This is a genomic window from Cedecea neteri NBRC 105707 = ATCC 33855, assembly GCF_001571265.1.
Lineage (GTDB): Bacteria > Pseudomonadota > Gammaproteobacteria > Enterobacterales > Enterobacteriaceae > Cedecea > Cedecea neteri.
This window is the reverse complement of record NZ_BCTL01000011.1, coordinates 1-56,938: the sequence shown is the minus strand read 5'-3', so window position 1 is coordinate 56,938 and position 56,938 is coordinate 1. Positions and strand designations below refer to the sequence as shown.

Here is a 56,938-nt window from a genome sequence, read left to right as displayed (position 1 = left end):
CTTAACATCTTCATATCCTGCAACAACACAATTTAGCCGCAGTGTAGGGGCGCAGTACGACAGAGTATTGTACGAGGTTGCTGTCTTGTTAGCGGGTAACCTGTTTTTGGTAACGCACGGGAGTAATGCCGTAGCGCTGGGCAAACGCCCGGGTCAGGTGCGCCTGATCCGTCAGGCCGCTGGCGGCAGCAACCTGAGCGGCAGGCATGCCGCGGGTGAGGAACTGTTTGGCGTGCCACAGGCGAATCGCCATCAGCATTTGATGCGGAGTAACGTGGTAGCAGGCTTTGAACTGCCGCTGGAAATGGTAAGGGCTAAGGGAAACCAGCGCCGCTAAATCTTCAAGGGTGATGGTGTGCATATAGTTATCGTAGAGATACTCGCGCACCAGGGCGAAGCGGTTGGCCGCCTCATGGAGTCCGGGCAGATGACGCGCGTAGGGGCGAAAAGCCTCGACGAGGTTCAGCAGCAGCCCCTGCTGGGTCAGCGTGTCTTCGGCCTGCCACAGGCCAGCAATAAACTGTGAAATCTGGCGGGCGCGGGCGGGATCGTGATTCACGGCGGCGTTAAACCACCAGCTTCTCTCCCCGGTCAGCGATTCCAGCAGATTAGGATCCAGGTAAATCATGCGGTACTGCCAGCCGTCTTCACTGGCGGCTTCGCCGGTATGCAGCTCGTCCGGGTTCATCAGCACCAGTGAGTCCGTAGGGGCAACCAACTGTTCGCCCCGGTAACGAAAGCGCTCTGCACCCCAGGTTATGGCGCCGATGCCGAAGGCTTCGTGGGTGTGTGGCTCAAAGGCGTACTTCGCAATATGGGCGTGATAAAGCTCAACGCCAGGCAGCTGCGGCAAATGCCGGAACTGGGCGCTGTCTCTCTCATCGCTAAACTGCTCGGGAACTCCCTGCACGCTTTCTCTCCACGCGGACTCTCCCGTTATTATAGAGATGTCCGCGTGCAGGGCTAGTTATTAACCAGTTTTTAACAACCAGTTTTTAACAACCAGTTTTTAACAACTACAGGGCGCTTTTCACGCTGTCGCGAAGCGGCGTGGTTGGGCGACCAATCAGCTTGCTAAGCTGGTGGCTGTCGTCAAAAAGACCGCCCTTTTCCGCACCTGCATCGGAGTTTGCCAGCAGCGCGGCAAAGCCTTCTGGTAAGCCTGCGCCCTGAAGTGCGGCTTTGAAATCCGCTTCGTCCAGGTTCTGATAAACCACAGGTTTGCCGCTTTGCAGGCTTACTTCCGCCGCCAGTTCCGTGAGCGTCCAGCCGTGGTCTCCCGCCAGTTCATAAATTTTGCCCGCCTGATTATCCAGCGTCAGCACTTTAGCCGCCGCCGCCGCGTAATCAGCACGTGTTGCAGAGGCAATTTTGCCTTCTCCGGCGCTGCCGATAAACACGCCATGCTGAATCGCAGGCGGCACGCTGGCCAGATAGTTTTCGGTATACCAGCCGTTACGCAGCAGCACGAACGGAACACCGGAGGTTTTGAGCTGTTGCTCGGTGACGATGTGTTCTTCGGCAAGGGCGAGCGGCGATTTGTCGGCATGCAGCAGGCTGGTATAGGCGATGAGTTTCACGCCTGCTTGTTTTGCTGCGGCAATAATATTGCTGTGCTGGGTGGCACGCTGGCCAACCTCGCTGGAGGAGATCAGCAGCACTTTTTCCACGCCGGAGAAAGCTTTCGCCAGGGCTGACACGTCGCCGTAATCCGCCGCACGAACCTGCACGCCACGGCTGGCAAAATCTTCTACTTTGGCCGGATTACGCACCACGGCCACGATCTCTTCGGCTTTCACCGTTTTCAATAAATCTTCAATGACAAGGCGGCCCAACTGGCCGGATGCGCCGGTAATCGCAATCATGATCAATCTCCTGAGTGATGTTTCGAACAAGTTGTGCCACACTAACACCCTAGCTAACTTTTAGTAAGTACGCACAAAAAGGTAAGTGTTAAATGAGTGAAATCAGCGAAGCGCCCATGACGCTGGGCGAGCAAATGCGCAACGGCAACCTGTTTAGCGATAAATGCCCGTCGCGGGACGTGTTGAAGCACGTGACCAGCCGCTGGGGTGTTTTAATTCTAGTGGCATTACAGGACGGCACTCATCGGTTTAGCGATTTAAGGCGCAAGATGGGCGGCGTGAGCGAGAAAATGCTGGCGCAGACGCTGCAATGGTTGGAGGCAGACGGCTTTGTGGATCGTAAATCTTACCCGGTTGTGCCGCCGCACGTGGAGTACACGCTGACGCCGATGGGGCATGAAATTGCCGATAAAGTGGCCGCGCTGGCCGACTGGATAGAAGAGAATTTGCCACAGGTGATGGCGTCCCGCGACAAACGGGACGCCTGAGAGAATTACTTGCTTAAATCAAGCTGATAGATGGCAAAGCCAATGTCGTCGTTAGCGACTTTTTTCATTGGGTATTGGCCTTTTTCTTTGATAAACGCGGCTGCCTTGTCGGTTGGCGAGGTTTCAAAGCGGATATCCAGCGGCTGCTTGCTCGCTATTGGTGCCAGACGCCAGTTGTTATCTGCGGCAGGGTGAATTTCGCCCTGAGCGCCGATCCAGTTAGCCAGCACCGAGCGGTTCTCATCCGGCGAAGCAAACGCGATGTGGCTGTCGCCAGTCCCGGCAAACTTGCCGCCGTAGGCGCGGTAGTTATTGGTCGCGACCAGGAAGACGGCATTCGGGTCGATAGGTTTACCCTTGAAGGTCAGGTCTTTAATACGCTCTGCCTTCGGGTTCACCATTTGGCATTCGCCGTCGTAGCGAGCCGGCTGGCTGACGTCAATCTGGTAGTTCACGCCGTCGATCACGTCGAAGTTGTAGGTACGGAAGCCGTCCCAGTTGATCAATTCCTGAGGTTTAGTGCTGTTCACGTCGATCTGGTTGAACTGACCGGCGGAACATTCCAGCCACTCTTTAACCTCTTTGCCGGTCGCTTTCACCACTACCAACGTGTTCGGATAAAGGTAGAGATCGGCGGCATTGCGGAAGGTCAGCTGGCCTTTTTCGACTTCAACGAAGCTGGCAGGATCGTTTTTACGTCCGCCCACTTTGAACGGGGCTGCGGCGGAGAGCACAGGCAGGTTTGCAAGATCCGGGTCGCCCTGAATGTATTTCTCGACGTAAGCCTTCTGCGCGTTATTCACCACCTGAACGGTTGGATCGTCCTGCACCAGCGCCAGGTAGCTATACATGTTGTCCGCCGATTTACCGACCGGCTTGCTGACAAACTCGCGGGTTGCGCTGTGATCGTGCTCCAGTACTTTCTTCAGGTTCTGGTCTTCTGCCGCCAGCGATTTTTTGGCTACGTTGTCATAAATCGGCCGCGCTTCTGCCTTGCTGCTGGCGATCTTCCAGCTGCCGGAGTCGTTGTTCAGCACCAGATCCACCACGCCGAGGTGGTCGCCCCACATGCCCGGCATCACGGCCGGTACGCCGTTCAGGGTGCCTTTTTCGATATCGGCCCCTTTAATATTGGCAAAGTCTTTCCCCGGGAACACGGCATGAGCATGGCCGAACATAATGGCGTCCACGCCCGGCACCTGGCTGAGGTAATAGACTGAGTTTTCCGCCATCGCCTGATAAGGCTCGCTGGAAAGCCCGGAGTGGGCAATGACCACCACCACATCCGCGCCCTGTTTACGCATTTCCGGCACGTATTTCCGTGCGGTTTCTGTGATGTCGTTCACCGTCACTTTGCCGGTCAGGTTCGCTTTATCCCAGGTCATGATTTGCGGCGGCACGAAGCCGATGTAGCCGATGCGCAGCGTCTGGCTTTTACCGTCTTTATCTTTGACTTCGGTTTCTTTGATCAGGTACGGCGTGAACATGGGTTTCTGGGTTTTCACGTCGATGATATTGGCGTTCACGTACGGGAATTTCGCGCCTGCGAGGGCTTTGTGCAGGAAGTCGAGACCGTAGTTAAATTCGTGATTGCCCAGGTTGCCGACCGTATAGTCGAGCGTATTCAGTGCTTTATAGACCGGATGGATTTCCCCGGCTTTTAGCCCTTTTGCCGCCGCGTAATCGCCCAGCGGGCTACCCTGAATAATATCGCCGTTATCTACCAGCACGCTGTTGGTGACTTCACCGCGTGCCGCATTGATCAAACTTGCGGTGCGTACCAGACCGAACTTCTCTGTAGGCGTATCTTTGTAGTAATCGAAGTCCATCATGTTGCTGTGCAGATCGGTCGTTTCCATGATCCGCAGGTCAACGGTGGCCGCATTGACGCTGGCGGCTATCAGCGTCGCAAGAAGCGTTGCGCTAAACTTAATCATGTTTAAATGTCCTTTTTAGAGGTACGCCACAAAGGGCAATGTATATACAGACTGTTGCTTACAATTTTGTGAAGTCTGCCAGAAAATTCGCCCGTTAAACCGGAAATGCTTCACAGATAGCGCATCACGGTGCAATGAGATATAAGTAAAACAATAAGTTATTCGCTCGGTGTAGCGCAGAGACACAACACGAGGTGGAGAATGTTAGAACAAATTTGCCAGCTGGCCCGCGAGGCCGGGGCCGCGATCATGCAGGTCTATGAGGGAGAGAAGCCGCTCGAAGCGACGCATAAGATTGATGACTCTCCGGTGACGGCGGCGGATCTTGCCGCCCACGACATTATTTTGAAGGGGCTGAAGGCGTTGACGCCGGACATCCCCGTGCTGTCAGAAGAAGATCCCCAGTCGTGGGATTCCCGCCAAAGCTGGCAGCGCTACTGGCTGGTGGATCCGTTAGACGGCACCAAAGAGTTTCTTAAACGTAACGGCGAATTCACGGTGAATATCGCGCTTATCGACGGCGGGAAAGCGGTGATGGGCGTTGTCTATGCCCCGGTGCTGAAGATCATGTACAGCGCGGCAGAAGGGAAGGCCTGGAAGGAAGAGTGCGGCGTTCGCAACCAAATTCATGTGCGGGATGCCCGTCCACCACGCGTGGTGGTCAGCCGGTCTCATGCCGCCAACGATAGCGAGCTGAAAGAATATCTCCAGCAGATGGGCGAGCACCAGACCACGGCCATCGGCTCATCGCTGAAGTTCTGCCTGGTGGCGGACGGCCAGGCGCAGCTCTATCCTCGCTTTGGGCCAACCAATATCTGGGATACCGCGGCGGGGCACGCCGTGGCGGTCGCTGCCGGGGCGCACGTTCATGACTGGCAGGGTAAGCCGCTGGACTATACCCCGCGCGAGTCGTTCCTGAACCCCGGATTCCGCGTTTCTATTTACTGAGTAACCCCTGCAGCAGGCTAATCACCTGCTGCACTTCCTGTTGAGTTAACGGGCCATCTTTGGCGAACTGAATCCTGCCTTCTTTATCCAGTACCACGATAGCCGAGCCGCCCTGCTGCAGCTGCCACGCTTTCGCCGCTACGCCGTTGCTGTCGACGATAAACTGCGACCACGGAAACTCTTTCTTATTACTTTCAATGCTGCTGCGCACAAACATGCTGGTGCCAACAATCGCGTCGTCGGTGTTCACAATGGTGGTGGTTTGGTACTTATCGTGCGGGAATTTTGCCGCCTTGATGGCTTCCACCATTGCCGCATTTTCTTCTTTGGCACTCGAACGGCCGGCAATATGCTGCAGGACTCTCACTTTCCCTGGCAGCTGCGCGCTATTCCAGTTTTTATAACTAAACTTATTGTTATCCAGCACCAGCTCGCCCTTATCGGTAATGCCTATAGGGGAAACTCGCTGATTATTTTCAAAGTTATGGGCTGAGGCCATCAGCGGCAGCAGCAGAAGAGACAGCGCCAGCGTTCCGCGCAAAGTCATAGGTGACTCCTTATTGTTGTTAGCAGGTGATCCGACCACTTGAGTCGATGATTTAAGCATATGTGCTGAATAAGCATCTGTCCCGCAAGCAAAGTGCCAGTTTGCGGGCTGACGCACATAACCCTGAAATTTGAAGGCTTACGCTGCCGTTTTTTACATTTAAAAATATTGTTCTGCAACTTTGTAATCTTTTAGTAAAAAAACTTCTACACACTAGGTGGCCTTCGATATCTGGACTATAGTTTTCGAGCACCAAACTTTTTCGCCTCATTTTGTCGGGCCAAATGTAGCTCGCAGAGGCGTTAACATGCAGGAGTAAAGAACAATGAAAATTTTCCAACGTTACAACCCCCTTCAGGTGGCGAAGTACGTGAAGATCCTGTTCCGTGGACGGTTGTATATCAAGGACGTTGGCGCTTTCGAATTTGATAAGGGCAAAATCCTTGTCCCGAAAGTTAAGGATAAGCAGCACTACTCGGTCATGTCCGAGGTCAACCGCCAGGTGATGCGCTTACAGGCGGACATGGGCTAGGCCCTAAAGTTGTAAAAAAAAAACGGCCCCGAAGGGGCCGTTAGTGTTTGTAGAGCTTGCTTACTGCTCCTGAGGCTCTTCACCATCAGGCAGCTTTGGCGTCAGCGCGACAGGCTTATTGTCGATTCGCGTCACCAGCAGCTGGTCGATGCGGTAGTTATCAATATCCACCACCTCGAACTTGTATCCGGAGAACTTCACCGAGTCGGTGCGTTTCGGGATCTTACGCAGCATAAACATCATGAACCCGCCGATGGTTTCGTAGTTGCCGGACTGCGGGAACTCGTCGATATCCAGCACGCGCATCACGTCGTCAATCGGCGTGCCGCCTTCCACCAGCCATGAGTTTTCATCACGGGCAACGATTTGCTCTTCCATTCCCTGGCCGACCAGGTCGCCCATCAGCGTGGTCATCACGTCGTTCAGGGTAATGATGCCCACCACCAGCGCGTATTCGTTCATGATAACCGCGAAGTCTTCGCCGGCGGTTTTGAAGCTTTCCAGCGCTTCGGAGAGGGTCAGGGTGTCCGGCACAATCAGGGCGTTACGCAAATGCACACCGCTGTTCAGCGCCATGCTTTGGTTACCCAGCACACGGTTCAGCAGCTCTTTGGAATCAACATAGCCAACGACGTGGTCGATATCGCCGTTACACACCAGGAACTTGGAGTGCGGATGTTCGGCGATGGTGGACTTCAGGCTTTGCTCGTCGGCGTGTAGGTCGAACCAAATCACGTTTTCGCGCGAGGTCATGGAAGACGGCACGGTACGGGATTCCAGCTCAAAAACGTTTTCAATCAGTTCGTGTTCTTGCTTACGCAGCACGCCCGCCAGCGCACCGGCTTCAAATACTGCGTAAACGTCGTCAGAAGTAATGTCGTCTTTACGCACCATCGGCAGCTTGAAGATGCGGAAAATAACGTTAGCCAGGCCATTGAAGAACCACACCAAAGGTCTGAAAACAAACAGACAGAAGCGCATCGGGTTGATAATACGTAAAGCAACCGTTTCGGGAGAAATCATACCGATGCGTTTCGGGGTGAGGTCTGCGAACAGAATGAACAGGCTGGTGACGAGGGTGAATGAGATAATAAAGCTGAGCTGGTCGGCGAGTTCCGGAGCCAGAAAACGCTCCAACAGAATTTTAAACGCCGGTGAGAAAGCCGCATCGCCGACGATACCGCCGAGAATGGCCACGGCGTTAAGGCCAATTTGTACGACGGTAAAGAACATGCCCGGCGTTTCTTGCATCTTTAGCACGCGCTGGGCATTGACGTTGCCTTCATCGGCCAGCAGCTTAAGTTTGATTTTACGAGAGGCGGCAAGCGAGATCTCAGAGATTGAGAAAAAGGCACTAATAGCAATAAGGATAAGTATTATCAAAATACTGTTTAACATAATTTATCTGGCTGTTGTGGCCAGGTCCTCGGAAGGGAAAAGTGGATAAATCTTAGGGGTCAAACACAAGAAATGCTGGCCGCTTTTGTGAACGAGCCAGCAAATTCAAGGAGTAGTATAGCGTAAGGATGGGATGTGCTACCAGAGGCTGTAATTTAACCGGCGGTAAGCCGGGTTTTTATTGCTATGTTTTTTGATTAATGGGCTTAACGTTTGGCGCATTGTATAAGCTGCTTTTCTTCTTTTTATCCCCGGAACTTTTCGTCTCTTTTTGCCACTCACCTGACCGGTTAGCCCACTATCAGGAGAGCGTTCACATGGTCAATTCCGTTACTTCCGCCCACAGACATGCGGCAGAACTTCCTCCGTTACCGGAACACAGCGGCCAGCGGCCTGCGTCGATCGCTTCGAGTTCATCTGTGGCTACTTCTGCTGCCGTAAGTGCGCATGAAAGCCTGCACTTTGTGGGTGACAGCGTTTATGGTTCGGCCAATGAAGCCGCTATCCATCACCAGCTTGGCGCGCTGTTTGGCAAGCATATCAACGGCGATAACCATGCTGAAATGCATGCCTTGATTGAGTCGAGAACCCGGGAATTACACAAAATGGGGGAAACGCCGGCCTCCGTTGAGGCGGTGCTGACTAAAGGGCATCAACTGGACAGACTGGGACAAATCGCACGAGGGGCGGTACGCGCTATTCCCTTTGCTGCGGCGTCTGTTGCCTACGATAAAGTCCCGCTGCTGAGTACTTTTGCCCATACCGCGGCGGAAATTGGCCTCCATGCCGGCCTGCAGTCCAGCATTGCCGACACAATAGGCACCACGCTGCTTAATCGCGCCACGGCAGCGAATCCCTGGCTGTCCGCCAAAGAGAGCGACCTGCATCCGGTTATGCGCGAAGCGGTAAAAGAGGCAAAAGCGAGCTTGTTGACGACGGTGGCAGAAACCGGCGCCGCCATTCAGACCTACTCGGCTCGCAACCTTGCGCGTCTGGCGTCGGCGGCAACGCTGACGCATTTTGCCGGGGCGAAAGTCGCCGGTGAAGCCGATACGTGGCTGTCCGCTGCGGGCGGCCTGGTGGCGGGTGGCGCAATGAGCGCCATTCTCCATGCGGTGGATGAAAGCAAAGGCCGAACCGGGCCAGAGTATTTGCTGGGGCGCAACGACTGGCAGCAGAAATTCACTGAATTAAAAAATACGCACGTGGTGGGCGACACGTTAAAAAACGCCGCTCAGCGTATGGCAAAGCTGCCTTTGGATATTGCAACGGACAGCCTGAAAGCGACGGCAAGCGTTCTTTCGGCGCCGAGTCTGGGGAAAACGGCGATGCTGGCCGGTGGTTTTGCCGGTGTGATAAGCCTGCGCAGCGCCATTAGCGGCGCTATTGCTAGCGCCTTTCCAAGAGTGAATGCCGCTTCGCTAAGCGCCATCAGCCATGCGACCAACGTTGTGGCTTCTGCCCCGGTGTTTTTCGCCGTGCCTGCGGCAGAGATCCTGGCTGACCCGGTGGCGAACAAAATGACGCAAATGCTACAGGAAAGCGTTCCGGCGGCCGTGAACTCGGCGGCAGGCTGGATCGGGCATCAGCTACAGGCGGCCTTAAATCGTCAGCCGGCAACCACCCTTAATGCCGCTGAGCAGCAGGTCTAAAGGAACCGATGGGGGAGTTCCCTCCACATACAGGCAGTCTATTTCGGAGCCTGATTATGCATATTAATTCTGCGGCGGTGCGACCTTCGGGTATGTCATCACTTACCAGTTTACCTTCAACGGCAGCCGTGAAAGCTGCTTCGCCGGGCCTGCACGCAAGCGACTTACACGGCGATCTCAACAATTGGGCCGCCTGTGCCCCAACGGCGGAAGAAGGCACTGCCCGGACGGCAGCGAGCAGTGAAATAATGAATAACTTTCAGTGCCGTGGGGAAACATTAGATCTGAGCGAGCGAGGCCTGACGGCACTGCCGGAATCGCTGGGAGCGTTGACACACCTCAAACATTTGAATGTGTCCGGCAACCCGCTGCAAACCTTTCCGGCTAAAGCACTTTTACAGCTGGGTTCCCTGCAAACGCTGCAGCTGGCGATGAATCAGCAAAACCAGGGCGTGCCGTTTCGTCGTTCACACGAACGTTTTGCGGATGAGGGATACAAACTGCAGTTTTTTGCCCAGGGTAATAACCGTGCGCAGGTGATTCATCAGCCGCCCCGGCAGAAAACCGCGCTGTTCACAACCGACCTGGCACCTTGCCTGGCGGCGATGATTGTCCAGGATGGGAAAAGCCTGGCGCTGCATATGGATAACCCGCAGCGCAGCGGCTCTGGCGGGATCCCACTGGAGGATATGCTCTCCCGGCATTTACAGCCGTCAGCGCGTAAAACTGAGGTGTTCCTGGTCGGGGCTAACGATCAGGGGTCGGCGGGTAACGTGCGGGCGATGCTGGCGGCGCTGAACAAGCACGGCGTGGCAAATAACATCAGCATGGCTAGTCTCGGAAATGGACATACTTCCGCGACGCTGGATGTGAATAATCAGAAAGCGTGGGTTGGCTTTGGTTAGCAACGTTAAAGAAAAAGCCAGTCGATTGACTGGCTTTGTCGCGAAGCTTACTGAGGCGGCAGGCAAACCCCGATGCCGCCAATGCCGCAGTAGCCGTGCGGATTCTTGTACAGATATTGCTGATGGTCGTCTTCCGCGTAGTAGAACGGACCTGCATTGGCGATTTCAGTGGTGACCTGGCGTTTATCACCGGCGGCATTCATTGCGGCCTGGAAACGCTCAAGGCTGGCGCGGGCGGCTTTGTCCTGTTCCGGCGTTAACGGATAAATTGCCGAGCGGTACTGGGTGCCGACGTCACCGCCCTGGCGCATCCCTTGAGCCGGGTCGTGATTTTCCCAAAACACCTGTAAAAGCTGTTCATAGCTAACGACTTTCGGATCATAAACGATGCGCACGGCTTCAGCATGACCTGTCTGGCCGCTGCAAACTTCGCGATAGGTAGGGTTTGGCGTGTAGCCGCCGCTGTAACCAGCCGCCGTGCTGTAAACGCCCGGAATTTCCCAATACAGGCGTTCTACGCCCCAAAAACATCCCATCGCAAACAGCGCGATTTCCATCCCATCTGGAACATTTGTCATTGAGTGTTCGTTAACCGCGTGAAGCGTGGCGACCGGCATCGGTGTGTTGCGGCCCGGCAGAGCATCGGCCTGCGTCACAGTGTGAGTTTTGTCGAAGAATGACATGGTGTTGGATCTCCCGAAAATCGGCAAAAAAGCGAGCGGTTGTCATCAGACCTGCAATTGCAGACAATACATCCGAGTTACAGACTACATTACATATAAGAAAGATTTAGGCTAGTGAGTTATTTTCAACCCTCGATGTTAGGGTTTTGTTAATCCGCGGAGCGGGAATGACGTTTCCTTCCAGGGGTGGGAACAAGGATATTCAGGAGAAAACGTGCCAGTAATCCGTACTTTATGTATTACAGGCCTGTGTGTGGCGAGCACATGGGCAAACGCCGCGAGCGTGCGCTTGCAGGTTGAAGGTCTCAGCGGCGAATTGCAAAAAAACGTCCGTGCTCAACTTTCAACCATCGAAAGCGATGAAGTGACGCCGGATCGTCGCTTCCAGGCGCGCGTCGATGACGCCATTCGCGCAGGGTTGAAAGCGCTGGGTTACTACGAACCGACCATCAATTTCACGCTTAAACCGCCGCCGCAGAACGGTGGGCGCCAGGTTCTGCTGGCGCAAGTTGACGCCGGGCAGCCCGTGTTAATTGGCGGCACCGACGTCATTTTGCGTGGTGGCGCGAGGACCGATAAAGACTATCTCGCGCTGCTGCCTAAACGACCCAAAATCGGCACCGTCCTTGACCATGCGGATTACGATAACTTCAAGAAAAGCCTCTCCAGTATTGCGCTGCGTAAGGGCTACTTCGACAGCGATTTCCGCAAAAGCCAGCTGGGCGTTTCTCTCGACAGGCATCAGGCCTTCTGGGATATCGACTACGACAGCGGCGAGCGCTACCGTTTTGGCGCAGTGACCTTTCAGGGCTCCCAAATTCGCGAAGAGTACCTGCAAAACCTGGTGCCCTTTAAGCAGGGCGATTATTACCAGTCAAGCGATCTGGCCGAGCTGAACCGCCGCCTGTCGGCTACGGGCTGGTTTAACTCCGTGGTAGTGGCGCCTGAGTTTGAAAAATCTCGCCAGACCAAAGTACTGCCGCTGCAGGGCGTGGTGACGCCGCGCACTGAAAACACCATTGAAACCGGTGTGGGCTACTCCACTGACGTTGGCCCGCGCGTAAAGGCGAGCTGGAAAAAGCCGTGGATGAACTCCTATGGTCACAGCCTGACGACCAGCACCAGCCTTTCCGGGCCTGAGCAAACGCTCGACTTCAGCTACAAAGTACCGCTGTTAAAAAGCCCGCTGGAGCAGTATTACCTGGTGCAGGGCGGTTTTAAGCGAACCGATCTCAACGACACCAAATCGGACTCCACCACCGTGGCGCTGTCCCGCTATTGGGATATGTCGAGCGGCTGGCAGCGCGCGGTTAACCTGCGCTGGAGCCTCGACCACTTTACTCAGGCAGACGTCACGAACACGACCATGCTGCTTTACCCTGGCGTCAGCCTGAACCGCACTCGCTCACGCGGTGGCCTGATGCCCACCTGGGGCGACTCCCAGCGCTACTCGATTGATGTTTCCAATACGACATGGGGTTCAGACGTTGATTTCGGCGTATTCCAGGCTCAAAACGTCTGGATCCGCTCGCTGTACGAAAAGCATCGTTTTGTGGTGCGCGGCAATCTCGGTTGGATAGAAACCAACAACTTTAAAAAAGTGCCGCCTGACCTGCGTTTCTTCGCCGGGGGCGACCGCAGCATTCGCGGCTATAAATACAAATCTATTTCGCCAGAAGACAGCAACGGCAAGTTAACGGGTGCCTCCAAACTGGCGACCGGCTCGCTGGAATATCAGTACAACGTGACCGGCAAATGGTGGGGCGCCGCGTTCGTTGACTCAGGTGAGGCGGTGAACGACATCAAACGCAGCAACTTCAAAACCGGCGCAGGCGTTGGCGTGCGCTGGCAGTCCCCGGTTGGGCCTATCAAGCTCGACTTTGCGGTACCGGTGGGTGACAAGGAAGAGCACGGTTTACAGTTTTACATCGGTTTGGGGCCTGAACTATGAGTCGTTGGAAGAAAATCAGCCTCGCGGTGCTGGCTGTGGTTGTGCTGCTGATTGCGGCAGTCGGTTTCCTGGTGGGGACTACGCCCGGCCTGCATTTGCTGTTTAAAGGCGCTAATCGCTGGGTGCCAGGGCTGAATATCGCTCAGGTCGACGGTGGCTGGCGTAATCTGACGTTAAAGAACCTGCGCTACGAGCAGCCTGGCGTCGCCGTGCGTGCGGGTGAGGTTCATCTCGCCATTGAGCTTAAGTGCCTGTGGCACAGTAGCCTGTGCGTGAATGATTTCTCGCTGAAAGATGTGGATGTCGCGGTCGACACGAAAAAAATGCCGCCGTCTGCGCCTGTCCAGGAAGAAGACAGCGGCCCGCTGAATCTCTCCACGCCGTATCCGATTACTCTCAGCCGCGTGGCGCTGAATAACGTCAACGTAAAAATCGACGACACCACCGTTTCGGTGATGGATTTCACCAGTGGCCTGAACTGGGAGCAGCGGAACCTGACGCTGACGCCAACCAGCCTGGAAGGCTTACTGATTGCGTTGCCAAAAGCCGCAGAAGTAGCCAAAGAAGAAATTGTTGAGCCGAAGATCCAGAACCCTCAGCCGGAAGAAGCGCCGCTGGGTGAAACGCTCAAAAAGTTGTTTGAGAAGCCGCTGCTGCCGGAAATGACCGACGTTAATTTGCCGGTGAACCTGAATATTCAGGAATTCCGCGGAGCGCGCCTGCGCCTGACCGGCGATACGGATTTGATGGTCAACTCGCTGCTGCTGAAAGTGAGCAGCATCGACGGCAACCTGAAGCTGGATGCGCTGGATGTGGACTCCTCTCAGGGGTTGGTGAACGCCGCCGGCAGCGCGCAGCTGCGCGACAACTGGCCGGTTGATTTAACGCTCAACAGTACGCTGAACATCGACCCGCTGAAAGGCGAAAAGGTGAAGATGACCGTGGGCGGCGCGCTGCGCGACGAGCTGAAAGTTGGCGTCAACCTTTCCGGCCCGGTGGGGATGCAGCTGAATGCCAAAACCCGTCTTGCCGAAGCCGGATTGCCGCTGAATATCGAGCTGGACAGCAAGCAACTTTACTGGCCGCTGACCGGCGCGAAGCAATATCAGGCCGACGACCTTAAGCTTCGCCTGACAGGCAAAATGACCGACTACAAGCTCGCCTTTAGCACCGCCGTGAAGGGTGACCAGGTGCCGCCTGCTACCATCACGCTGGACGGCAAAGGTAACGAACAGCAGTTTAGCCTCGATAAGCTGCGCGTGGCCGCGCTGCAGGGTAACACTGACCTGAAAGCGCTGGTGGACTGGAGCAAAGCTATCAGCTGGCGCGGGGAATTAACGTTGGCCGGGATCAACACCGCGAAGCAGTTCCCTGACTGGCCTGCAAAGCTTGACGGCAATATCAAAACGCGCGGCAGCCTGTATGGCGGCAGCTGGCAGCTGGATATTCCTGAGCTGAAGCTTGCCGGTAACGTGAAGCAGAATAAAGTCAACGTTCAGGGCACGCTGCAGGGCAACAACTACATGCAGTGGAAGGTGCCGGGTCTGCATTTGGAGCTGGGCCGCAATACCGTGGACGTCAAAGGGGAGCTGGGTGAGAAAGAGCTGAACCTGGACGCCAACATTAATGCCCCGAACCTGGACAACGCCCTGCCGGGTCTGGGCGGTACGGCGAAAGGTATCGTTAAGGTTCGCGGTGACGTGAAAGCCCCGCAGCTGCTGGCTGACTTGACCGCAAACGGCCTGCGCTGGCAGGAGCTGACGATTGCCCGGGTTCTGCTTAAAGGCGATGTGAAATCGAGCGACCAAATCGCCGGTAACCTCAACCTGCGCGTAGAACGAGTGGCTCAGCCGGGCGTGAAGGTTGACCTGGTCACCCTGGACGCAAAAGGCGATGAGAAACAGCATCAGCTTCAGCTGCGCGTTCAGGGAGAGCCAGTTTCCGGACGTCTTAACCTGAGCGGTAGCTTCGATCGCAACGAAGAGCGCTGGCGCGGCAAGCTAAGCGATACCCGCTTTGAGACGCCGGTGGGGCCGTGGGCGCTAAACCGCGAGCTGACGCTGGACTTCCGCAACAAAGAACAGAAAATCGCCATTGGCCCGCACTGCTGGGTAAACCCGAACGCCGAGCTTTGCGTGCCGCAAACTATCGACGCCGGAGCGAAAGGCCGGGCGCTGGTTAACCTCAACCGTTTCGATCTTGCCATGCTCAAACCGGTGATGCCGGCGGATACTCAGGCCAGCGGCGTATTTACCGGTAAGGCAGACGTGAGCTGGGACAGCGAAGCCGGTGGCCTGCCGCAGGGCCAGGTGACGCTCAGCGGGCGTGGCGTGAAGGTGGCGCAGGTGGTGAACGGCAATACGTTGCCGGTTGCCTTCGACACGCTGAACCTCAACGCCGAACTGAAAAATAACCGCGCCCAGCTTGGCTGGCTGGTGAAGGTGGCGAATAACGGGCAGTTTGACGGCCAGGTTCAAATCACCGATCCCCAGGGGCGGCGTAATCTGGGCGGCAACGTCAATATCCGCAACTTCTCCCTGGCTATTGCCAACGCTATCTTCTCGAAGGGTGAAAAAGCTGACGGTACGCTGAACGCGAACTTACGCCTCGGCGGCAACCTGGAACGGCCGCAGATGTTCGGGCAAATGCAGATTAATGGCGTCGATGTTGAAGGTAACTTCATGCCGTTCGACATGCAGCCGAGCCAGATTGCCATGAACTTCAACGGGATGAATTCCACGCTGCAGGGCGTGGTACGCACCAAGCAAGGGCAGATTGTGTTAAGCGGTGACGCCGACTGGACGCAAATTGATAACTGGCGGGCGCGCATAGCCGCGAAGGGCAGCAAAGTGCGCATTACCGTGCCGCCGATGGTGCGTCTGGACGTTTCCCCGGATATTGAATTTGTGGCAACGCCAAGCCTGTTTACCCTCAACGGTAACGTCGATGTGCCGTGGGCGCGTATCGTAGTGCATGATGTGCCGGAAAGCGCCGTGGGCGTATCCAGTGATGAAGTGATGCTGGATAAAGATCTGAAACCGGTTAATCCACAGTCCGCCGGGATCCCTATCAACAGCAACCTGACGATTCACGTTGGCAACAACGTGCGGCTTGATGCCTTTGGCCTGAAAGCTCGCCTGACCGGTGACCTGAAAATGGTACAGGACAAGCAGGGACTCGGCCTCAACGGCCAGATAAACATTCCTCAGGGCCGCTTCCATGCTTATGGTCAGGATCTTATCGTCCGCAAAGGCGAACTGCTGTTCTCCGGCCCACCGGATAACCCATACCTGAATATTGAAGCCATCCGTAACCCGGAGTCGACCGAAAACAACGTAACGGCCGGTGTGCGTGTGACGGGCCCGGCAGATGAACCAAAAGCTGAAATATTCTCCGACCCGGCGATGTCCCAGCAAGATGCCTTGTCCTACCTGCTTCGCGGCCAGGGTTTAGACACTTCTGGCAACGATGGCGACGCGATGACGTCGATGCTTGTGGGCTTGGGGGTTGCACAAAGTGGTCAGGTTGTGGGTAAAATCGGCGAGACGTTTGGCGTAAGCAATCTGGCGCTTGACACCGCGGGGGTGGGTGATTCCTCTCAAGTGGTGGTTAGCGGCTATGTACTGCCGGGTCTACAGGTTAAATATGGCGTAGGTATTTTTGACTCTCTGGCGACGTTAACGCTACGTTATCGTCTGATGCCTAAGCTATATCTGGAAGCGGTGTCTGGCGTAGATCAGGCACTAGATCTGCTCTATCAGTTTGAGTTTTAGCAATGCGAATATTTGTTTACGGCAGTTTACGACGCAAACAAGGCAACAGCCACTGGATGACCAACGCTCAGTGGCTGGGCGACCACACGCAGGAAAACTACGTGTTGTATAGCCTTGGGCATTATCCAGGCGCCGTGCCGGGAGATGGCGTGGTTTCCGGCGAAGTTTACCGGATAGACGCCTCTACGCTTTCTGAGCTGGACGCGCTGCGTACCAAAGGGGGAGAGTACAGCCGTCAGCTGATTCAGACCCCTTACGGCGGCGCGTGGATGTATGTGTATCAGCGTCCTGTCGAGGGGTTAACCCGTATCGACAGCGGGAACTGGCTGGATCGAGAAAAGAACTAAGCACGCCCAAGCGGCCACGCCAACACGTGGCCGTTTTTTTTGCCCACCAGCTAGCTGGTGGGCGAGAAGCCGAAACAAAAACACCGCCCTCAGGCGGTGTTTTTGCTTTCGGGCTGGCTACTTACTTCTTAGCAGCGCGTTCGAAAGAGGCGATGATTTCAGCTTTAGCAGCTTCGGCGTTATCCCAACCGTCAACTTTCACCCATTTGCCTTTCTCGAGATCTTTGTAGTGCTCGAAGAAGTGAGTGATCTGCGCTTTCAGCAGTTCTGGCAGGTCGTTCACATCTTTAATGTGATCGTACTCTTTGCTCAGTTTAGTGTGCGGAACCGCAACCAGTTTTGCATCTTCGCCAGACTCGTCGGTCATTTTCAGCACGCCAACCGGACGGCAACGGATCACGCTACCTGGCTCCAGCGGGTATGGCGTTGGGACCAGCACGTCAACCGGGTCACCGTCCAGAGACAGGGTGTGGTTGATGTAGCCGTAGTTGCACGGATAGAACATCGCGGTAGACATGAAACGGTCAACAAACAGCGCGCCGCTCTCTTTGTCTACTTCGTATTTGATTGGATCGGCGTTAGCAGGGATTTCGATAACAACGTAGATGTCTTCCGGCAGATCTTTACCCGCTGGGACGTTGAGTAAGCTCATGTCTGTTTCCTTTAACCTGGTGTATTTCAAGTGCCCGATATTATAGCCAACTGCGGTTAAATGTCTTTTGCTGTTTTTTGACCGCTGGCCTCCCAACGAGGTAAATGTCCAGCTTCAGGCTATTCAAATGTTGAGTCATTTCATTGTCATAATCTAGCTAAACATCATGGCAACAAGCACTTAACGAACGTAAATAACGCAAATTGATTAAACATTTTCCGAAAATTGCCGATAACACGCTCACTACTTTATTCATGAGCCATCGTTAAACCGGGAATTAAGCATGTTGAGAAATTTGTCGATTCGTACGGGGCTGCTGACGCTGTTAGCGGTTATGACGTTCTTGCTGTTGGTTGTAAGCGGCATCGGCATTTATGCCCTGCAGCAAAGTTCCACCTCTCTTGAGCGCATCAACCGCCTGCAGGGTGAGCAAATGGTGCGTATTAGCGATGGCTATATTCTGCTGCTTCGTGCCCGCAACGAGGCAAGCCAGGCGGTACGCCAGATGGAAATTGGCATGCTGGACGACGCGACAAAAGCCACGCAGAAGATCGTGGGTGAAGTTGGGCTGGCGCAGCAAAACCTGAAGTCCGTTATCGAGCGCGGCGTGAATGACGACCAGGGTGACGCCCTGCTTACCAGCCTGGCGCAAAGCTTTGGTACTTATCAGACACAGGGCATTACGCCGATGTTAGCCGCGCTGCAAAAGCAAAGCCCGGACGACTATTACGACCTGCTGGAAAAAAGCCTGATCCCGCTGGGACTGAAGTTTGATAATGACGTGCAGGCTTTCCAGCGCTGGGGTGAAACGCGCGGTAACAGCGAAGTGGCTGCCGTTCAACTGCACAAGAAAATTGTCCTGGGCTTTATTATTCTCGCCGCACTGCTGACCGCCGCGATTATTGTGCTGGTCTGGCTGGCGTTGCGTCACCTGTTGCTGAAGCCGCTGGATGAGGCGATTCACCAACTGGAATACGTAGCCGATGGCGACTTAACCCAACCGCTCCCGCCGACGGGCAACAACGAATTTGGCCGTCTTGCCGGCGCGATTGTGGCGATGAGAACCTCGCTGGTGGAATCCGTCAGCCGCGTGCGTGACGCTTCTTCGCAGATTGATACCGGCAGTCGTGAACTGGCGGCAGGCAACCTCAATCTTTCCCAACGTACGGAATCTACCGCTACGTCTCTGGAGGAAACCGCAGCCAGCATGGAGCAAATCACCGCGACGGTGAAACAAAACGCCGATAACGCCGAGCAGGCGCACAAGCTGGCGAAAGTGGTCTCCGATACGGCCGACCGCGGCAGCGAAATGGTTTGCTACGTGATTGAAAAAATGCGCGACATCTCAGGCAGCGCAGGCCGTATTGCCGACATTCTGAGCGTTATCGACGGCATCGCTTTCCAGACCAATATTCTGGCGCTTAACGCCTCGGTTGAAGCCGCCCGCGCGGGTGAGCAAGGCCGTGGTTTTGCCGTGGTGGCCGGTGAAGTGCGTACTCTGGCAAGCCGCAGCGCCGAGGCAGCAAAAGAGATCCGTACATTGATTTCTGATTCGCAAACTCACGTGGGTGAGGGCAGCGAGCTGGCGCAGCAGGCCGGGGAAACTATGGACGAAATCGCCGAAGAAATTATGCGTATGACCAAACTGGTTCGCGAAATCGCCAACGCGTCTAACGAACAGAGCCACGGTATTGAGCAGGTGAATATTGCGGTAAGCCAGATGGATGAGGCGGCGCAGCAGAACGCGGCATTGGTCGAGCAGTCCACCGCCGCCACGCATTCGCTGGAAGAGCAGTCGCAGCAGCTGGTTGCCGCGATGGCTTCGTTCCGTTATTAATTTGCCTGACATCTTTAGCGGTGAGCGGCATTTTGCCCTCGCCGCTACTCATTTTGGTGGGGTGATTCATCCCCCGGCTTTACTCTAATATAAAAAGTTAACGTATAAACAATCTGTTAGGATTTTTAAGAGGGATCTATGGCCATCTGCATTCAGTGTGATAACGAAGCAATAAAAGACAGCGATTACTGCGCTGCGTGTGAGGAGAAAGAGTTTAAGCGTATTCGGGGCTGGCTTTATGTCCCGGCGCTGGGTTTGGTGCTTTCGATTCTGTTCAACTTTATGGCTTTTGTTAACACTCTGAAAATAATAACGAATAATTATGATTATTTTACCGGGGCTGCCTGGGGAGTACTGATTTTCGAAGCAGTAGGGTTTGCAGGCCTGTTTGTCTCGGCCATTTACGTTTCCAGCCTCTTTTTCCGTAAAAAGCGCCAGCTACCACGCTACTATATTGTGTTATTCGTGGCAGGGATCGTTTTCCAGGCGTTGGACCTCTACTTAGCCAAGGCCTTCTTCGATGTGCCGATCGATTTTGACGCGGCAAAAACGTTGATGCGTAACTTCTTTGGGGCTTGTATCTGGATCCCTTATTTCTGCGTTTCCGAGCGCGTTAAGCGCACTTTCGTCCGCTGATTTTCGGCGTGCCGCTGCCGGTATGACGGCGGCACGCCGTTTTCATCAGGCGTCCGGGTATTCGCGAATAAAGCGCTCTACGTCCTCAACCATATGCTGAGTGCCGACGAAGAACGGGCGGCGCTGGTGTAGCGTGGTTGGGATGATATCCAGAATTCTCTCTTTCCCGTCACTGGCTTTACCACCGGCCTGTTCCGCAAGGAATGCCATCGGGTTACCTTCATACAGCAAACGCAGCTTGCCTTCCGGGTGGCTGGCGGTGCTCGGGTAAAGATAAATGCCGCCTTTCAGCAAGTTGCGGTGGAAGTCCGCCACCAGGGAGCCAATGTAGCGCGAGGTGTATGGGCGCTTGCTGGCGGTATCTTCTTCCTGGCAGAACTTGATGTACTTCTTCACGCCGTTCGGGAATTTAATGTAGTTGCCTTCGTTAATGGAGTAGGTGTTGCCTCTCTCCGGGAAGCGCATACGCTCCTGGCTCAGGCAGAACACGCCGAGCGAAGGATCGTAGGTGAAAGCGTGTACGCCGCAGCCGGTGGTGTAAACCAGCATCGTTGATGAGCCGTAAACCACGTAACCGGCGGCAACCTGCTGGTTGCCTGGCTGGAGGAAATCTTCCTCGGTGACCGGCGTACCGACCGGCGTAATGCGGCGGTAGATAGAGAAAATGGTGCCAACGGACACGTTGACATCGATGTTAGAAGATCCGTCAAGCGGGTCCATCAGCACGACATATTTTGCCTGCTCGGCACCTTCAAAGACCACGATCTCGTCTTCTTCTTCGGAGGCGATACCGGCCACAATGCCGCGAGCTTTCAGCGCTGCCTTCAGTTTTTCATTTGCGAACAGGTCGAGCTTTTGCTGCTCTTCGCCCTGCACGTTTTCGGCACCGCTCGCCCCCAGGATATCGACCAGACCGGCCTTATTGATATCGCGGTGGATGATTTTAGCGCCCAGCTTTATTGCCGACAGTAAAGCCGTGAGCTCACCGGTAGCATGCGAAAACTCATGCTGTTTTTCGACAATAAATTCACCTAACGTTTTCATAACACTTTCCCTGCATCATTATGTTGGATAAAGCGATCGCAACAATCTTAACAAATTTTCAAATTGTCGCGCACAGGTGAATCGCGCCAGCAAGATAAGGAATATCCTGAAATGCGTTTCGCCTCCGCAGCCATGCGGTTAGAATGTGCGCCAAACAAAGAAAGGATAGTTTAGTATGCGCATTCATATTCTAGGGATCTGTGGCACCTTTATGGGCGGCCTGGCGATGCTGGCACGCTCTTTAGGGCATGAAGTGACGGGCTCAGACGCCAATGTTTACCCACCGATGAGTACGCTGCTTGAAGAGCAGGGGATCTCGTTAATTGAAGGTTATGACGCCAGCCAGCTCGACTCACATCCGGATCTGGTGATCATCGGCAACGCGATGACGCGCGGGAATCCGTGTGTGGAAGCCGTACTGGAGCAGGGCATTCCATATATGTCCGGCCCGCAGTGGCTGCATGACTTTGTGCTGCGCGACCGCTGGGTGATTGCGGTCGCGGGAACGCACGGTAAAACCACGACCGCCGGTATGGCGACCTGGATTCTTGAAGCCTGTGGCTATAAGCCTGGCTTTGTCATCGGCGGCGTACCGGGCAACTTTGAAGTGTCCGCGCGTCTGGGAGAGAGCTCCTTCTTCGTCATTGAAGCCGATGAATATGACTGCGCGTTCTTCGACAAGCGTTCTAAATTTGTCCATTACTGCCCGCGAACGCTGATCCTCAATAACCTTGAGTTCGATCACGCGGATATCTTTGACGATCTGAAAGCCATCCAGAAGCAGTTCCACCACCTGGTGCGTATCGTCCCGGGCCAGGGCAAAATTATCTGGCCGGAAAACGACGCTAATCTGAAGCAAACCCTGGCGATGGGCTGCTGGAGCGAGCAGGAGCTGGTGGGCGAGCAGGGCCACTGGCAGGCGAAAAAGCTGACGACAGATGCTTCGCAGTGGGAAGTGTACCTGGACGGCGAATGCGTAGGTACCGTGAACTGGCAACTGGTCGGCGAACACAACATGCATAACGGCCTGATGGCTATTGCCGCTGCCCGTCACGTTGGTGTGACTCCGGCTGACGCAGCCCAGGCGCTGGGTAGCTTTGTGAATGCCCGTCGACGTCTTGAACTGCGCGGCGAAGCGCATGGCGTCACGGTTTACGACGACTTTGCGCATCACCCGACGGCGATTCTGGCTACGCTTGCCGCGCTACGCGGGAAAGTGGGCGGCACCGCTCGCATTCTGGCCGTACTGGAGCCTCGCTCTAACACCATGAAAATGGGCGTCTGCAAAGACGATCTGGCCCCTTCTCTGGGACGCGCGGACGAAGTATTTCTGCTTCAGCCGCAGCACATTCCGTGGCAGGTTGCTGAAGTGGCCGAAGCCTGCGTCCAGCCGGCCCACTGGAGCGCAGACGTGGACACGCTCGCGGAGATGGTAGTGAAAACGGCCCAGCCGGGCGACCATATTCTGGTCATGAGCAACGGCGGTTTCGGCGGTATTCACCAGAAATTGCTGGATGGCCTGGCGAAGAAAGCTGAACAGCAGAACGAACAAGCTTTTTAAGCTCGACGGTCTGATAAGAAAAGGGCGCACCATCTGGTGCGCCCTTTTTGTTTAGTAGAGCTCAGGGGCTTTAGGATCTGGCCCGAAGCGGTTGGTTGCCGGGGTGCCGTCCTGGCAGTTGAATGCCAGAATGATCAACCAGCCGACAATCGGGATTAACAGCAACAGCAGCCACCAGGCTGAGCGGTCGGTGTCGTGCAGGCGGCGGAACTGGACTGCCCAAAGCGGCAGGAAAACCAGGATGCTGTAAATCGTGGTGAGCGCACCTTCATCTTTATAAATGTGCAGCCCAAGCATCTTATCCAGCACGCTTAGCACCGCTGCCAGAACGAAGTTCACCAGATGGAACATCCAGTACTCTTTGCGGCGGGCTCGTCCGCCAAACCCAATGTAATTTGTTAGTGCTTTAAAATACCAATCCATTTAAGGCCTGCCTTGATTATCCGACAATCACCTGAACGGTAAGCGATCGATTCAAGAATAGACGCGAATACATTGGCCGTAAATCGTTGTTGTAGTGAATATTCTTAACTCTTCCTAAACCGCTCATCGCGCCCGTGCGGCTCGTCTAAATCTTGAGCAGGGCCGATGGAAATGATGCCCGTTGGGTTGATGGTTTTGTGGCTGCAATAGTAGTGAGTGCGGATATGCGGGAAGCTAACCGTTTCACGCACGCCGGGTATCTGGTAGATATCGCGCAGGAAGCCGTAAAGATTTGGGTAATCACTGATGCGGTACTTATCGCACTTGAAGTGGGTGACGTACACCGGATCAAAACGCACCAGTGTGGTCCACAGACGAATATCCGCTTCGGTCAGCTGCTGGCCAGTTAAGTAACGATGCTGCCCGAGGATTTGCTCAAGGCGTGCCAGAGAGGTAAATACCTTCTCCACGGCTTCGTCATAGGCTTCCTGAGAAGTGGCAAAGCCCGCTTTGTACACGCCGTTGTTCACCGTGTCATAAATCCAGCCGTTCAGCTCATCGATCTCGCTTTTTAGCTCGTCAGAATAATAGTTTCCTGCTCGTGCACCGAGGGCATCAAAGGCCGTATTAAACATACGAATGATGTCTGCGGACTCATTGCTGACGATTGTCTGGTTTTTCTTGTCCCAAAGTACGGGCACCGTCACGCGGCCGGTGTAGTGAGGATCGGCCTGCAGATAAAGCTGATACAGGAAGTCGTGGTGATACAGCGTGTCGCCGGTGGCCTCCGGGAAATCCTCCGCGAACGTCCAGCCGTTTTGCAGCATCAGCGGGTTAACGACTGAAACGGAGATAAAGGGCTCAAGGCCTTTCAGCTTACGCACAATCAACGTCCGGTGTGCCCAGGGGCAGGCAAGAGAAACATAAAGATGGTAGCGGTCTTTTTCCGCGGCAAATCCCCCTTTTCCCGTTGGGCCGGGGGCTCCGTCGGCGGTGAGCCAGTTGCGGAAGACGGATTCCGAACGTTTAAAGCGGCCGCCGGTCGATTTAGTGTCGTACCAGACGTCATGCCAAACGCCGTCGATGAGTTGTCCCATTTTTTCTCCTCCTCAATAGCAAAAAAGCGAAGACGGTGTCTTCGCTTTCTCTGTGTTCATCAGTATAGAACGCTTACCACTTTTTATTCAGTACGCGGTCAAGGCTGATTGCGCTTGGGCCAAAGACCGCCAGCAACAGGTAGCCACCCGCGATGGTGAGGTTTTTCATGAACATAATGGAGTTCACGCCTTCCGCAAAGTTGCTGTGGAACAGGAACGCGGTCAGCACGGTAAACAGCGCGGTAATCAGCGCGGTAGTACGGGTCAGGAAGCCGAACAGAATGGCCAGACCGCCGCCAAACTCAAGCAGAATGGTCAGCGGCAGCAGTGCACCCGGCACGCCCATCGCTTCCATGTACTGCTGTGTGCCTGCATAACCGGTGATTTTGCCCCAGCCAGCGGTAATAAACAGGATTGGCATCAGAATACGAGCAACCAGTACGCCAACATCTTCTAATTTTTTCATTTTACTCTCCAGCGGTTCTTCTTTTCCGGCTTACTCGGCCAGGGCTTAAAAGGTGCGCAAACTCCAGTAATTACCGATGTTTGCTGTTGATGGGGAGGATGATAGACGGGGCGGAAAAAGATTGTTAGCAAGGAAAACTGTCTAAGTTCTTCAAATATCCTGAGTGAACTAAGCGGGAAAAGTAAAAATACTGGGTAAAAGGGCGTGAATGGGGCAAATAAAAACACCGCCAGAGGCGGTGTTTTAAGCTTAGTGTGAAGGTGGGGTGAGCGTATTGCGGATAAGCCGCCAGGTGCTCCAGGCGCCAAATCCTCGTTTCGCCCAGCGCATAAACTTACCGGGATGCTTTACCGTCCAGATAGCCAACACGCTGCTGGCTATCATGGCGTAGCTACGCAGGCTGACTAAGGTATTCCAGCCGCGATCGTAGGGGCTGGTGACCTGCAGCCAGTCGCGTTTTGCCGCGCTGAGATCGAGCCGCTGTTGCTGAACCTGGCTGAGCAGATGCGCTTTACGTTTATCACGTTCTGCATCGCTCATCGCTTATCCTCTTCCAGCAAGGTCCTGTCGTTTTCCAGCTCACGCCGGGTGTGGCGCAGCAGGGTTGATTGACGGGACTTGCGCAGCGTCCAGATACCGCCGATCAATGCCAGCGACAGCAGGACGACCGTGGTAGCAATCATGGCGTTAAGACGATACTGCGGATCAACGGCCCAGATAATCAGCACCATCAGGCTCATTAAGCCAAAGGCGGCGAACAGCATGGTCAAGCCGAGCATAAGCAGCAGCTGGACGATGTGTGCTTTTTCCTCTTCCAGCTCGACCACAGCAAGACGTACGCGCGTTTCGACCATGCCGACCAGAATGGTGACCAGCCGTTGGCCAATCCCGAGCACGCTTTTGCCCGGCCCCTGACTTTGGTGAGAATCCGCCATCTTAACGACGCGCCAGCAGCACACCCAGCACGACGCCGACCGCAGCGCCAATGCCTACGCCGGTCCACGGGTTCTCGCGGACATAATCATCCGCTTTGGCTGCGGCTTCGCGGGTTTGTTTGGCGATGGCTTCGCTGGTTTCACCGAGGCGGTCACGGCTCTCTTTGAGGGTTTTTTCCGCTTTGGCTCGCAGTTTGTCCAGTTCAGTTTTTGATTTATCCGTGGACGCACTCAGGACTTCTTCAAGCGTATCTGCCAGGGATTTCAACTCAGCGCGTAAATGTTCTGACGTAGTATCTTTTGACATAGTTCTCTCCGAGTGTTTGAGATGGATCCTTAAAGTCTGCGACTACACAATCAGTAATCACGCTTCTCTAAAGCTTGGAGGCTATCTTCTGCTTCCGCAAGTTTCTTCTCACGTTTGGTGATTTTTTCCGGGTCACCCTTCTGACGGGCTTCGACGAGATCGGCTTTACGCTCTTCGATTTCAGCTTTCTGCTTAGCAATCTTCTTTTGGTGCTCGGCGCGCAGGCCGGCATCGCTGCAGTTTTCGCGTACTTCACTCAGGGCCTTTTTCAGACCATCAATACGGTGCTGATTATTGTGTTTTTCCGCATAGCCAATCTCGCGTTGAATATCCTGCTCTTTCTCGCTGCACAAGGTATTTGCCTGTGCGGCAGAGGTCAGGGTGAGTAAAGCAAGTGCCAGTACGGTGCGGTAATTCATGTTTAAACCTTCCATTGTAAGACGAATCATAAAAGTATCAGACGATCATACTCCATGCGTCGGTCCAGAGTGTCGAAAAAGCGTAGATAAAGCGTGGTAAAAACAGCTAAAGCATAGTCATGAATCTGCTAAAAACCCAGAAGATGATAGCAAATTCAGACTGAAAGAAGGGGATCAGCCGAGGTGGTTATGGTCAGGGCGCAGAATAGAAAGCCAGGCCAGAGCGTCTTTATCTCCATCCTGCTGAGCAATAACATACCCTTGGGGCAGCGTGCGATTGAGGACTTCTTTTGCCGCCTCGCTCTGCGCGCTAGAATCAAACGTGACCAATAGCGTGTTGTTGAGCGGCGTAATGCTTTTAAAGCGAATACCGTTGGCATCCAGGTGGTGCCAGACATAGAAGCCGTCGGGAATACTCCCGCCCTGCCGTGAGGCACGGATCTCGAGTGTGGAATCCTTATTCTGCATGCCGGACCATACCATCAGCGACGCAATGGCCAGGGCTCCAACAAGCAGCGCCGCCCTCAGGCGGCGAGTGAAAGCTAATTTCATCGAATCCCTCTAGCGACTTTGGCTGCGTTTTTTACGCCAAAGCACGATTAACGAACCAACCAGACCGATGACCAGGAGCACCACCGGGATCAGCATCAGGCACGACATCAAAGCGTCTTCGTACTTCAGGAAGACCGGCGTTTTGCCCAGCAAATATCCCAGGGTCGTCAGAATCAATATCCACAGCAGGCCGCTCATCCAGTTGAAGAACTGGAAGCGGGTGCTGCTAAGACCCGATAATCCGGCAATAGTTGGCAACAGAGTGCGAACAAAAGCGATAAAGCGGCCAATGAGCAGCGCAGACAGCCCGTGCTTATGGAAAAGCTGGTGTGAGCGTTGGTGATAATGGGCCGGCAGATGCGACAGCCAGTTTTGGACGAGGCGGGTGTTTCCCAGCCAGCGCCCCTGGATATAGCCCAGCCAGCTGCCGAGGCTTGCGGCAATGGTCAGCAGCGCGATGGTTTCCGGAAAACCCATCGCGCCTTTAGCAATCAGAACGCCAACCAGCACGAGCAAACTGTCGCCGGGTAAGAACGCCGCCGGCAGTATGCCGTTCTCAAGAAATAAAATCATGAACAGCACAAAATAGAGCATGCCAATCATCGATGGATTGGCGAGCGTTTCAAAATCCTGGCTCCAGAGAGCGGAGAGCAGTTGAGTCAGTAGTTCCATTCAGGGTTCCTGGCACTTCGTTTAGGTCGCCGGTGTAAACGGATGAGCAGAATGCAGCATGGTTTTTATTATCATTTGCTGGCTACAACTCACTGCCCGCGCCGCTGAGTCAAATAACATGACGTGAAACGACAGCGAGAGGGCGCGAAACCCACACAGACGGTGAAATTGCATCTAATTGTAACAAAACTACGCGTTATACGTCACAGTATTTGCAGTTCGTTGAGCAATGATTTTGCTTACTGGGGGAGAGGCTGGCGAGGGTATTTACAAACGCTGACACTATTTATGGTTTGCTTACCCTCGGCGGGAAAAATGACTATTTTTGACCGTTTGCGGCTGTATCAAGGTGAATCACCGGATTTTCTGCAAAAAAATAGCGGTCGGCATTGAATTCAAAATCATCGCTGGTGGCGTTAAACAGCATTTGGCGAGTATTTTCAAGATGTTGCCACATCGCCAATTTTGCGGCGTGTGGGTCTTTACGAATCAGAGCCTTAAGAATCTGGTCATGGTCATCGCACCAGTTGTCTACCGGGCGCATATCGATGTGTTCGTGCAGTTTCTTCCAGTATGGGTTGTAGATGCGGTGGCTCCACATTTTTTCGACGATGGTCGCCAGCGCGCCGTTTTGCGTCGACAGCGCAACCTGGACGTGAAACTGGAGATCCCACTCAGAATCACGATAAGTTTGCTCTTTTCGCGCTTTTTCCTGGATCTCCATCAGTTTCACAATATCTTGCTTGGTGACCTGGGTTGCGGCGAACTCCGCGATATTACTTTCAATAAGCTGTCTCGCCTGCAGCAGCTCGAAAGGGCCATAATTGGCAAACTCAAAGCGCTCATCCGGCACGGTCATATATTTTGCCTGGTTAGACATAACGTGAATGCCTGAGCCTTTGCGAACCTCAACATAGCCTTCTACTTCCAGCATAATGATCGCTTCACGAACGACGGTACGGCTGACGTTTTTTTCTTCGGCGATAAACCGCTCCGCAGGCAGTTTTTCTCCGACCTGATAAACACCGCTTTCAATACGTTGTTTTAATTCGGCGGCAAGCTGCTGATAAAGGCGGCGGGGTTCTACGGCATCCATAAGTTGCTCCGGAAGAGGGCTGTACGTGAATGAATTTGTTATACCACTTTTCCCGATGACGCTCTAGCAACCAGGGTGAGAATTGCCGCCCGAAGGCGGCGGCTTTTACATTAAGACTGTGTCACGGCATCCGGCACGGGAGCCGCGGCGGCGAGTTCGCTGGCAGACTGGTTTTTCAGCACCGTCCAGATAACGATCGCGCCGAGAAGATCGAACACGGCCAGCGCCGCGAAAAGCGGGCTGAAGCCCATCGTGTCGGCCAGCGCGCCGACGACCAGGGCAAACAATGTGCTGGCGGTCCAGGCCGCCATGCCCGTCAGTCCGTTCGCCGTTGCGACTTCGTTGCGGCCAAAAACGTCGGACGACAGGGTGATTAACGCCCCGGACAGTGCCTGGTGTGCAAATCCGCCCACGCAGAGTAAAGCAATCGCTACATAGGGGCTGGTAAACAGACCAATGGTGCCGGGCCCAATCATCAATACCGCGCCCATCGTCACGACCAGCTTGCGCGAAACAATCAGGTTAACGCCAAACCAGCGCTGGAACAGCGGCGGTAAATAGCCCCCAAGAATGCAGCCAAAGTCGGCGAAAAGCATCGGCATCCACGCGAACATCGCGATCTCTTTCAGATTGAAGCCATAAGCTTTAAACATGAACAGCGGGATCCATGCGTTGAATGTGCCCCATGCGGGTTCCGCCAGGAAGCGCGGCAGGGCGATGCCCCAGAACTGACGGTTGCGCAGAATTTTCCAGGCCGACATCTTTTTCGTGTTATCGGTCTGGTGATGGGCTTCCTGGCCGCTAATGATGTATTCGCGTTCTTCGCTGGAGAGCTTTTTCTGATCACGCGGATTTTTATAGAACCACAGCCAGACCATTGCCCAGACAAAACTCAGCACGCCAGTAATCATGAATGCCATCTGCCAGCTGTGCATCACGATCGCCCATACCACCAGCGGCGGGGCAATCATTGCACCAATGGAAGATCCCACGTTGAAGTAGCCCACCGCAATAGAGCGCTCTTTGGCGGGGAACCACTCGCTGCTGGCCTTTAATCCGGCTGGGATCATCGCGGCTTCAGCGGCACCGACCGCACCACGGGCAAGTGCCAGTCCGCCCCAGCTGCCCGCCAGCGCGGTTGCGCCGCAGAAAACCGCCCAGGCCACGGCAAACACCGCATAGCCAACTTTGGTACCGAGCACGTCCAGCAGATAGCCAGCAACCGGCTGCATAATGGTGTAACAAGCCGAATAGGCGGCGATGATCCACGAGTATTGCTGCGTGGTGATATTCAGTTCGCTCATCAGCGTAGGTGCCGCGACGGCAACCGTATTGCGGGTCAGATAGCCCAGCACGGTGCCCAGCGTCACCAGCGCTATCATGTACCAGCGTAAACCTTTTATTTTTCGCATTTCTAACCCCATCCCGTCTTTATTGTGAACGTTGTTTCCGATAAACCGGCTTCCGTTCCTGCTCTTGTCACCCGTGGGCCGTGGCAAGCGTTGCCCGGCAAGAGGTACTGCGACGGCTTGAAAGATAACTTGTCATACATCTTTATAAGTTGAGTGATATCACAAAAGCATTTTCAGGTAGTGCCTTGCTGTATCAAGGCTAAAGGCCAGAGTTGGTGCGGGGTTTGGCCTGATTTTAGCCCACCAGGAAGGGATTGATGTGTCGATTTTGTGAGCTTTAACTCAAAATTGAGGTCGTTGCCCAAAAATTGGTGTGATAACTTTGTTCCATCATGCACAAGCATAGAAACGCTATTTGCTGAGGACGCCCCACTATGGCCCCGTTTATGACCGAAGATTTTCTTCTTGATACCGAATTCGCCCGCCGCCTTTACCATGACTACGCGAAATCACAGCCCATTTTTGACTACCACTGCCATCTGCCGCCGCAGCAAATAGCCGACAACTATCGCTTTAAAAACCTGTATGACATCTGGCTGAAAGGGGATCACTATAAATGGCGCGCGATGCGGACTAACGGCGTGGCCGAGCGGCTTTGCACCGTCGCCGCCAGCGATCGTGAAAAGTTTGACGCCTGGGCCGCCACCGTGCCGCATACCCTTGGCAACCCGCTGTATCACTGGACGCATCTGGAGCTGCGCCGCCCGTTTGGCATTACCGGCAAGCTGCTTTCGCCGGCAACAGCTGAGGAAATCTGGCAGCAGTGCAACGCCTTGTTGGAGCAAGATTCATTTACCGCTCGGGGCATCATGCAGCAGATGAAAGTGAAAATGGTCGGCACCACTGACGATCCGGTGGATTCTCTGGAACACCACGCCGCCGTGGCCAAAGACCGCAGCTTCGACATTAAAGTGTTGCCGAGCTGGCGGCCTGACAAAGCCTTTAATATCGAGCAGGCAACGTTTAGCGATTACATTTCGACGCTGTCAGCGGTGTCTGATACCGACATCCGTCGCTTTAGCGATCTGCAGGTCGCGCTGGGTAAAAGACTCGATCATTTTGCCGCCCACGGCTGCAAGGTTGCCGACCACGCGCTGGACGTGGTGGTCTTTGCTGAAGCGGATGAAGCCACGCTGGACGCCATTCTTGCCCGTCGTCTGGCGGGCGGCGCGGTTAACGATACCGAAGTCGCGCAGTTTAAAACGGCCGTGCTGGCCTGGCTGGGCACTGAATATGCCCGTCGCGGCTGGGTGCAGCAGTACCACATCGGCGCGCTGCGCAATAACAACCAGCGGCAGTTCCGCCTGCTGGGGCCGGACGTAGGCTTTGATTCCATCAACGATCGCCCGCTGGCCGAGCCGCTGTCGAAGTTGTTAAGCAAACAAAATGAAGAAAATCTGCTGCCGAAAACCATTCTCTACTGCCTCAATCCACGGGATAACGAAGTGATTGGCACGATGGTCGGTAACTTCCAGGGCGAAGGCATGCCGGGAAAAATGCAGTTCGGCTCCGGCTGGTGGTTTAACGATCAGAAAGACGGCATGGAACGGCAGATGAATCAGCTTGCTCAGCTCGGGCTGCTGAGCCGCTTCGTCGGTATGCTGACCGACAGCCGCAGCTTCCTCTCCTACACGCGCCACGAATATTTCCGCCGTATTCTGTGCCGCATGCTCGGCCACTGGGTTCAGGCGGGCGAAGTACCTGAAGATATGCCGCTGCTGGGGGAGATGGTGAAAAACATCTGCTTCAACAACGCCCGTGACTACTTTGCCATTGAGCTGAACTGAGGCTGAGATGCGATATATCAGGATCCATGCGCTGGATAACGTTGCTGTCGCGTTGGTGGATCTGGCGGAGGGCGAAGAGGTGGGCGCTGCGGCGGAAACTTTCAGGCTTCGACAGCCGATCGCCCGTGGCCACAAGTTCGCGCTCCAGCCGATTGCCGAAGGGGCAAACGTCGTGAAGTATGGCTTGCCCATTGGTCATACGCTTTGCAATGTTGCCGTAGGGGACCATCTGCACTCCCATAACCTGCGCACTAACCTCAGCGATGTCGATGAATATCGCTATCAGCCCGATATTACCCAGCCAGCAAAGACTTTTGGCGACCGTGAGGTAAATCTCTATCGCCGTAGCAACGGCACGGTTGGCATCCGCAATGAGCTATGGATCCTGCCGACCGTCGGCTGCGTGAACGGCATTGCCCGCCAGATGCTGAGCCGTTTTCTGCAGGAAACCAATAACGCCCCGGATATCGACGGTGCCTGGCTGTTCAGCCATCAGTTTGGCTGTTCCCAGCTGGGGGATGACCATCTCAACACCCGCACCATGCTGCAAAACATGGTGCATCACCCGAACGCGGGGGCGGTGTTGGTGGTGGGGTTGGGCTGCGAGAATAACCAGATCAGCGCTTTCCGCGAAACCTTAGGCGAATACGACCCCGAACGCGTCCATTTCATGGCGCTTCAGCAGCAGGACGATGAGGTTGAAGCGGGGCTGGAACATCTCCACGCCTTGTATGAAGCCATGCGCCACGACAGGCGCGAACCGGGCAAACTGAGCGAGCTAAAATTCGGGCTGGAATGCGGCGGCTCGGACGGCCTCTCCGGCATTACCGCCAACCCGATGCTGGGCCGGTTTTCTGATTATGTTGTAGCGAACGGCGGCACCACGGTGCTGACGGAAGTGCCGGAAATGTTTGGTGCGGAACAGCTGTTGATGAGCCATTGCCGTGACGAAGCCACGTTCGAGAAAACGGTGGAGATGGTCAACGACTTCAAACGCTACTTCATCGAACACCAGCAGCCCATCTACGAGAATCCGTCGCCGGGGAATAAAGCGGGCGGGATCACCACGCTCGAAGAGAAATCCCTCGGCTGTACGCAAAAAGCCGGTGAAAGCGAGGTTGTTGACGTTCTTCGCTATGGCGAAAGGTTAAAACTGGCAGGTTTAAACCTGCTGAGCGCGCCGGGTAACGATGCGGTCGCCACCAGCGCTTTGGCGGGGGCAGGCTGCCACATGGTGTTGTTCAGCACCGGGCGAGGGACGCCCTACGGCGGTTTTGTGCCGACGCTAAAAATCGCCACCAACAGCGAACTGGCCGCGAAAAAACCGCACTGGATAGACTTTGATGCAGGGAGGCTGCTGCACGGCAGCACCATGCCCGAGCTGCTGGCGCAGTTTATTGAGACGATAGTTGAGAAAGTAAACGGCGCGCCAACCTGCAACGAGAAAAATGATTTTCGCGAGCTGGCGCTGTTTAAAAGCGGCGTCACGCTATGAATGCTTTCTCCCCGGCGGCGAGGGAGAAAACAAGCTGGGGGATACAGGGTTTATACCCTCTCCCTTGTAGGGAGAGGGTTAGGGTGAGGGTAAAAACCAGAAACGATGCTGCAGTTTAAATCAGTACCGAACACCCAGCGTGGCTCGTTAATATTAACCGCGTAACAAATCGGTCTTCGCCAGACGAGCATCTTCTGCCTGACAAACGGCAGCGGTAAAGATAACGTCGGTCGAAGAGTTCAGCGCGGTTTCACAGGAATCCTGCAATACGCCGATGATGAAGCCTACCGCCACCACCTGCATGGCAATCTCGTTCGGGATGCCAAACATGCCGCAGGCCAGCGGGATCAGTAGCAGCGAACCGCCCGCCACGCCAGAAGCCCCACAGGCGCAAAGTGAAGCCACCACGCTCAGCAGCAGTGCCGTCGGCAGATCCACCGGCACGCCCAGCGTGTGCACCGCAGCCAGCGTCAGCACCGTAATTGTTATTGCGGCCCCGGCCATATTGATCGTTGCCCCCAGCGGAATCGACACCGAATAAGTATCGCGATCCAGGTTCATCTTCTGGCACATACTCATGTTGACCGGAATGTTCGCCGCCGAGCTGCGGGTGAAGAACGCGGTCACGCCGCTTTCGCGCAGGCAGGCCAGCACCAGCGGGTATGGGTTACGGCGAGTGGTGATAAACACCAGCAGCGGGTTGATGATCAGCGCCACGCCGAACATGCAGCCCAGCAGCACCAGCAGCAGCTGGGCGTAGCTCCACAGCGTAGAGAAGCCGGTCGTGGCGAGCGTAGAAGCGACCAGGCCGAAGATCCCGATGGGCGCAAAGCGGATAACCACTTTCACGATAAAGGTCACCGCGTCAGACAAATCGTTCACCAGGTTTTTGGTGGTTTCATTGCCGTGTCGCAGGGCAAAGCCCAGGCCGACGGCCCATACCAAAATGCCGATGTAGTTGGCGTTCAGCAGGGCATCTATCGGGTTGGCAATCGTGCTCATCAGCAGGCCGTGTATCACTTCGACGATCCCTGACGGCGGCGAAATATCCGTGGCGCTGCTGGTCAGGTGAAGCGTGGAAGGGAACATAAAGCTAACGACGACCGCCGTCAGTGCGGCGGAGAAGGTGCCCAGCAGGTACAGCACCAGGATAGGGCGGATATTGGTTTTTTGGCCGTGCTGGTGGTTAGCAATAGAAGCCATCACCAGCGTCAGAACCAGCACTGGCGCCACGGCTTTCAGCGCGCCGACGAACAGCGTCCCGAGCAGGCCGGTTGCCACGGCGGCGGGTTTGGAGACCAGCGCGAGTATGATGCCCAGCACCAGGCCAACGAGAATTTGTTTTACGAGGCTGCCGCGGGCAAAGCGCTGCAGTAGTCCAGAAGCTTGCGAACTCATGAATACCTTCCTGTGTTTCAGTGATGTCGAGCTGTACCGCGTGCGTAGTGAGCTACGTCTGGGCGGTTGTAAGAAAATGTGTTTGCCCGGTGAGTATAAGGAAAAGCGGTGAAGGAAAAAGCATTTCAAGCTGGAATTGCGTTCAGCGTTAGATTTCGCAACTGATCATTAACATTCTTGTGACATATTCGGCAGTTTGATGCGATGGCGGATTGCCAGAACGTAAAAGGGGCATTACGCCCCTTTTTTACGCAGAGATGTTGGCTTACTCCGCCGACTTCTTCTGGTCGTTACGGTGGTTCACCCAGGCGTTGATAATCAGCGTACCCGCCAGAATGCCGCCTACCACACCCAGCGAAACGGCGATTGGGATATGGTAGAAATCGACGATCAGCATCTTCACGCCGATAAACACCAGGATAATCGACAGACCATACTTCAGCATTGAGAAGCGTTCCGCCACGCCGGCCAGCAGGAAGTACATGGCGCGCAGGCCGAGAATTGCGAACAGGTTAGACGTCAGCACGATGAACGGGTCGGTGGTCACCGCGAAGATCGCCGGAATGCTGTCGACCGCGAAAATCACGTCGCTCAGCTCCACCAGAATCAGCACCAGCAGTAGCGGCGTAGCGTACAGCAGGCCGTTCTGGCGGACGAAGAAACGTTCGTTCTCGATCTTATCGGTCATGCGCAAGTGGCCGCGCAGCCAGCGCACCAGCGGCTTATCGCCGATCCCGGTGTCATCTTCCTTCGCCAGCGCCATCTTAATCCCGGTAAATAGCAGGAAGGCACCAAACACATACAGCAGCCATTCGAACTGGGTAATCAGCCAGCTGCCGCCGAAGATCATGATGGTTCTCAGCACGATGGCGCCAAGTACGCCATAGACCAGCACTCGCCGCTGCAGCGCGGCAGGCACGGCAAAGTAGCTGAACAGCATCAGCCAGACGAAGACGTTATCGACCGCCAGGGCTTTTTCAATCAGATAACCGGTGAGGAAAGCCAGCGCCTGAGTGTCCGCCACTTCGCGGCCAGCGGTGCCGCTGAGGTACCACCAAAAGGCGAGATTAAACAGCAGGGAAAGTGAAACCCAGACCAGCGACCAGACGGCCGCCTGCTTCATTGACATGGTTTGCGAGCCACGGCGGCCCTGAACCAGCAGATCGATCGCCAGCATGATGGCGACCACGACGGCGAAGCTGCCCCAGAGCAGCGGAGTACCGACAGTATGCATAATGAGATTCCTTGAAAACAAAAACGGCCAACATCAGAAGACGCCAGCCGCTTTCGCTTGCAACAGGGATCTCGCCTTCCGGCAAGGTCTCACTTACGACGTTTTCACGTCGCCCGGCAACCGGATGCTTTCGCATCGTAATGACGATTAACCGGCAATGAAGTTACTCCCCTTTGCAGGTAACAAAATATGACAAGCAACGGCTTTGGTCAATATTTGGCACCTGGTTTTCTGCAAATACTTTATGCCGTGGCCTGCTGGCTCACATCGTCCGCCGGGAACTTCACCCCGGTCTGGCGGCGAATCTCGGTTGCCAGCGCCGACGTGATGCGGGATGTCACCAGCCCGGCGTGATTGACCTCATTCTCTTCCACCAGGCGGGCAAACGTCTCCGCTTCGTACAGCATAGTATTGATATGCTGTGGCAGGCTCAGATCCTGAGGTTTGCCGCCGCGTGGAATGAATGTGACGCGCTGGCATTCGGAGATTTTTTCGATCACCAGCGAACCGGCTTCGCCCTGGATTTCGCTTGGGATCGTCGAGTCGCTCACTTTGGAATGCATCAGGGTGACGTCGAAATCGCCGTAGTTCAGCTGAACGGTGCCGTGAGCGTCCACGCCGCTGTCCAGCAGGGAAGCCGTAGCGTGAACGGAGTGCGGTTCACCCCACAATGCAGCCGCTGAGGCCAGCACGTAGAAACCGATGTCCATGATCGAGCCGTTGGAAAACGCCGGGTTAAAGGTGTTCGGGTTCTCTCCGTCCAGGTAGCGCTGGTAGCGCGAAGAATACTGGCAGTAGTTGAGCAGCACCTTGCGGATTTTCCCCACCTTCGGCAGCGCCTGCTGCAGCGTAATAAAGTTTGGCAGGCTGGCGGTTTTAAACGCCTCGAACAGCACCACCTGATTTTCACGGGCGCAGGCGATAGCCGCTTCGACTTCCGCAAGATTAGAGGCCAGGGGCTTCTCGCAGATAACGTGTTTTTTATGGCTGAGGAACAGCAGGCTCTGCGGGCCGTGCAGCGAGTTCGGGCTGGCAATATACACCGCGTCGATAACATCGCTCTTCGCCAGCTCATCCAGAGAAGTAAACAGGTGTTCGACCGGATAATCGTTGGCGAAGGTCTGCGCCTGCTCGAGGCTGCGGGAATACACCGCAGTCAGCTTATATTTACCGCTCTCATGGGCGGCATCCACGAACTGGCGGGTGATCCAGTTGGTTCCAATCACAGCGAAACGTATCATAAACGGGTGCATTCTCCGGAAGTCGATAATCAATAAATCGGAGGCATTATCAAGCCGCGCCGCTAAGCGCCAACTGCGTAAGCCAAAGTCGTGTATCGAATTCTAACTGGTGATACTGCGGTTCCATATGACAGCACAAGGAGTAAAACGCTTTGTTGTGATCCTTCTCCTTAAGATGCGCCAGTTCGTGAACCACTATCATGCGCAGAAAGGCTTCTGGGGCGGTGCGAAACACGGTTGCTACGCGAATTTCCGCCTTAGCTTTTAATTTGTTGCCCTGCACGCGGGAAATCGCGGTATGCAGCCCCAGCGCGTTATTCAGCACGTGGATTTTGTTGTCATAGGCGACTTTATTTATCGGCGGGGCGTTGCGCAGAAACTGGCTTTTCAACTCCTGAGTGTAAGCGTAAAGCGCTTTATCGGTCGCGATGTTGTGCCCCTGCGGGTAGCGTTTTTCCAGCACCGCGCCCAGGCGCTGCTCGCTAATCAGGGTACGCACCTGCGAGAGCAAATGCTCCGGATAGCCGCTTAAATAAATCAGTTCGCTCATGCTTGTCTCAGGTTGAAGGAAAAAAAGGTATACTCTCGCCCCCGCTATGGGGATATCACCAAACTTTACCATCCAGGAGGGCCGATGAGCCAATTAGACAACGGTTTTCGTTCACTGACGCTGAAGCGTTTTCCGGAAACGGACGACGTAAACCCGCTGCAGGCGTGGGAAGCGGCAGATGACTACCTGTTGCAGCAGGTAGACGAACTTGAGCCAGTCGGCCCCGTTCTTGTTCTTAACGACACGTTCGGTGCGCTGGCCTGCGTGCTGGCCGAGCACAAGCCTTACAGCATTAGCGACTCGTATTTAAGCGAGCTGGCAACGCGTGAAAACCTGCGCGAGAACGACATCCCGGAAAACAGCGTCACCTTCCTCGACAGCACCGCGGCTTATCCGCAGGCGCCGGGGCTGGTGCTGATTAAAATCCCTAAAACGCTGGCCTTGCTCGAGCAGCAGCTGCGCGCGTTACGTAAAGTTGTGACGCCGGAAACCCGCATCATCGCGGGCGCGAAAGCGCGTGACATTCACAACTCCACGCTTGAGCTGTTTGAAAAGATTTTAGGGCCAACCACGACCACCCTGGCGTGGAAAAAAGCGCGTCTGATTAACCCGACTTTCACTAAGCCGGAGCTGGCCGATGCGCCGGAGACGCTGAGCTGGAAGCTGGAAGGTACCGAATGGACGATTCACAACCACGCGAACGTCTTCTCCCGCACTGGGCTGGATATTGGCGCACGTTTCTTCATTGAGCATTTGCCGTCGGATCTGGAAGGCGAAATCGTCGATCTGGGCTGCGGCAACGGGGTGATTGGCCTGACTCTGCTGGAGAAAAATCCGCTGGCGCAGGTGGTGTTTGTGGATGAGTCGCCGATGGCCGTTGCGTCCAGCCGCCTGAACGTTGAAACCAACCTGCCGGGCGATATCGACCGCTGCGAGTTTATGATCAATAACGGGCTGTCCGGCGTGGAGCCGTTCCGCTTCAATGCGGTACTGTGTAACCCGCCGTTCCACCAGCAGCACGCGCTTACCGATCAGATTGCGTGGGAGATGTTCCACCACGCTCGCCGCTGCCTGAAAATCAACGGCGAGCTGTACATCGTGGCCAACCGTCACCTCGACTACTTCCGCAAGCTGAAGAAGATCTTCGGTAACTGCACCACGGTCGCGACGAACAGCAAGTTCGTGGTGCTCAAAGCGGTGAAGTTAGGCCGTCGGAGCTAAATCTCCAGCGCTAATCGGGTGCCCTGCGCAATCGCGCGCCGGGCATCCAGCTCCATTGCCACATCGGCCCCGCCAATCAAATGCACTGTTTTGCCCATAGCCTGTAAAGGTTCAGCCAGTTCGCGGCGCGGATTCTGCCCGGCACAAATAATCACGTTATCCACTTCCAGCAGCTGTGGCTCTCCGCCTATGGTGATGTGCAGCCCGGCATCGTCGATGCGTTCGTAGCTCACGCCCGCCAGCATTTTCACGCCGCGAGCCAGCAACGTGGCGCGGTGGATCCAGCCGGTAGTTTTGCCCAGGCCTTCGCCCGGCTTGCTGGTTTTACGCTGCAGCAGGAAAATGCTGCGCGGGCTTTTATGCAGATTCGGCCCTTCCGGGCGCAGGCCGCCTGAAGTTTGCAGGCTGGTATCAATCCCCCATTCCACGCAGAACTCGGCGATGCTCTGGCTGGTGGACGCCCCTTCCTGGCTGAGATACATCGAGGTATCAAAGCCAATGCCGCCCGCGCCGATCACCGCCACGCGCTTGCCCACCGGCGCTTTGTCGCGCAATACGTCGATATAGCTCAGCACCTTCGGGTGCCCAATGCCCTCAATCTCCGGCAAGCGCGGCTCAATGCCGCAGGCCAGTACCACCTCGTCGTAGCCGCTCAGCTTCTCGGGCTCAACGTATTGATTAAGGCGAACGTCCACGCCGGTGATGTCCAGCATCCGGCGGTAGTAGCGCAGCGTTTCGAAAAACTCCTCTTTGCCGGGGATCTGTTTGGCGATATTAAACTGCCCGCCGATCTCCGCCGCGGCGTCAAACAGCGTGACGCTATGGCCGCGCCCGGCGGCGTTAACGGCAAAGGCCAGCCCGGCAGGCCCTGCGCCAACAACCGCGATGCGCTTAGTTTGCGTAGCGGGCACAACGGGCATTTTGGTTTCATGGCAGGCGCGCGGGTTGACCAGGCAAGAGGTGACTTTGCCCGCGAAAATCTGATCCAGGCAGGCTTGGTTGCAGCCGATGCAGGTATTGATTTCATCTGCCCGGTTTGCGGCGGCCTTGGAAACAAACTCAGCGTCGGCGAGGAAAGGCCGCGCCATCGACACCATATCCGCATCACCGTCGGCCAGAATTTGCTCGGCGGTTTCCGGGGTGTTGATTCGGTTGGTCGTCACCAGCGGCAGCGCAACATGGCCCCTCAGTTTTTTGGTTACCCAGCTAAACGCGCCGCGCGGCACGGATGTAGCAATGGTAGGAATACGGGCTTCATGCCAGCCGATGCCGGTATTAATCAGCGTCGCGCCGGCTTTTTCTATCGCTTTGGCGAGCGTTACGGCCTGCTCAAAGTTGCCGCCGCCTTCCACCAGGTCGAGCAGCGACAGGCGATAGATAATAATAAACTCTTTGCCAACCCGTTCCCGTACGGCACGGACGACCTCAACGGCAAAGCGCATTCTGCGCTCGTAGTCACCGCCCCATTCGTCGTCGCGCTGGTTAGTCCGCGCGGCTAAAAACTGGTTAATCAGATAGCCTTCCGAACCCATGACCTCCACGCCGTCATACCCGGCTTCCCGCGCAAGGCTCGCGCAGTGGGCGAAGTCCTCAATCAACGTTAAGACTTCTTCGTGGCTCAGCTCGTGAGGTTTAAACGGGTTGATCGGCGCCTGAATGGCCGAAGGCGCGACCAGCTTAGGCTGATAGCTGTAGCGGCCGGTATGCAGGATCTGCAGGGCAATTTTGCCGCCTTCTCGGTGAACCGCATCAGTCACAAGCTGGTGATGCGCCAGCTGGCTTTTATCGTTCAGCACCGCGCCGTGGGCAACGGTCACCCCGGAGGCCGAAGGGGCAATCCCGCCGGTGACAATCAGCGCCACGCCGTGCCGGGCACGCTCGGCATAGAAAGCGGCAAGGCGTTCAGCGCCGTCCGGCAGCTCTTCCAGCCCGGTGTGCATCGAGCCCATCAGCACGCGGTTTTTCAAAGTGGTGAAGCCAAGATCCAGCGGGGCAAGCAGCGACGAGTAGCTCATAATAAATCCCAATTTGTAAAATTATTGTTATGTGGTCGGATGAGTTCTAATTTAGCCGTCGCGGGGCAAAAGGGAAAAGGGGAGTGCGGCGAATGTGATGAGCGTCATATTCCCGCCTCCCCGAAAGAAAAATCAGGCGCGAGCCTCCTTCAGCAGCTTCTGAATAACCTGCTCCTGCTGCTCGTAATTACCCTCGCCGAAGGAGACATTGCGCAGCTGCCCGCGAGCGTCGAAATAATAATGGGCAGGCCAGTACTGGTTACCGAAGGCGTTCCAGATCTGGTAGTTATTATCGGTGACGACCGGGTAAGGCAGCTGCCATTTGCCTACCGCCTTTTTCACCGAATCGAGATCTTTCTCCCACGGGTACTCCGGCGTATGAACGCCAATCACCACCAGGCCCTGATCTTTATACTTGTTGGCCCATTCGCGGACGTGCGGCAGTGCGTGCTGGCAGTTAATGCAATCGAAAGTCCAGAAGTCGATGAGCACGACTTTGCCTTTCAGCGACTCGGGCGTCAGCGGCGGGCTATTAATCCATGCGGTTCCCCCGGAAAGTGGCGGCATTGCGCTGGTGGGCGCGGGATCCACAGCAGGCTGCAGCTTCGGTGCTGGCGCAGCGGTTGGAGAAAGCGCCAGCAGGTGTTGCTCCAGCTTCGCGCCGAAGCCGTTGGTGTTTTGCAGCACCGCCGTGGTGCCCGAGGCGATAAACGCCACCGTGGCCAGCATCGCTACGCCCGCCACACGCCGAAGCTGCGCCATCAGCGCCATTTTCTCACGCAGGCGAGCCAGCAGCCGGTGACCGCAGAACCACAGCAGCGCCAGCATCAGCGCGCAGCCGCTGCCGTAGGCCGCGAGCAGCAGGCCGGTGGTGACCGTCGAAGAGCCGGACAGGCCAATGCCAAGAATGGCGCCCAAAATAGGTCCCGCGCAGGGCGACCAAAGCAGCCCCACCGCAAGCCCGGCCAGAAACGCCGACAGCGTGCCGCGTGCGCGGTAGCTTTGGTTGTTGATTGCATTCCCCACCTGCATCGCCGGACGCATCAGCCGTTCGGCAAGCGCGGGGAAGATAAGCGTGAGCGCGGCAAGCGCCAGCATCGCCAGCGCAATCCAGCGGCCAACGAGCGTGGCCTGCACGATCCACTCCCCGGCAGCGCCGACCAGCAAAGCTACGGCGGTAAACATGGTTACCATACCGGCAAGCAGGGCGAGGATTTGGCGTTTATTGCCGCGAAATGCAGCGAAAAGCAGAGGGATGACGGGCAGCGTACAGGGACTTAATAAACTGAGCATACCGCCAAGAAAGGCAATCAGAACGGGCATAACACACCTCACGGTTACAGGATGATTTCAGGGTATTTAACCCGCCTGATGTGTTCGTGATGTGTGGGAAAACCGTCCTGATTGTCAGTTTGTTTGTCGACTACTCAGTCGCATACAGAGCGATACAATCAGGCTACAGGCAGCGTGATGCTGGCTTTCAAACCGCCCTGCGGCTGGTTAGTCAGCGTTAATTTTCCGCCTAACTGACCGACAAGCTGGGCGGCAATCGCCAGCCCAAGCCCGGTGCCGCCGGTGTCGCGGTTTCTGGAACTTTCCACGCGGTAAAAAGGCTGTAAAACAGCGTCCAGTTCATCTTCTGGGATCCCCGGCCCGTTATCGGCAACCGTCAGCGTGACCTGACTTGCTTCTTTGCTCAGGCTGACTTCAGCGGCGGTGCCAAACTTCAGTGCGTTATCCAGCAGGTTGGTCAGGATACGACGCAGCGCCTGGGGGCGGGTCGAGAGCGGGATTGTCACTTCCGGGGCGGCAAACGTCACCGCTTTACCAACGTCCTGATAGTCGCAGGCAATGCTGTCCACAAAAGCCCGAAGCTCAAGGCGCTGCGGCGTCTCTTCCAGGCTTTCCGACGATCGTGCATAGGCGATCCCCTCGCGCACCAGATGCGTCATGTTATCCAGATCCTGCATCAGTTTGTCGCGCAGCTCCGGCTCATCGCTCATCTCAAGGCGAAGCTTCATGCGGGTGATCGGCGTCTGCAGGTCATGTGAAATAGACGCCAGGATCTGAGTGCGCTCTTTCAGGTGCCCCTGGATCCTGGCCTGCATTGCGTTAAATGCTTTTGCCGCGTGTTCAACCTCAATTGGGCCGCTTTCCTGCATCGCAGTCGGGCTTGTGCTGGCCGGCTCCAGCGCTTCAACGGCGCGGGTAAAGCGGGTAAACGGCAGTACCACCTGGCGCACGGCAAACCACGCACAAAGCGCCAGCAGCACCAGCTGAATAGCAATCACCACCGGCAGCCAGCTTTCAATCGGCGGCATACGCGGCGTGAGATCGATAGTCAGCGGCGAGCCGTCGGCCAGCGTCAAATGGGCCTGAATATGGGAGCGCATGCCGGGAATGGCGGTGAAAGTCAGCCTGTAGCTCTCTCCCAGCGCCTCTTTCAGGGACGCGATGGCATCTTTCGAACGTTCGTCGGCAGGCGGTTTACCTGGCGTACCCGATCCAAGAATGTAGTGATAATTTTCCCGGGCGAGCCGCTCCAGCCAGGCTGGGCGCTCATTGGCCGGTAGCTTGTCGAGGATAGCCACGCTGGTGGAAACGTTGTTTTGCAGGTTATCCAGCATCACGCTGCGGGCGCTATTCATTCGCTCAAGAGTGGTCAGCGCCAGGGTCAGGCCGTTAGCCAGCAGCAGGCCGACGAGAACGATAAGAAACAGCCGGGACAGCAGAGTTCGGGGCCACAGCCTCATTCTCGCGCCTCAACGATCGTCACGGGCACGGAAAGCACATAGCCTTCGCTACGCACGGTTTTGATGTAGGCCGGAGTCCGCGCATCTTCGTTTAGGCGCTGGCGCACGCGGCTGACGAGCAAATCGATAGAGCGTTCGAACAGCTCGGCGTCGCGGCCTTGCGTCAGGTTTAGCAGCTGATCTCGCGTCAGCACACGCTGCGGATGATCCAAAAATACGCGCAGCAGGCGATATTCCGCGCCGCTGAGGGCAACGATGGTGCCTTGTAAATCGATCAGATGCCGTGCCGAAGTATCAAGCTGCCACTCGCCAAAAGCGATGATCCTGCCCGCTTCGGTCACCTGCAAATTGGGCGGCAACGCGCGGAAGCGACGAAGGATCGCCTTGATCCGCGCCAGCAGTTCGCGGGCGACAAAAGGTTTGACTACGTAGTCGTCAGCGCCCATTTCAAGGCCGAGGATCCGGTCGCTATCTTCATTTCTGGCGGTCAGCATCAGGATCGGTAAGTCTTTGTGCTTATCGCTGCGCAGCTGGCGGCACAGCGTCAGCCCGTCGTCGCCGGGCATCATCACGTCCAGCACCACTAAATCGACGTGCTGCTTGTCCAGCACGGAGCGCATCTCCTTGCCGTTTGCCGCGCCGCTTGCCCGGTAGCCTGATTTTTCCAGATAGCTGACGATAAGCTCGCGAATGTCGCGGTCGTCGTCCACCACGAGAATATGATCGATATGTTCCACCTGGGGCTCCCGGCGCTAAAAGTGAAGACTAAAACTAGCATAGCTTTTTTACTACAGCTTACCCGCATCTACCACCGCCTTCACAAACGCTTCCGGTGCTTCCTGCGGCGGGTTGTGGCCGATATTTCCGCTGAAGGTTCGGTGTTCATATTTGCCGGTAAATTTCGCGGCATACGCTGCCGGTGCAGGATGCGGGGCCCCGTTGTTGTCGCCTTCAATGGTGATGGTCGGTACGGTGATGTTCGGCAGTGCGGCCAGCTTTTTCTCATCCGCCGCGTATTTCTGCTCGCCGTTTTCCAGCCCCTGGCGCCAGCGATAGTTGCTTAGCGTAATAGCGACGTGATCCGGGTTATCCAGTGATTTGGCGCTGGTATTGAAGGTTTCGTCGCTGAACTTCCAGCCCGGCGAAGCCTGCTGCCAGATCAGTCTGGCGAAATCATGAGTGTTCTTCTCATAGCCCGCCGCGCCGCGTGGGGTCGCGAAATAGAACTGATACCACCATTGCAGCTCGGCCTGAGGCGGCAGCGGCTTTTTCCCCGCTTCCTGGCTGCTGATCAGATAGCCGCTGACCGACACCAGCGCTTTGACACGATCCGGGTGCAGCGCCGCCACAATATCCGCCGTGCGTGCGCCCCAGTCATACCCGGCGAAAATGGCCTGTTTGATGTGTAACGCGTCCATCAGCGCAACCGTATCCTGTGCCAGCGCGGCAGGTTCACCATTGCGGGGCGTGGCAGCGGAAAGAAAGCGAGTGCTGCCGAAGCCGCGCAGGTTAGGCACGATAACCCGGTAGCCTTGTTTCGCCAGTTCAGGCGCAACCGTATCAAAGCTGTTGATGTCGTAGGGCCAGCCGTGCAGCAGAATAACCGGCTGCCCGTCTTTTGGGCCGAGATCGACATAGCCGACGTTCAGCACGCCCGCGTTGATTTGTTTTATCTGATTAACATCAAAACCCGCAGCTTCCGCCTGGCAGGCGAAAACCACCGAGAGGGAAAGTGGAGCAATCAGCGCAGACAGGGTCAGTTTGTTGAACATGATGTTTTCTCCGAAGCCGTTATAAAGTGTTCGGCTATCACATCATGGGAATGTAGGCGGCGTGTTTCCCAATCGGCCCTTTTTGCATGGCGGCGTATCTGGCGGAGTCGTGGATACAGTGTGATACAAAGTGGCTTGTTTTACCCTCACCCTAACCCTCTCCCTGGGAGGGAGAGGGGATAAAAAACCACTCACTTAACTAAATCCCCTTCGCCCCATTGGGGAGAGGGTCGGGGTGAGGGGGAAAATTACCCTACAACCCTTGGTGCAAGCCCCGGCGCCTGCCACATCGACGTCGTCAGGCCGCTGTCCACCAGCGTTAACTGGTCGGCATACACCTTTTGCCACTTGCGCTTCATCTCGTCGTAAAGCTCGCGGTGCGCCGGGTTCGGCGTGAACTCCCGCTGCCACTGCACCAGACGCTCGCCGGTATTGGCCAGCGAATCAAAAAGCCCGGCACCCACGCCTGCGGCAATGCCGCAGCCCAGCGCCGTGGCCTCTTTGATCACCGGCACACGCACCGGCAGGCCGGTGACATCGCTGAGGATCTGGCTCCACAGCGCGCCTTTGGAACCTCCCCCGGCGAAGACGAGCGAGTCGAACTTCACGCCAGAAAAGCCGGAAATTTGCTCCAGGTTACAGGCGGAAACAATCGCCGCATTCTCCTCTAAGGCGCGGAATAGCGTCGCTTTGTTGCACTTCTCGGGGTCAATGGAAAGGTTAATGAATGACGGTGCGGCGTGATACCACTGCTTGAAATGCATGGCGTCGGAGAAAATTGGCATCACGCCGTGGGAGCCTGCGGGTACGCGACCCGCCATCTCTTCCATCAGCGCATAGGTATCCACGCCGAGGCGCTCGGCAAGCAGCTTTTCTTCCGCGCAAAAGGCGTCCCGGAACCAGCGCATCGTCAGGCCGGTGAAGAAACTAATTGACTCCGCCTGTACCATGTTGTGAATCACGTGCGGGTTAATGCGGATGTTCATATCTGGATCGGTTTTGATCGCCGGCAAATTGACTACCTGCTGCCAGAACGTGCCGCCCAGCACCGCCGTTTGCCCGGCCCTGACGATGCCCAGCCCCAGGCAGCCCAGCTGAACGTCGCCGCCGCCCATCACCACCGGCGTGCCTTTCTGCAGCCCGCTTTCTTCGGCAGCCTGGGATGTTACGCTACCCAGCACGGTGCCGGTTTCTTTCACCGGGGACAGAATGTCGGCGCGCAGCCCGGCCATATCGAGCAGGGCAGGCCGCCAGTCGCGGGTCGCCAGATCCAGCATGCCGGTGGTGCCTGCATTAGAAGGATCAACCGCCAGTTCGCCGGAAAGTTTAGCCGCCAGCCAGTCGCCGATCATGGTGATCGTGGACGCCTGGCGGTAGATGTCCGGGCGATGATGCGCCAGCCACAGCAGACGAGGCATAGCGCTCAGCGCCAGCGTCTGGCCTGAAACCTGGTACACCTCAGACTCAAACTGGAAGTCGTGGATCTCTTTCAGCTCGCTCACTTCGCGGCTGGCGCGGGCGTCCACGTTTGCGCAGGCCCAGATAGGTTCGCCGTGGCGATCGTAAAGCACAATTCCTTCACGCATCGAGCAGCAGGAGACGGCGCTGATTGCTGAAGACGAGAGATTTGCTTTGTGCAGGGCCTCACGGATGCAGCGGCAGGCAAGCTGCCAGTTGACGATGAGATCGAATTCCATCGATCCCGGTACGTCGGTCACGCTTAGGTGCTTCCATTCGGCCTAGCCAACGGCGATTTGCTGGCCCGATGTATCGAAGATAACGGCGCGGATACTGCCCGTTCCGGCGTCCAGTGCAAGTAAATAACTCATTCGCAGACCTCTTCCATCGCCCGTTCAATAAATAAACTCTTATCCATTGCGGGCGATCTGGCCGATCTATTTGAATGTTTTGTGATCGCTGCACGGTTGCAATCGCCGATCCCTGACTAAGTTTTTGAACACTATCTCTTATTCACACACGGATCCGGGAGAGGACGTCATGGCAGATCTGGATGATATTAAAGACGGAAAAGACTTCGGTATTGGCCAACCGCAGGAGAACCGGGCTTTTTACCTGAAGGGAAGCGGGGCGCTGGACTGGGGCATGCAGTCGCGGCTGGCGAGGATCTTTAACCCGAATACCGGGCGCACCGTGATGCTGGCCTTCGATCACGGCTATTTTCAGGGGCCGACCACCGGGCTTGAACGCATTGATCTTTCTATTGCGCCGCTGTTCCCCGAAGCGGATGTGCTGATGTGTACTCGTGGCATTCTGCGTAGCGTAGTGCCTCCGGCTACCAACAAGCCTGTTGTGCTGCGTGCCTCTGGCGGTAATTCGATCCTAAGCGAACTCTCACGCGAAAGCGTCGCCGTGACGATGGAAGATGCTTTACGCCTCAACGCCTGCGCGGTGGCCGCGCAGATTTATATCGGCAGCGAGTATGAGCACCAGTCGATCAACAACATCATCAAGCTGGTGGACGAGGGGACGCGCTACGGTATTCCTACGCTGGCTGTCACCGGGGTGGGCAAAGAAATGGCCCGCGACGCGCGCTACTTCTCGCTGGCGAGCCGCATTGCCGCCGAGCTTGGGGCACAGTTTGTGAAAACCTACTTCGTCGAGGAAGGCTTTGAGAAAGTCGCCGCCAGCTGCCCGGTGCCGATTGTCATCGCCGGCGGTAAAAAACTGCCCGAACAGGAAGCGCTGGAGATGTGCTTTAAGGCGATAGACCAGGGCGCGTCCGGCGTGGATATGGGGCGTAACATCTTCCAGTCTGAAGCGCCTCTGGCGATGCTGCAGGCGGTGAAAAAAGTGGTGCACGAAAATATGTCGGCCCGCGAGGCTTATCAGTTCTGGCTTGAAACGAAACATCAGGGAGGTAAGGCATGAACGTCACGCTGGTGGAGATCAACATTAAGCCTGAATGCGTCGACGAGTTTCTGGACGTGTTTCGGGCGAATCACGAAGGAGCAATCAAAGAGCCCGGTAATTTACGCTTTGATGTGCTGCAGGACCCGGATGTTTCAACGCGATTTTTTATCTATGAAGCTTATCAGGATGAGGCCGCAGTGCTGGCGCACAAGAAGACGCCGCACTACCTTGCCTGCGTAGATAAGCTGGATGAGATGATGTCAGAGCCGCGTAAGAAGCGGAGCTTTATCGGGCTGTTGCCGTAGAGATTGCCCCTCACCCTGGCCCTCTCCCCAGAGGGGAGAGGGGACAAAAACAGGCGAGGGTGAGGGTCAATCAACTTTCCTGCGCCTCTGCCGTTTCATCCTGCGTCACTCTCAGCCGGTAAAGCGCGCGCTTTGCGCACTCCAGCACGTGCTCACATTGCTCAATCGTCAACGTCAGCGGCGGCTCAACGCGGATGGTTTTTGAATTATTCAGCGTGCCGGCTACCAGCACCTGCTGGCGGAACATCTGGCTGGCAAAGTTATAGCCGATGTCGTTGTCGCGGAACTCAATCGCCATTAACAGCCCCTGGCCGCGAGCCTCAACGATGAGGTCCGGGAACTCACGGGCCAGCGCCCGGAAGCCATCCAGAAGCAGTTGCCCTTTCTGGGCGGCCTGAGCGGGCAGATTTTCTTCCAGCAGATAGTGGATGGTTGCCAGCGCCGCCGCACAGGCCAGCGGGTTGCCGCCAAAGGTTGTGGTGTGCAGGAACGGGTTATCGAACAACACGGAAAACACCTCTTCCGTCGCGACCGTGGCGCCAATCGGCATCACGCCGCCGCCCAACGCTTTGGCAAGGCAGAGAATATCCGGCTGCACGTTTTCGTGCTCACAGGCAAACATTTTGCCGGTGCGGCCCATCCCGGTTTGCACTTCATCCAGAATCAGCAGCACGCCGTATTCGTCGCAAAGCTGACGTACAGCAGGCAGGTAGCCCAGCGGAGGCAGGATCACGCCGCCTTCCCCTTGAATAGGCTCGAGGATCAGCGCCGCCACGTCATCGCCGGTTTTGCGGCATTCGCTGAACTGGCTACGCAGCGCGTCGATATTGCCAAACGGTACATGGCGGAAGCCCGGCAGCAGCGGCATAAACGGTTTGCGGAAGGTCGATTTTGCCGTGGCTGAAAGGGCACCTAGCGATTTTCCGTGGAACGCGCCGCTGGTGGCAATAAAGGTAAACTTCCCTCGCGGGGATTGGTACGCTTTTGCCAGTTTTATCGCGGCTTCAACGGATTCGGTACCGCTGTTGCTAAAGAAGCTGTATTTGAGTTTACCCGGAGTGAGTGTGGCAAGCGTTTTAGCGAGCATCGCCCTCAGAGGATCGAGCAGTTCCTGGCTGTGCAGGGGCTGCTTTTCTAGCTGATGCTGGACGGCGGAAACAACGACTGGATTACGGTGCCCCACGTTAAAGATGCCGAACCCACCCAGACAATCGATGTACTCTTTGCCCTGGGTGTCGACAAGCGTATTCAGGCTGCTCGCTTGCCATTCTACGGCTCCGTAATCCCCGCCTGCGGTAACGGACTTGCGGTACTCAAGAAAACCCGGATTAACATGCTGCTGGAAGCTATCAATCACCTCCCGGTTTAGCGCCTTCATCTCCTCATGGCTAAGTGACTTCTTTTCGATAATGTTCAGTGCGTGCGCCGTACAGGCAAGGGCCGAGGCGCTGGAAGGTAACCTGTTCAAAATGTGCTCCTGGGTGTGGCGTATCACGCGATACACAAAATAAGTATTGCAGGGATTGCGCCAGGTAGCGTTCCGTAAGTGAAATCGGGATAAACGCCCGCAGGACCGCGTCTGTGCAATAATTAATCACAATAGATTACATTTTGCGTGTTTTAATGCTGTCGTCTGAGGGAGGAGAGGCGAGGCACGTTGACGTGCAATGCACCATTTTGGGGCGAAATGTTTCCGTATGGCGCAAAGGAAAATAAAGACGACGTATATTATTGTTTAGCATTTCTTAATGGTTAATAGATGCTTATTTATTCTGAAATACCTTGTGGCAATAAATGTCCTTATTCGTAAAGTTTTTAATATGGATTATTCGTTTAGGGTTTGTTTAAGTTATGATTCGGCGTGAAAATTAACCCGCGATATTCGTTATCATCAGGTGGTGGATATTAAATTGACCCATTAAACACAAGGTGTGCACAGCGTGACTATCAATATAAAGGACATCGATAGCTCTTTATCTGAGCTGAATATCGCCATCCGCGATCATTATAACTGGGCAAATAAATGCCTGCGCCTCAGCCTGTTAGGCGGCGAGCCGGATAAAGAAATAAATGATTTACACGCCCATCAGCACTGCCGCTTTAGCCGCTGGCTGACCCAGCGTATGCAGGGCGTCAGCCTCGACAGAGAATTAATTCTGCTGATTGATAAGCACCATATCGCCATGCACGCCGCAGCCAGGGCATTAATGTTATCAATTATCGCCAGGCAGGTTAGCGCGGAATTACTAAATCATTACAATGAAGCACAGCAACAGTTTATTTCCAGCATCGATCAATATAAAGAGTATCTTTTTTCCTACCGTAATTTGTACGACGCGTTAACCGGCCTGCCGCTGCGGCATTTGATGTATCAGGAATTCCCGCTGATTCGTTCCCGCTGCGAGCGTGCGGAGCGCAGCCTTTATTTGCTCATCCTGGATATCGATCGTTTTAAAACGATCAATGACACCTGGGGGCACAATGCGGGGGATGATGTTCTGCGCAGCGTTGCGTCCATTTTGAAAGAGGCCACGCGCAACGAGGAGCGCATTTATCGCTTCGGCGGCGAGGAGTTTATTATGCTGCTGGAGGCGAGCAGCCGGGAGCAGGCAGAAGGCGCAGGCAAACGTATTTGCCAGCATTTAGCCAGCCACCCGGTTAGCGTGGACGACCAGGCTATCCGCGTGACGGTGACCGGGGGGCTGACCTTTGTCTCTGCGGATGATTCCCTGCACAGCGCCATTGGACGCGCAGACAAAGCCATGTATTACGGCAAAAACACCGGCCGCAATCGCTGCATTCTGGCTTTGTCTGACGAAGAGATGGTCACGCTGGAATAGCGCGTTACGCGTGCGCCATCCTGTGCTCACCGTTAACCAGCGCGGTGCGATCGAAGCTGCGCTCAATCACGCCGTTCGCCATAAATGCCGCGCGGTCAGACATATGGGCAATCACGTCGGCATCGTGGCTGACCAGCAGGTAGGTCATGCCGTGCTGCTGCTTCAGGCGGTTCAACAGGTTGAGTATTTCAGCCTGTACCGACATATCCAACGCGGAGGTCGGTTCGTCGAGCAGCAAAATTTTCGGACGCAAGAGCAGTGCACGGGCAATCGCCACGCGCTGGCGCTGGCCGCCGGAAAGCTGGTGCGGGTAGCGTTTCGCCGCATCGGCCGGGAGCCCGACCTGCTCTAAGGCTTCCGCCACTCGGGCTTCAATCTCGCTTTCTCCGTGGATTTTCAGCGGCTCGGCCAGCGTGCGCCAAATCGTGTGGTTGGGGTGCAGCGAGGCGTAAGGATCCTGAAACACCATCTGCACTTCGCGACGCAGGGCTCCCTGAAAACGTCTCCCGGCAACAATGTTATTGCCCAACAGTTCCACGCGGCCTTTCCACTCACGCTGTAGCCCGGCAAGCACGCGCAGGATGGTCGATTTCCCGCAGCCGGAAGCGCCAATCAGGCTAAACGTCTCGCCCTGTTCAATGGCGAAACTGGCCCCGGCGACGGCGGTTTTGATGCCGCCCTTCGCGGCAAACTCGACGCCCAGATTTTCAATGTTAACGATCGCCATGAGTCTCTCCTGGCTGGAATTCACTGCGGTTCAGCGTCGGCAGCATTTGGCCGAAGGTGTCGGCATTAGGACGGCAGGTCCAGAGCGTGCGCGTGTAGGGATGCGTGGCCTGCGCCAGATCGCTCGCCGCCATTTCGTCGACTTTTTGGCCTTGATACATCACCAGTACGCGGTGGCAGTGTTCCGCCACCAGCGGCAGGTCGTGGCTGATCAGCAGCAGCGCCATTTGCCGCTGTTCGCATTGAGCCACCAGCAGCTCAAGGATTTGATTACGCAGACGGGCATCCAGCGCCGAGGTAGGTTCGTCGGCAATCAGTACTTTCGGGTTATTGGCGAGCGCAATGGCGATCATCACGCGCTGGCCCATGCCGCCGGACAGCTCGCCGGGGTAACGCTGCAGCACTGTGTCCGGTAAACCTACGGACTGCACCAGTTCGCGACAGCGATCGCGGCGTTCGGCGGTGGACAGCTTTTGGTGCAACCGGAGCGCTTCGTCAATTTGCTGCAGCACGCTTTTCACCGGGTTCAGCGCATAGCGCGGGTCCTGTAGCACCATGGCGATATCGCTGCCGCGCAGTTGGTTCCAGCTACGGGCGTTCATATCGAGCAGGTCGTGCCCCAGCACGTTGAGTTGCTCTGCGCTCACTTTGCCTGGCTTACGTACCAGCCCCATCAGGGCTCGCGCCGTCATCGATTTTCCTGAGCCAGACTCACCCACCAGCGCCAGGCGTTCATTGCCGAGGGCGAAGGAAAGGTTGCTGACAACCCGGCTGCCGGGGTAGTCGATATTCAGCCCGGAAACGGTAATTCTGTTAGTCATGTTGCGGCTCCAGCACATCGCGCAGGCCATCGCCCAGCAGGTTAAAGGCCAGGCTGCTCAGCAGAATGGCGGTGCCCGGAATGGCGGCAATCCACCATTGGTCGAAAATGACCTGCATCCCGTCGGCAATCATGGCGCCCCATTCGGACATCGGCGGGCGGGCGCCTAAGCCGAGGAAACCCAGCCCGGCGGCGGCAAGAATAATCCCAGCAAGATCCAGCGCCAGGCGCACGATGGCGGAAGGCAGGCACAGCGGCAGGATGTGGCCGCCCAGCAGCCGCAGGCCTTTAATCCCCATCATTTCTGCGGCGGCGAGATAATCGCTGTGGCGCAGCCGCTGTATTTCGCTTCTTGCCTGACGGGCATAGGCGGGCCAGGTGGTCAAAGCCAGCGCCAGCGCGCCGTTAACCAGGCCAGGGCCAAGCATCGCCACAAAGGCAAAGGCCAGGATCAGGCGCGGCATCGACATCACCACGTCGGTAAAGCGCATCAGAATGCGCTCCAGCCAGCCGCCGTAATAGCCGGACAGAATGCCAATCAGCAGCCCAACCGGCAGGGTAATGACCGTCACCAGCAGCACCAGGCCCAGCGCCGGGCGGGTGCCGTAAAGCAGGCGAGAAAGCAGGTCGCGACCGTAGCTGTCGGTGCCCAGCAGATGGTGAGCGTTGGGTGCCTGCAGGCGCGCGGCGGCGTCCTGCCAGTTAGGATCGAACGGGGCCAGCAGTGGCGCAAACAGCGCAATAAGCACCAGCCCGGCAATGATAATCAGCCCGCTAAGGGCGGCCGGGGAGCGCAGCATGCGTCGCAGAAAAAGAGAAGACGGCATCAGCGGATCCTCGGGTCGGTGGCACGCACCAGTATGTCGGTCAGGTTATTGATCAGCACAAACGACGCGCCGATCAGCAGCGTGCCGCCCATAATCGCGGTGGTATCACCAGCAAACAGCGCGGTGGTGAGATAGCGGCCAATGCCCGGCCAGGAGAAGACGGTTTCCGTCAGCACGGCGCCTTCCAGCATGCTGGTGTAAGCCAGCGCGATCACGGTGAACAGCGTGCCGCGAATGTTTGGCAGAACGTGACGAAGCAGAATCGTCATGTCACCTGCGCCCTTCGCGCGGGCGAGCGTAATGTACTCTTTGTTCATTTCGCTCAGGCAGGCCGTGCGGGTCAGGCGGGTGATGCTGGCGAGAGAATAATAGGCCAGCAGCAGCACCGGCAGAATTAGGTGGTTAATGGCGTTGAGGAACGCGCCTTTATCGCCGGAAAGCCAGGTATCGATCAGCACGAAGCCCGTTTTGGCTTCGACGCTGTACTGGTAAATATCGTCGAGCCGCCCTGGCCCGGCGCTCCACTGCAGGCGGGCATAAAACAGCGCCAGCATCAGCAGGCCCAGCCAGAAGATAGGCACGGAGTTGCCCAGCAGGGTAAACGTGCGCACCACCAGATCCAGCGGTGAACCAGCAAACCGGGCGCAAAGCACGCCAAAAAGTACGCCCAGCACGCTGCCGACGATCAGCGCCAGGGTGGCAAGCTCAAGCGTGGCGGGGAAAGCCGAGAGTAAATCATGCAGCACCGGCTGGCCGGTTGAGCTGGCTATGCCCAAATCGCCGTGGGCGAGATTGACCAGATAATGCCAGAACTGCACGGGCAAAGACCGATCCAGCCCGAGCTGGTGGCGAACCTGATCGTAAGTGGACTGGCTGGCGTGATCGCCGACGATTTGCAGCACCCTGTCCACAGGGGAAAGCGCGGACAAAGCAAAGGTAATCAGCAGCAGGCCAATAAGGGTCAAGGCAAGGGTAAATATTCCCTGAAGCAGGGTAAGCAGCGGACGCCGCAGACGCTGCGACGAAGGCGAGACTTCGGACATGGGTAACTCTTTTATGCGCTAATGGTGATTAACCCCCCGACCAGCCTCTTTCACGACGGAAAGGGCGGGGCGAGGGGCCGTTCAGTTATTTCGTGACGTTATCGTAATACACCATATCCGCATTCAGGCCCTGCTGGTAGCCTTTGATGTTATCTCGCACCACAACCTGGGTTTTACCCTGGTCAATAAACACATACGGGGAGCTGCGCTGCAGCTCTTCCTGCAGTTTGGTGTAGAGATCTTTGCGTTTGGCCGGATCGGCTTCTGCTACGGCAGCCAGCGTTTGTTTGTTCAGTTCCGGGATCTGCCAACCGTTCAGCCCGGCGACGGTGCTGGCTTTGCCGTCGTTATAGGCGAAGGCACTGGCGTTGGAGTGGGCGTCGAAGTAATCCGGGATCCACAGGCGAATCGCAGCCTGGTGCTGCTTCGCACGAACGCGGGCGTAAACCTGGCTACCCGCCGCAGGCAGAAGATCCACCTTCACGCCGCCTTGGGCAAAGCTTGCCTGCATGGACTGAGCGATGGTGATAAACGGCGGTTTGTTTTCCACATCCAGCGAGAAATGCGCGTCTTTGATGCCCGCTTTCGCCAGGATCTCTTTCGCTTTCGCCGGGTCAAATTTGAACGGGGTGTTTTCCAGCGCGCCCGCGAAGCCGACCGGCAGGAAGCTCTGGTGAACGAAGTACTGGCCTTTCAGCAGATCTTTGGTGATGCCCTGATAATCGACCAGGTAGCGAGCCGCTTCCCACAGCGCCGGGTTTTTCAGCAGCGGGTTGGCGTTGTTGCCGACGTTAAACACTAAATAGTTCTGCTCGGCAGAAGGAATGCTCAGCACCTTCACGCCCGGCTTACCTTCCAGAGCGCTGGTCTGGTCAGAGCCTAAATCGCGGGCGATATCGGCGTCACCTTGCTGAATCAGCAGGCGGCGAGCGGCCGGATCGGGTACGTTTTTAATGATGATATTCTTCACTTTTGGCGCGTCGCCCGGAGAAGTCGGGTTGGCATCCAGGACGATAGCCTGATGCGGCTGGTAGACGCGCATTTTGAACGGGCCGCTGCCGGCAGAGTGCATTTTCAGCCATTCGTTGCCGAAGTCACCTGCTTTCACGTTGGGTTCAACTGCTTTTTCATCCACGATAGAGGCGATAGGCGTGGAAAGAATATTCAGCGCAACCGCCGGGCTGACGTCCGCGGTCCAGTGCACTTCCAGCGTGTGGTCATCCACTTTCTTCAGCTGGCTGGCGATGTTGTCCGGCTGCCAGCCCAGCACGTTCAGAATAAAGGCCGGGGATTTGTTCAGCGTCACCGCGCGGGTGTACGAGAAGATTACGTCTTCCGGGCGCAGCGGGTTGCCGGAGGCGAATTTAGCGTCCGGACGCAGCTTGATGGTCAGCTTCTTATTCGCTGCATCGCCCTGCCAGCTTGCTGCCAGAATCGGCACTACTTTGGCCGGATCCGTGCGGTCTGCCTGCACCAGACGCTGATAAAGGCTTGGTACAGTCTGGATGCTGGAGAGTTCGTTGGCTTCGGCCGGGTCAAGGCTGACGATGTCATCCAGGCCTTGAGCAACCACCAGGGTATCCGGTGGCGTGGCAGCGTGGGAAGCTGCAGACAGCGCAGCCAGCAGCAGTAATGGCAGGACTTTTTTTTGCATGTGTGTACCCTGTAATTGTGTTTTTTATCGGTTTTTCTCTGTGTATTTACGTTAGGTGAGTTATCTCAATTCACAAAGTCAAAATTGCGCTTTGCATATAAATATACGATATATCCAATGCGATAAAGTGATGAAGAGTTGGTGCGGGGTCGCTTTCCGCAGGGAGGCGGCAGAGCACCTCTATGAAGCGTTAGCTTAAGTTCCGTTCACCTCAAGTACGTATTTACCTGTATCTACCGAACCGGTGAACG

52 protein-coding genes and 1 pseudogene (1 of these 53 cut by a window edge) are annotated in these 56,938 nt (G+C 55.9%); 17 read left to right on the top strand and 36 right to left on the bottom strand.

What is annotated here, in order from left to right:
• From CNE01S_RS06425 to CNE01S_RS06415, 3 genes are all read right to left on the bottom strand, one after another.
• On the bottom strand, positions 1-8 hold the start of the coding sequence (locus CNE01S_RS06425; protein WP_061274439.1) for a DMT family transporter. Its footprint begins 958 nt before the window's first position; only the first 8 of its 966 coding nucleotides appear in the window; its start codon is at positions 6-8; the stop codon falls past the left edge of the window.
• 80 nt (positions 9-88) lie between these two features.
• Positions 89-910 (bottom strand): AraC family transcriptional regulator, encoded by an 822-nt coding sequence (locus tag CNE01S_RS06420; protein ID WP_061274437.1) that lies wholly within the window; start codon positions 908-910, stop codon positions 89-91.
• Between the two features lie 106 nt (positions 911-1,016).
• The gene (locus CNE01S_RS06415) at positions 1,017-1,865 is read right to left on the bottom strand and encodes an SDR family oxidoreductase (RefSeq protein ID WP_061274435.1); all 849 of its coding nucleotides are present in this window, start codon (positions 1,863-1,865) and stop codon (positions 1,017-1,019) included.
• Positions 1,866-1,957: 92 nt separating this feature from the next.
• Here CNE01S_RS06415 and CNE01S_RS06410 point away from each other — a divergent pair, with 92 nt between their 5' ends.
• The gene (locus CNE01S_RS06410; protein ID WP_061274433.1) at positions 1,958-2,353 is read left to right on the top strand and encodes a winged helix-turn-helix transcriptional regulator; all 396 of its coding nucleotides are present in this window, start codon (positions 1,958-1,960) and stop codon (positions 2,351-2,353) included.
• 5 nt (positions 2,354-2,358) lie between these two features.
• On the opposite strand, the gene CNE01S_RS06405 is transcribed toward CNE01S_RS06410, so the two are convergent.
• A complete protein-coding gene (locus tag CNE01S_RS06405; protein WP_061274431.1) occupies positions 2,359-4,290 on the bottom strand; it encodes a bifunctional 2',3'-cyclic-nucleotide 2'-phosphodiesterase/3'-nucleotidase in 1,932 nt (643 codons plus the stop codon).
• 201 nt (positions 4,291-4,491) lie between these two features.
• Here CNE01S_RS06405 and cysQ point away from each other — a divergent pair, with 201 nt between their 5' ends.
• Positions 4,492-5,238 carry a 3'(2'),5'-bisphosphate nucleotidase CysQ gene (cysQ, locus tag CNE01S_RS06400; protein WP_061274429.1) on the top strand — a complete coding sequence of 249 codons (747 nt, stop codon included), beginning with the start codon at positions 4,492-4,494 and terminating at the stop codon, positions 5,236-5,238.
• Here cysQ and CNE01S_RS06395 read toward each other — a convergent pair.
• Positions 5,228-5,785 carry a YtfJ family protein gene (locus CNE01S_RS06395; RefSeq protein WP_061274427.1) on the bottom strand — a complete coding sequence of 186 codons (558 nt, stop codon included), beginning with the start codon at positions 5,783-5,785 and terminating at the stop codon, positions 5,228-5,230. The two genes, cysQ and CNE01S_RS06395, sit on opposite strands and share 11 nt — an antisense overlap.
• 325 nt (positions 5,786-6,110) lie before the next feature.
• Between CNE01S_RS06395 and CNE01S_RS06390 the strand changes: the two genes are divergently transcribed.
• Entirely contained in the window at positions 6,111-6,317 is a 207-nt protein-coding gene (locus CNE01S_RS06390) for a DUF1107 domain-containing protein (protein ID WP_008460430.1), read from the top strand.
• 60 nt (positions 6,318-6,377) lie between these two features.
• On the opposite strand, the gene paeA is transcribed toward CNE01S_RS06390, so the two are convergent.
• Positions 6,378-7,715 carry a polyamine export protein PaeA gene (gene paeA / locus CNE01S_RS06385; RefSeq protein WP_039289752.1) on the bottom strand — a complete coding sequence of 446 codons (1,338 nt, stop codon included), beginning with the start codon at positions 7,713-7,715 and terminating at the stop codon, positions 6,378-6,380.
• A gap of 317 nt (positions 7,716-8,032) precedes the next feature.
• On the opposite strand from paeA, the gene CNE01S_RS06380 reads away from it, so the two are divergent.
• The gene (locus CNE01S_RS06380; protein ID WP_061274425.1) at positions 8,033-9,367 is read left to right on the top strand and encodes a hypothetical protein; all 1,335 of its coding nucleotides are present in this window, start codon (positions 8,033-8,035) and stop codon (positions 9,365-9,367) included.
• A gap of 56 nt (positions 9,368-9,423) precedes the next feature.
• Complete coding sequence (locus tag CNE01S_RS06375; protein ID WP_061274424.1) at positions 9,424-10,272, top strand: leucine-rich repeat domain-containing protein; 849 nt, start codon at positions 9,424-9,426, stop codon at positions 10,270-10,272.
• A 47-nt stretch (positions 10,273-10,319) separates the two neighbouring features.
• On the opposite strand, the gene msrA is transcribed toward CNE01S_RS06375, so the two are convergent.
• Positions 10,320-10,955: a peptide-methionine (S)-S-oxide reductase MsrA gene (gene msrA / locus CNE01S_RS06370; RefSeq protein WP_061274422.1), complete on the bottom strand. Its 636-nt coding sequence runs from the start codon at positions 10,953-10,955 to the stop codon at positions 10,320-10,322.
• Positions 10,956-11,169: 214 nt separating this feature from the next.
• Between msrA and tamA the strand changes: the two genes are divergently transcribed.
• The 3 genes from tamA to CNE01S_RS06355 are packed head-to-tail and all read left to right on the top strand — an operon-like array spanning position 11,170 to position 17,026.
• Positions 11,170-12,906, top strand: a complete 1,737-nt coding sequence (gene tamA, locus CNE01S_RS06365; RefSeq protein WP_061274420.1) for an autotransporter assembly complex protein TamA — start codon at positions 11,170-11,172, stop codon at positions 12,904-12,906.
• Complete coding sequence (tamB, locus tag CNE01S_RS06360) at positions 12,903-16,679, top strand: autotransporter assembly complex protein TamB (RefSeq protein WP_061274418.1); 3,777 nt, start codon at positions 12,903-12,905, stop codon at positions 16,677-16,679. Before tamA ends, tamB begins: the two co-directional genes overlap by 4 nt.
• 2 nt (positions 16,680-16,681) lie before the next feature.
• Positions 16,682-17,026, top strand: a complete 345-nt coding sequence (locus CNE01S_RS06355) for a gamma-glutamylcyclotransferase family protein (protein ID WP_061274416.1) — start codon at positions 16,682-16,684, stop codon at positions 17,024-17,026.
• A gap of 121 nt (positions 17,027-17,147) precedes the next feature.
• Here CNE01S_RS06355 and ppa read toward each other — a convergent pair whose 3' ends face one another.
• Positions 17,148-17,678, bottom strand: a complete 531-nt coding sequence (gene ppa, locus CNE01S_RS06350) for an inorganic diphosphatase (RefSeq protein ID WP_008460444.1) — start codon at positions 17,676-17,678, stop codon at positions 17,148-17,150.
• 283 nt (positions 17,679-17,961) lie between these two features.
• On the opposite strand from ppa, the gene CNE01S_RS06345 reads away from it, so the two are divergent.
• Complete coding sequence (locus CNE01S_RS06345; protein ID WP_061274414.1) at positions 17,962-19,515, top strand: methyl-accepting chemotaxis protein; 1,554 nt, start codon at positions 17,962-17,964, stop codon at positions 19,513-19,515.
• 138 nt (positions 19,516-19,653) lie between these two features.
• Positions 19,654-20,151, top strand: coding sequence for a DUF2569 domain-containing protein (locus CNE01S_RS06340; protein ID WP_061274412.1), 498 nt, complete (start codon positions 19,654-19,656; stop codon positions 20,149-20,151).
• A 45-nt stretch (positions 20,152-20,196) separates the two neighbouring features.
• Here CNE01S_RS06340 and fbp read toward each other — a convergent pair whose 3' ends face one another.
• Entirely contained in the window at positions 20,197-21,195 is a 999-nt protein-coding gene (fbp, locus tag CNE01S_RS06335; RefSeq protein ID WP_061274410.1) for a class 1 fructose-bisphosphatase, read from the bottom strand.
• A 175-nt stretch (positions 21,196-21,370) separates the two neighbouring features.
• Here fbp and mpl point away from each other — a divergent pair, with 175 nt between their 5' ends.
• Positions 21,371-22,756: a UDP-N-acetylmuramate:L-alanyl-gamma-D-glutamyl-meso-diaminopimelate ligase gene (mpl, locus tag CNE01S_RS06330; RefSeq protein ID WP_061274408.1), complete on the top strand. Its 1,386-nt coding sequence runs from the start codon at positions 21,371-21,373 to the stop codon at positions 22,754-22,756.
• A gap of 51 nt (positions 22,757-22,807) precedes the next feature.
• Here the strand turns inward: mpl and CNE01S_RS06325 are convergent, their stop codons facing one another.
• The 11 genes from CNE01S_RS06325 to CNE01S_RS06275 form a co-directional block, all read right to left on the bottom strand.
• The gene (locus tag CNE01S_RS06325; protein ID WP_061274406.1) at positions 22,808-23,179 is read right to left on the bottom strand and encodes a DUF805 domain-containing protein; all 372 of its coding nucleotides are present in this window, start codon (positions 23,177-23,179) and stop codon (positions 22,808-22,810) included.
• A gap of 104 nt (positions 23,180-23,283) precedes the next feature.
• Positions 23,284-24,276: a glutathione S-transferase family protein gene (locus CNE01S_RS06320; RefSeq protein WP_061274404.1), complete on the bottom strand. Its 993-nt coding sequence runs from the start codon at positions 24,274-24,276 to the stop codon at positions 23,284-23,286.
• A 73-nt stretch (positions 24,277-24,349) separates the two neighbouring features.
• A complete protein-coding gene (locus tag CNE01S_RS06315) occupies positions 24,350-24,742 on the bottom strand; it encodes a DoxX family protein (RefSeq protein WP_061274402.1) in 393 nt (130 codons plus the stop codon).
• A 249-nt stretch (positions 24,743-24,991) separates the two neighbouring features.
• A complete protein-coding gene (locus CNE01S_RS06310) occupies positions 24,992-25,282 on the bottom strand; it encodes a YqjK-like family protein (protein WP_061274400.1) in 291 nt (96 codons plus the stop codon).
• The gene (locus CNE01S_RS06305; RefSeq protein WP_061274399.1) at positions 25,279-25,677 is read right to left on the bottom strand and encodes a phage holin family protein; all 399 of its coding nucleotides are present in this window, start codon (positions 25,675-25,677) and stop codon (positions 25,279-25,281) included. The genes CNE01S_RS06310 and CNE01S_RS06305 overlap by 4 nt, the downstream gene beginning before the upstream one ends.
• Before the next feature lies 1 nt (position 25,678).
• Positions 25,679-25,984, bottom strand: coding sequence for an ElaB/YgaM/YqjD family protein (locus CNE01S_RS06300; RefSeq protein ID WP_008460461.1), 306 nt, complete (start codon positions 25,982-25,984; stop codon positions 25,679-25,681).
• 50 nt (positions 25,985-26,034) lie between these two features.
• Positions 26,035-26,403, bottom strand: coding sequence for a DUF1090 domain-containing protein (locus tag CNE01S_RS06295; RefSeq protein ID WP_061274397.1), 369 nt, complete (start codon positions 26,401-26,403; stop codon positions 26,035-26,037).
• 174 nt (positions 26,404-26,577) lie between these two features.
• Positions 26,578-26,955 (bottom strand): EnvZ/OmpR regulon moderator MzrA, encoded by a 378-nt coding sequence (gene mzrA, locus CNE01S_RS06290; RefSeq protein WP_039289791.1) that lies wholly within the window; start codon positions 26,953-26,955, stop codon positions 26,578-26,580.
• A 9-nt stretch (positions 26,956-26,964) separates the two neighbouring features.
• The gene (gene yqjA, locus CNE01S_RS06285) at positions 26,965-27,627 is read right to left on the bottom strand and encodes a DedA family general envelope maintenance protein YqjA (RefSeq protein ID WP_061274395.1); all 663 of its coding nucleotides are present in this window, start codon (positions 27,625-27,627) and stop codon (positions 26,965-26,967) included.
• Between the two features lie 319 nt (positions 27,628-27,946).
• A complete protein-coding gene (gene exuR, locus CNE01S_RS06280) occupies positions 27,947-28,723 on the bottom strand; it encodes a transcriptional regulator ExuR (protein WP_061274392.1) in 777 nt (258 codons plus the stop codon).
• A 110-nt stretch (positions 28,724-28,833) separates the two neighbouring features.
• Positions 28,834-30,135 carry an MFS transporter gene (locus CNE01S_RS06275; protein ID WP_061274390.1) on the bottom strand — a complete coding sequence of 434 codons (1,302 nt, stop codon included), beginning with the start codon at positions 30,133-30,135 and terminating at the stop codon, positions 28,834-28,836.
• Positions 30,136-30,509: 374 nt separating this feature from the next.
• Between CNE01S_RS06275 and uxaC the strand changes: the two genes are divergently transcribed.
• Together uxaC and CNE01S_RS06265 are read left to right on the top strand one after the other, a co-directional pair.
• Positions 30,510-31,922 (top strand): glucuronate isomerase, encoded by a 1,413-nt coding sequence (gene uxaC / locus CNE01S_RS06270; RefSeq protein ID WP_061274388.1) that lies wholly within the window; start codon positions 30,510-30,512, stop codon positions 31,920-31,922.
• A gap of 7 nt (positions 31,923-31,929) precedes the next feature.
• Positions 31,930-33,417 (top strand): UxaA family hydrolase, encoded by a 1,488-nt coding sequence (locus CNE01S_RS06265; protein ID WP_061274386.1) that lies wholly within the window; start codon positions 31,930-31,932, stop codon positions 33,415-33,417.
• A gap of 153 nt (positions 33,418-33,570) precedes the next feature.
• Here the strand turns inward: CNE01S_RS06265 and sstT are convergent, their stop codons facing one another.
• From sstT to CNE01S_RS06245, 4 genes are all read right to left on the bottom strand, one after another.
• Entirely contained in the window at positions 33,571-34,815 is a 1,245-nt protein-coding gene (gene sstT, locus CNE01S_RS06260; RefSeq protein WP_061274384.1) for a serine/threonine transporter SstT, read from the bottom strand.
• A gap of 265 nt (positions 34,816-35,080) precedes the next feature.
• Complete coding sequence (locus tag CNE01S_RS06255; protein WP_061274382.1) at positions 35,081-36,049, bottom strand: TerC family protein; 969 nt, start codon at positions 36,047-36,049, stop codon at positions 35,081-35,083.
• A 242-nt stretch (positions 36,050-36,291) separates the two neighbouring features.
• Positions 36,292-37,290, bottom strand: coding sequence for a Gfo/Idh/MocA family protein (locus CNE01S_RS06250; protein ID WP_061274489.1), 999 nt, complete (start codon positions 37,288-37,290; stop codon positions 36,292-36,294).
• Between the two features lie 49 nt (positions 37,291-37,339).
• Positions 37,340-37,840 (bottom strand): M48 metallopeptidase family protein, encoded by a 501-nt coding sequence (locus CNE01S_RS06245; protein WP_061274380.1) that lies wholly within the window; start codon positions 37,838-37,840, stop codon positions 37,340-37,342.
• 84 nt (positions 37,841-37,924) lie between these two features.
• On the opposite strand from CNE01S_RS06245, the gene rlmG reads away from it, so the two are divergent.
• Positions 37,925-39,061, top strand: a complete 1,137-nt coding sequence (rlmG, locus tag CNE01S_RS06240) for a 23S rRNA (guanine(1835)-N(2))-methyltransferase RlmG (RefSeq protein ID WP_061274378.1) — start codon at positions 37,925-37,927, stop codon at positions 39,059-39,061.
• On the opposite strand, the gene CNE01S_RS06235 is transcribed toward rlmG, so the two are convergent.
• From CNE01S_RS06235 to lsrK, 6 genes and pseudogenes are all read right to left on the bottom strand, one after another.
• Entirely contained in the window at positions 39,058-41,079 is a 2,022-nt protein-coding gene (locus CNE01S_RS06235) for an oxidoreductase (RefSeq protein WP_281258578.1), read from the bottom strand. The genes rlmG and CNE01S_RS06235 overlap by 4 nt on opposite strands.
• Before the next feature lie 129 nt (positions 41,080-41,208).
• A complete protein-coding gene (locus CNE01S_RS06230; protein ID WP_061274374.1) occupies positions 41,209-42,399 on the bottom strand; it encodes a cytochrome c biogenesis protein DipZ in 1,191 nt (396 codons plus the stop codon).
• Between the two features lie 128 nt (positions 42,400-42,527).
• The gene (locus CNE01S_RS06225; RefSeq protein ID WP_061274372.1) at positions 42,528-43,829 is read right to left on the bottom strand and encodes a sensor histidine kinase; all 1,302 of its coding nucleotides are present in this window, start codon (positions 43,827-43,829) and stop codon (positions 42,528-42,530) included.
• Positions 43,826-44,566, bottom strand: a complete 741-nt coding sequence (locus CNE01S_RS06220; protein WP_008460492.1) for a response regulator — start codon at positions 44,564-44,566, stop codon at positions 43,826-43,828. The genes CNE01S_RS06225 and CNE01S_RS06220 overlap by 4 nt, the downstream gene beginning before the upstream one ends.
• Before the next feature lie 51 nt (positions 44,567-44,617).
• Complete coding sequence (locus CNE01S_RS06215; protein WP_061274371.1) at positions 44,618-45,601, bottom strand: alpha/beta fold hydrolase; 984 nt, start codon at positions 45,599-45,601, stop codon at positions 44,618-44,620.
• A 248-nt stretch (positions 45,602-45,849) separates the two neighbouring features.
• Positions 45,850-47,430, bottom strand: a pseudogene (lsrK, locus tag CNE01S_RS06210) (autoinducer-2 kinase).
• A gap of 169 nt (positions 47,431-47,599) precedes the next feature.
• On the opposite strand from lsrK, the gene lsrF reads away from it, so the two are divergent.
• Both lsrF and lsrG read left to right on the top strand, forming a co-directional pair.
• Positions 47,600-48,490 carry a 3-hydroxy-5-phosphonooxypentane-2,4-dione thiolase gene (lsrF, locus tag CNE01S_RS06205; RefSeq protein ID WP_061274369.1) on the top strand — a complete coding sequence of 297 codons (891 nt, stop codon included), beginning with the start codon at positions 47,600-47,602 and terminating at the stop codon, positions 48,488-48,490.
• Positions 48,487-48,777 (top strand): (4S)-4-hydroxy-5-phosphonooxypentane-2,3-dione isomerase, encoded by a 291-nt coding sequence (lsrG, locus tag CNE01S_RS06200; protein ID WP_061274367.1) that lies wholly within the window; start codon positions 48,487-48,489, stop codon positions 48,775-48,777. The genes lsrF and lsrG overlap by 4 nt, the downstream gene beginning before the upstream one ends.
• Positions 48,778-48,847: 70 nt before the next feature.
• Here lsrG and ygjG read toward each other — a convergent pair whose 3' ends face one another.
• On the bottom strand, positions 48,848-50,245 hold the full coding sequence (gene ygjG / locus CNE01S_RS06195; RefSeq protein ID WP_217495790.1) for a putrescine aminotransferase: 1,398 nt from the start codon (positions 50,243-50,245) through the stop codon (positions 48,848-48,850).
• 472 nt (positions 50,246-50,717) lie between these two features.
• Here ygjG and CNE01S_RS06190 point away from each other — a divergent pair, with 472 nt between their 5' ends.
• Positions 50,718-51,617 (top strand): diguanylate cyclase, encoded by a 900-nt coding sequence (locus CNE01S_RS06190; protein WP_061274365.1) that lies wholly within the window; start codon positions 50,718-50,720, stop codon positions 51,615-51,617.
• A 4-nt stretch (positions 51,618-51,621) separates the two neighbouring features.
• On the opposite strand, the gene CNE01S_RS06185 is transcribed toward CNE01S_RS06190, so the two are convergent.
• From CNE01S_RS06185 to CNE01S_RS06165, 5 genes are all read right to left on the bottom strand, one after another.
• The gene (locus CNE01S_RS06185; RefSeq protein ID WP_061274363.1) at positions 51,622-52,344 is read right to left on the bottom strand and encodes an ABC transporter ATP-binding protein; all 723 of its coding nucleotides are present in this window, start codon (positions 52,342-52,344) and stop codon (positions 51,622-51,624) included.
• Positions 52,331-53,164 carry an ABC transporter ATP-binding protein gene (locus tag CNE01S_RS06180; RefSeq protein ID WP_061274361.1) on the bottom strand — a complete coding sequence of 278 codons (834 nt, stop codon included), beginning with the start codon at positions 53,162-53,164 and terminating at the stop codon, positions 52,331-52,333. The genes CNE01S_RS06185 and CNE01S_RS06180 overlap by 14 nt, the downstream gene beginning before the upstream one ends.
• Complete coding sequence (locus CNE01S_RS06175) at positions 53,157-53,990, bottom strand: ABC transporter permease (RefSeq protein WP_061274359.1); 834 nt, start codon at positions 53,988-53,990, stop codon at positions 53,157-53,159. The genes CNE01S_RS06180 and CNE01S_RS06175 overlap by 8 nt, the downstream gene beginning before the upstream one ends.
• Positions 53,990-55,033 carry an ABC transporter permease gene (locus CNE01S_RS06170; RefSeq protein ID WP_061274357.1) on the bottom strand — a complete coding sequence of 348 codons (1,044 nt, stop codon included), beginning with the start codon at positions 55,031-55,033 and terminating at the stop codon, positions 53,990-53,992. The genes CNE01S_RS06175 and CNE01S_RS06170 overlap by 1 nt, the downstream gene beginning before the upstream one ends.
• A gap of 85 nt (positions 55,034-55,118) precedes the next feature.
• Positions 55,119-56,687 carry an ABC transporter substrate-binding protein gene (locus CNE01S_RS06165; RefSeq protein WP_039299945.1) on the bottom strand — a complete coding sequence of 523 codons (1,569 nt, stop codon included), beginning with the start codon at positions 56,685-56,687 and terminating at the stop codon, positions 55,119-55,121.
• Between the last annotated feature and the right edge of the window lie 251 nt (positions 56,688-56,938).

Excerpts from the sequence above, each read along its gene's own strand:
- CNE01S_RS06415 (WP_061274435.1), bottom strand. The coding sequence starts at position 1,865 with ATGATTGCGATTACCGGCGCATCCGGCCAGTTGGGCCGCCTTGTCATT.
- CNE01S_RS06410 (WP_061274433.1), top strand. The coding sequence starts at position 1,958 with ATGAGTGAAATCAGCGAAGCGCCCATGACGCTGGGCGAGCAAATGCGC.
- CNE01S_RS06405 (WP_061274431.1), bottom strand. The coding sequence starts at position 4,290 with ATGATTAAGTTTAGCGCAACGCTTCTTGCGACGCTGATAGCCGCCAGC.
- cysQ (WP_061274429.1), top strand. The coding sequence starts at position 4,492 with ATGTTAGAACAAATTTGCCAGCTGGCCCGCGAGGCCGGGGCCGCGATC.
- CNE01S_RS06395 (WP_061274427.1), bottom strand. The coding sequence starts at position 5,785 with ATGACTTTGCGCGGAACGCTGGCGCTGTCTCTTCTGCTGCTGCCGCTG.
- CNE01S_RS06390 (WP_008460430.1), top strand. The coding sequence starts at position 6,111 with ATGAAAATTTTCCAACGTTACAACCCCCTTCAGGTGGCGAAGTACGTG.
- paeA (WP_039289752.1), bottom strand. The coding sequence starts at position 7,715 with ATGTTAAACAGTATTTTGATAATACTTATCCTTATTGCTATTAGTGCC.
- CNE01S_RS06380 (WP_061274425.1), top strand. The coding sequence starts at position 8,033 with ATGGTCAATTCCGTTACTTCCGCCCACAGACATGCGGCAGAACTTCCT.
- CNE01S_RS06375 (WP_061274424.1), top strand. The coding sequence starts at position 9,424 with ATGCATATTAATTCTGCGGCGGTGCGACCTTCGGGTATGTCATCACTT.
- msrA (WP_061274422.1), bottom strand. The coding sequence starts at position 10,955 with ATGTCATTCTTCGACAAAACTCACACTGTGACGCAGGCCGATGCTCTG.
- tamB (WP_061274418.1), top strand. The coding sequence starts at position 12,903 with ATGAGTCGTTGGAAGAAAATCAGCCTCGCGGTGCTGGCTGTGGTTGTG.
- CNE01S_RS06355 (WP_061274416.1), top strand. The coding sequence starts at position 16,682 with ATGCGAATATTTGTTTACGGCAGTTTACGACGCAAACAAGGCAACAGC.
- ppa (WP_008460444.1), bottom strand. The coding sequence starts at position 17,678 with ATGAGCTTACTCAACGTCCCAGCGGGTAAAGATCTGCCGGAAGACATC.
- CNE01S_RS06345 (WP_061274414.1), top strand. The coding sequence starts at position 17,962 with ATGTTGAGAAATTTGTCGATTCGTACGGGGCTGCTGACGCTGTTAGCG.
- CNE01S_RS06340 (WP_061274412.1), top strand. The coding sequence starts at position 19,654 with ATGGCCATCTGCATTCAGTGTGATAACGAAGCAATAAAAGACAGCGAT.
- fbp (WP_061274410.1), bottom strand. The coding sequence starts at position 21,195 with ATGAAAACGTTAGGTGAATTTATTGTCGAAAAACAGCATGAGTTTTCG.
- mpl (WP_061274408.1), top strand. The coding sequence starts at position 21,371 with ATGCGCATTCATATTCTAGGGATCTGTGGCACCTTTATGGGCGGCCTG.
- CNE01S_RS06325 (WP_061274406.1), bottom strand. The coding sequence starts at position 23,179 with ATGGATTGGTATTTTAAAGCACTAACAAATTACATTGGGTTTGGCGGA.
- CNE01S_RS06320 (WP_061274404.1), bottom strand. The coding sequence starts at position 24,276 with ATGGGACAACTCATCGACGGCGTTTGGCATGACGTCTGGTACGACACT.
- CNE01S_RS06315 (WP_061274402.1), bottom strand. The coding sequence starts at position 24,742 with ATGAAAAAATTAGAAGATGTTGGCGTACTGGTTGCTCGTATTCTGATG.
- CNE01S_RS06310 (WP_061274400.1), bottom strand. The coding sequence starts at position 25,282 with ATGAGCGATGCAGAACGTGATAAACGTAAAGCGCATCTGCTCAGCCAG.
- CNE01S_RS06305 (WP_061274399.1), bottom strand. The coding sequence starts at position 25,677 with ATGGCGGATTCTCACCAAAGTCAGGGGCCGGGCAAAAGCGTGCTCGGG.
- CNE01S_RS06300 (WP_008460461.1), bottom strand. The coding sequence starts at position 25,984 with ATGTCAAAAGATACTACGTCAGAACATTTACGCGCTGAGTTGAAATCC.
- CNE01S_RS06295 (WP_061274397.1), bottom strand. The coding sequence starts at position 26,403 with ATGAATTACCGCACCGTACTGGCACTTGCTTTACTCACCCTGACCTCT.
- mzrA (WP_039289791.1), bottom strand. The coding sequence starts at position 26,955 with ATGAAATTAGCTTTCACTCGCCGCCTGAGGGCGGCGCTGCTTGTTGGA.
- yqjA (WP_061274395.1), bottom strand. The coding sequence starts at position 27,627 with ATGGAACTACTGACTCAACTGCTCTCCGCTCTCTGGAGCCAGGATTTT.
- exuR (WP_061274392.1), bottom strand. The coding sequence starts at position 28,723 with ATGGATGCCGTAGAACCCCGCCGCCTTTATCAGCAGCTTGCCGCCGAA.
- CNE01S_RS06275 (WP_061274390.1), bottom strand. The coding sequence starts at position 30,135 with ATGCGAAAAATAAAAGGTTTACGCTGGTACATGATAGCGCTGGTGACG.
- uxaC (WP_061274388.1), top strand. The coding sequence starts at position 30,510 with ATGGCCCCGTTTATGACCGAAGATTTTCTTCTTGATACCGAATTCGCC.
- CNE01S_RS06265 (WP_061274386.1), top strand. The coding sequence starts at position 31,930 with ATGCGATATATCAGGATCCATGCGCTGGATAACGTTGCTGTCGCGTTG.
- sstT (WP_061274384.1), bottom strand. The coding sequence starts at position 34,815 with ATGAGTTCGCAAGCTTCTGGACTACTGCAGCGCTTTGCCCGCGGCAGC.
- CNE01S_RS06255 (WP_061274382.1), bottom strand. The coding sequence starts at position 36,049 with ATGCATACTGTCGGTACTCCGCTGCTCTGGGGCAGCTTCGCCGTCGTG.
- CNE01S_RS06250 (WP_061274489.1), bottom strand. The coding sequence starts at position 37,290 with ATGATACGTTTCGCTGTGATTGGAACCAACTGGATCACCCGCCAGTTC.
- CNE01S_RS06245 (WP_061274380.1), bottom strand. The coding sequence starts at position 37,840 with ATGAGCGAACTGATTTATTTAAGCGGCTATCCGGAGCATTTGCTCTCG.
- rlmG (WP_061274378.1), top strand. The coding sequence starts at position 37,925 with ATGAGCCAATTAGACAACGGTTTTCGTTCACTGACGCTGAAGCGTTTT.
- CNE01S_RS06230 (WP_061274374.1), bottom strand. The coding sequence starts at position 42,399 with ATGCCCGTTCTGATTGCCTTTCTTGGCGGTATGCTCAGTTTATTAAGT.
- CNE01S_RS06225 (WP_061274372.1), bottom strand. The coding sequence starts at position 43,829 with ATGAGGCTGTGGCCCCGAACTCTGCTGTCCCGGCTGTTTCTTATCGTT.
- CNE01S_RS06215 (WP_061274371.1), bottom strand. The coding sequence starts at position 45,601 with ATGTTCAACAAACTGACCCTGTCTGCGCTGATTGCTCCACTTTCCCTC.
- lsrF (WP_061274369.1), top strand. The coding sequence starts at position 47,600 with ATGGCAGATCTGGATGATATTAAAGACGGAAAAGACTTCGGTATTGGC.
- lsrG (WP_061274367.1), top strand. The coding sequence starts at position 48,487 with ATGAACGTCACGCTGGTGGAGATCAACATTAAGCCTGAATGCGTCGAC.
- CNE01S_RS06185 (WP_061274363.1), bottom strand. The coding sequence starts at position 52,344 with ATGGCGATCGTTAACATTGAAAATCTGGGCGTCGAGTTTGCCGCGAAG.
- CNE01S_RS06180 (WP_061274361.1), bottom strand. The coding sequence starts at position 53,164 with ATGACTAACAGAATTACCGTTTCCGGGCTGAATATCGACTACCCCGGC.
- CNE01S_RS06175 (WP_061274359.1), bottom strand. The coding sequence starts at position 53,990 with ATGCCGTCTTCTCTTTTTCTGCGACGCATGCTGCGCTCCCCGGCCGCC.
- CNE01S_RS06170 (WP_061274357.1), bottom strand. The coding sequence starts at position 55,033 with ATGTCCGAAGTCTCGCCTTCGTCGCAGCGTCTGCGGCGTCCGCTGCTT.
- CNE01S_RS06165 (WP_039299945.1), bottom strand. The coding sequence starts at position 56,687 with ATGCAAAAAAAAGTCCTGCCATTACTGCTGCTGGCTGCGCTGTCTGCA.